At 68.1% G+C, this 54638-nt stretch carries 59 protein-coding genes and 1 tRNA gene (1 of these 60 running past the window's edge); 23 read left to right on the plus strand and 37 right to left on the minus strand.

The genetic code is table 11. From position 1 onward, the window contains the following. Positions 1-3 precede the first annotated feature (3 nt). A tRNA-Arg gene (locus E0H75_RS38530) sits at positions 4-76 on the minus strand. A 95-nt stretch (positions 77-171) separates the two neighbouring features. On the opposite strand from E0H75_RS38530, the gene E0H75_RS38535 reads away from it, so the two are divergent. Beyond that, positions 172-753, plus strand: a complete 582-nt coding sequence (locus tag E0H75_RS38535; RefSeq protein WP_131518676.1) for a hypothetical protein — start codon at positions 172-174, stop codon at positions 751-753. 141 nt (positions 754-894) lie between these two features. Beyond that, positions 895-1251, plus strand: a complete 357-nt coding sequence (locus E0H75_RS38540; protein ID WP_131518677.1) for a hypothetical protein — start codon at positions 895-897, stop codon at positions 1249-1251. Positions 1252-1267: 16 nt separating this feature from the next. Here the strand turns inward: E0H75_RS38540 and E0H75_RS38545 are convergent, their stop codons facing one another. After that, a complete protein-coding gene (locus E0H75_RS38545) occupies positions 1268-1693 on the minus strand; it encodes a YchJ family protein (RefSeq protein WP_131518678.1) in 426 nt (141 codons plus the stop codon). A gap of 128 nt (positions 1694-1821) precedes the next feature. Here E0H75_RS38545 and E0H75_RS38550 point away from each other — a divergent pair, with 128 nt between their 5' ends. Beyond that, positions 1822-2670 (plus strand): SDR family oxidoreductase, encoded by an 849-nt coding sequence (locus tag E0H75_RS38550; RefSeq protein WP_131518679.1) that lies wholly within the window; start codon positions 1822-1824, stop codon positions 2668-2670. On the opposite strand, the gene E0H75_RS38555 is transcribed toward E0H75_RS38550, so the two are convergent. Then, positions 2657-3631 carry an NAD(P)-dependent alcohol dehydrogenase gene (locus E0H75_RS38555; RefSeq protein ID WP_131518680.1) on the minus strand — a complete coding sequence of 325 codons (975 nt, stop codon included), beginning with the start codon at positions 3629-3631 and terminating at the stop codon, positions 2657-2659. The two genes, E0H75_RS38550 and E0H75_RS38555, sit on opposite strands and share 14 nt — an antisense overlap. Positions 3632-4144: 513 nt before the next feature. Here E0H75_RS38555 and E0H75_RS38560 point away from each other — a divergent pair. Further along, positions 4145-4435 (plus strand): YiaA/YiaB family inner membrane protein, encoded by a 291-nt coding sequence (locus tag E0H75_RS38560; protein WP_131518681.1) that lies wholly within the window; start codon positions 4145-4147, stop codon positions 4433-4435. Here E0H75_RS38560 and E0H75_RS38565 read toward each other — a convergent pair. The 3 genes from E0H75_RS38565 to E0H75_RS38575 all read right to left on the minus strand — a co-directional run bounded on the left by E0H75_RS38565 (position 4429) and on the right by E0H75_RS38575 (position 6381). Further along, positions 4429-4776 carry a DoxX family protein gene (locus E0H75_RS38565; RefSeq protein ID WP_131518682.1) on the minus strand — a complete coding sequence of 116 codons (348 nt, stop codon included), beginning with the start codon at positions 4774-4776 and terminating at the stop codon, positions 4429-4431. The genes E0H75_RS38560 and E0H75_RS38565 overlap by 7 nt on opposite strands. Positions 4777-4846: 70 nt before the next feature. After that, complete coding sequence (locus E0H75_RS38570) at positions 4847-5698, minus strand: RNA polymerase sigma-70 factor (protein WP_131518683.1); 852 nt, start codon at positions 5696-5698, stop codon at positions 4847-4849. Further along, positions 5695-6381 carry a TetR/AcrR family transcriptional regulator gene (locus tag E0H75_RS38575; RefSeq protein ID WP_131518684.1) on the minus strand — a complete coding sequence of 229 codons (687 nt, stop codon included), beginning with the start codon at positions 6379-6381 and terminating at the stop codon, positions 5695-5697. Before E0H75_RS38575 ends, E0H75_RS38570 begins: the two co-directional genes overlap by 4 nt. 109 nt (positions 6382-6490) lie before the next feature. Between E0H75_RS38575 and E0H75_RS38580 the strand changes: the two genes are divergently transcribed. From E0H75_RS38580 to E0H75_RS38595, 4 genes are all read left to right on the plus strand, one after another. Then, a complete protein-coding gene (locus tag E0H75_RS38580) occupies positions 6491-7450 on the plus strand; it encodes an NAD-dependent epimerase/dehydratase family protein (protein ID WP_131518685.1) in 960 nt (319 codons plus the stop codon). An 89-nt stretch (positions 7451-7539) separates the two neighbouring features. Continuing rightward, positions 7540-8265 carry an LmeA family phospholipid-binding protein gene (locus E0H75_RS38585; protein ID WP_131518686.1) on the plus strand — a complete coding sequence of 242 codons (726 nt, stop codon included), beginning with the start codon at positions 7540-7542 and terminating at the stop codon, positions 8263-8265. 92 nt (positions 8266-8357) lie between these two features. Next, a complete protein-coding gene (locus E0H75_RS38590) occupies positions 8358-9047 on the plus strand; it encodes a PadR family transcriptional regulator (RefSeq protein ID WP_131518687.1) in 690 nt (229 codons plus the stop codon). After that, positions 9044-9664, plus strand: a complete 621-nt coding sequence (locus E0H75_RS38595; RefSeq protein WP_131518688.1) for a DUF1707 SHOCT-like domain-containing protein — start codon at positions 9044-9046, stop codon at positions 9662-9664. The genes E0H75_RS38590 and E0H75_RS38595 overlap by 4 nt, the downstream gene beginning before the upstream one ends. 24 nt (positions 9665-9688) lie before the next feature. Here E0H75_RS38595 and E0H75_RS38600 read toward each other — a convergent pair whose 3' ends face one another. Further along, complete coding sequence (locus E0H75_RS38600; protein WP_131518689.1) at positions 9689-10078, minus strand: VOC family protein; 390 nt, start codon at positions 10076-10078, stop codon at positions 9689-9691. 157 nt (positions 10079-10235) lie between these two features. On the opposite strand from E0H75_RS38600, the gene E0H75_RS38605 reads away from it, so the two are divergent. The 3 genes from E0H75_RS38605 (at position 10236) to E0H75_RS38615 (ending at position 12162) form a co-directional block, all read left to right on the plus strand. Further along, positions 10236-10601, plus strand: a complete 366-nt coding sequence (locus E0H75_RS38605; protein ID WP_131518690.1) for a hypothetical protein — start codon at positions 10236-10238, stop codon at positions 10599-10601. Between the two features lie 73 nt (positions 10602-10674). Then, the gene (locus tag E0H75_RS38610) at positions 10675-11304 is read left to right on the plus strand and encodes a dihydrofolate reductase family protein (RefSeq protein WP_131518691.1); all 630 of its coding nucleotides are present in this window, start codon (positions 10675-10677) and stop codon (positions 11302-11304) included. 12 nt (positions 11305-11316) lie between these two features. After that, positions 11317-12162, plus strand: a complete 846-nt coding sequence (locus E0H75_RS38615; protein ID WP_131518692.1) for a PhzF family phenazine biosynthesis isomerase — start codon at positions 11317-11319, stop codon at positions 12160-12162. Here E0H75_RS38615 and E0H75_RS38620 read toward each other — a convergent pair. Both E0H75_RS38620 and E0H75_RS38625 read right to left on the minus strand, forming a co-directional pair. Further along, positions 12146-13195 carry a lipoate-protein ligase LplAB gene (locus E0H75_RS38620; protein ID WP_131518693.1) on the minus strand — a complete coding sequence of 350 codons (1050 nt, stop codon included), beginning with the start codon at positions 13193-13195 and terminating at the stop codon, positions 12146-12148. The genes E0H75_RS38615 and E0H75_RS38620 overlap by 17 nt on opposite strands. A gap of 23 nt (positions 13196-13218) precedes the next feature. Beyond that, entirely contained in the window at positions 13219-13500 is a 282-nt protein-coding gene (locus E0H75_RS38625; protein WP_131518694.1) for a DUF1905 domain-containing protein, read from the minus strand. Between the two features lie 45 nt (positions 13501-13545). Between E0H75_RS38625 and E0H75_RS38630 the strand changes: the two genes are divergently transcribed. After that, entirely contained in the window at positions 13546-14178 is a 633-nt protein-coding gene (locus E0H75_RS38630; RefSeq protein WP_131518695.1) for a hemerythrin domain-containing protein, read from the plus strand. 59 nt (positions 14179-14237) lie between these two features. On the opposite strand, the gene E0H75_RS38635 is transcribed toward E0H75_RS38630, so the two are convergent. From E0H75_RS38635 to E0H75_RS38645, 3 genes are all read right to left on the minus strand, one after another. Beyond that, positions 14238-14837: an adenylate kinase gene (locus E0H75_RS38635; protein WP_272948966.1), complete on the minus strand. Its 600-nt coding sequence runs from the start codon at positions 14835-14837 to the stop codon at positions 14238-14240. Between the two features lie 133 nt (positions 14838-14970). After that, on the minus strand, positions 14971-15156 hold the full coding sequence (locus E0H75_RS38640) for a VOC family protein (protein WP_131518696.1): 186 nt from the start codon (positions 15154-15156) through the stop codon (positions 14971-14973). Between the two features lie 2 nt (positions 15157-15158). Next, positions 15159-15533 carry a YciI family protein gene (locus tag E0H75_RS38645; RefSeq protein WP_131518697.1) on the minus strand — a complete coding sequence of 125 codons (375 nt, stop codon included), beginning with the start codon at positions 15531-15533 and terminating at the stop codon, positions 15159-15161. Between the two features lie 142 nt (positions 15534-15675). Here E0H75_RS38645 and E0H75_RS38650 point away from each other — a divergent pair, with 142 nt between their 5' ends. Together E0H75_RS38650 and E0H75_RS38655 are read left to right on the plus strand one after the other, a co-directional pair. Beyond that, on the plus strand, positions 15676-16596 hold the full coding sequence (locus E0H75_RS38650; RefSeq protein ID WP_131518698.1) for a phytanoyl-CoA dioxygenase family protein: 921 nt from the start codon (positions 15676-15678) through the stop codon (positions 16594-16596). Positions 16597-16666: 70 nt separating this feature from the next. After that, the gene (locus E0H75_RS38655) at positions 16667-17431 is read left to right on the plus strand and encodes an SDR family oxidoreductase (protein WP_238163529.1); all 765 of its coding nucleotides are present in this window, start codon (positions 16667-16669) and stop codon (positions 17429-17431) included. Between the two features lie 3 nt (positions 17432-17434). Here E0H75_RS38655 and E0H75_RS38660 read toward each other — a convergent pair whose 3' ends face one another. Together E0H75_RS38660 and E0H75_RS38665 are read right to left on the minus strand one after the other, a co-directional pair. Continuing rightward, entirely contained in the window at positions 17435-18331 is an 897-nt protein-coding gene (locus tag E0H75_RS38660; RefSeq protein ID WP_131518699.1) for a DUF3800 domain-containing protein, read from the minus strand. Positions 18332-18491: 160 nt separating this feature from the next. Further along, positions 18492-19319: an SAM-dependent methyltransferase gene (locus E0H75_RS38665; protein WP_131518700.1), complete on the minus strand. Its 828-nt coding sequence runs from the start codon at positions 19317-19319 to the stop codon at positions 18492-18494. Between the two features lie 229 nt (positions 19320-19548). On the opposite strand from E0H75_RS38665, the gene E0H75_RS38670 reads away from it, so the two are divergent. Both E0H75_RS38670 and E0H75_RS38675 read left to right on the plus strand, forming a co-directional pair. Continuing rightward, positions 19549-20988 carry a polysaccharide lyase 6 family protein gene (locus E0H75_RS38670; protein WP_131518701.1) on the plus strand — a complete coding sequence of 480 codons (1440 nt, stop codon included), beginning with the start codon at positions 19549-19551 and terminating at the stop codon, positions 20986-20988. 58 nt (positions 20989-21046) lie between these two features. Continuing rightward, positions 21047-21589 carry a dihydrofolate reductase family protein gene (locus E0H75_RS38675; RefSeq protein WP_131518702.1) on the plus strand — a complete coding sequence of 181 codons (543 nt, stop codon included), beginning with the start codon at positions 21047-21049 and terminating at the stop codon, positions 21587-21589. Here the strand turns inward: E0H75_RS38675 and E0H75_RS38680 are convergent. Next, a complete protein-coding gene (locus E0H75_RS38680) occupies positions 21586-21882 on the minus strand; it encodes a YciI family protein (RefSeq protein WP_131518703.1) in 297 nt (98 codons plus the stop codon). The two genes, E0H75_RS38675 and E0H75_RS38680, sit on opposite strands and share 4 nt — an antisense overlap. Before the next feature lie 60 nt (positions 21883-21942). On the opposite strand from E0H75_RS38680, the gene E0H75_RS38685 reads away from it, so the two are divergent. Then, positions 21943-22470 carry a GNAT family N-acetyltransferase gene (locus E0H75_RS38685; RefSeq protein WP_131518704.1) on the plus strand — a complete coding sequence of 176 codons (528 nt, stop codon included), beginning with the start codon at positions 21943-21945 and terminating at the stop codon, positions 22468-22470. Here E0H75_RS38685 and E0H75_RS38690 read toward each other — a convergent pair. Beyond that, the gene (locus E0H75_RS38690) at positions 22463-23230 is read right to left on the minus strand and encodes a class I SAM-dependent methyltransferase (RefSeq protein ID WP_131518705.1); all 768 of its coding nucleotides are present in this window, start codon (positions 23228-23230) and stop codon (positions 22463-22465) included. The two genes, E0H75_RS38685 and E0H75_RS38690, sit on opposite strands and share 8 nt — an antisense overlap. Continuing rightward, positions 23227-24180 carry an SDR family oxidoreductase gene (locus E0H75_RS38695; protein WP_238163530.1) on the minus strand — a complete coding sequence of 318 codons (954 nt, stop codon included), beginning with the start codon at positions 24178-24180 and terminating at the stop codon, positions 23227-23229. The genes E0H75_RS38690 and E0H75_RS38695 overlap by 4 nt, the downstream gene beginning before the upstream one ends. An 84-nt stretch (positions 24181-24264) precedes the next feature. On the opposite strand from E0H75_RS38695, the gene E0H75_RS38700 reads away from it, so the two are divergent. Further along, on the plus strand, positions 24265-24936 hold the full coding sequence (locus tag E0H75_RS38700) for a TetR/AcrR family transcriptional regulator (RefSeq protein WP_131518706.1): 672 nt from the start codon (positions 24265-24267) through the stop codon (positions 24934-24936). Positions 24937-25186: 250 nt separating this feature from the next. Beyond that, complete coding sequence (locus E0H75_RS38705) at positions 25187-25936, plus strand: serine/threonine protein kinase (protein WP_131518707.1); 750 nt, start codon at positions 25187-25189, stop codon at positions 25934-25936. A gap of 62 nt (positions 25937-25998) precedes the next feature. On the opposite strand, the gene E0H75_RS38710 is transcribed toward E0H75_RS38705, so the two are convergent. The 6 genes from E0H75_RS38710 to E0H75_RS38735 form a co-directional block, all read right to left on the minus strand. Beyond that, the gene (locus tag E0H75_RS38710) at positions 25999-26850 is read right to left on the minus strand and encodes an HAD family acid phosphatase (RefSeq protein WP_131518708.1); all 852 of its coding nucleotides are present in this window, start codon (positions 26848-26850) and stop codon (positions 25999-26001) included. Between the two features lie 100 nt (positions 26851-26950). Beyond that, complete coding sequence (locus E0H75_RS38715; protein WP_131518709.1) at positions 26951-27427, minus strand: GNAT family N-acetyltransferase; 477 nt, start codon at positions 27425-27427, stop codon at positions 26951-26953. Between the two features lie 4 nt (positions 27428-27431). Beyond that, on the minus strand, positions 27432-31034 hold the full coding sequence (gene metH / locus E0H75_RS38720) for a methionine synthase (protein ID WP_131518710.1): 3603 nt from the start codon (positions 31032-31034) through the stop codon (positions 27432-27434). A gap of 188 nt (positions 31035-31222) precedes the next feature. Further along, positions 31223-31756, minus strand: coding sequence for a TetR/AcrR family transcriptional regulator (locus E0H75_RS38725; RefSeq protein ID WP_131518711.1), 534 nt, complete (start codon positions 31754-31756; stop codon positions 31223-31225). Continuing rightward, the gene (locus tag E0H75_RS38730) at positions 31753-33195 is read right to left on the minus strand and encodes an MFS transporter (protein WP_131518712.1); all 1443 of its coding nucleotides are present in this window, start codon (positions 33193-33195) and stop codon (positions 31753-31755) included. Before E0H75_RS38730 ends, E0H75_RS38725 begins: the two co-directional genes overlap by 4 nt. A gap of 438 nt (positions 33196-33633) precedes the next feature. Then, positions 33634-35205: a S1C family serine protease gene (locus tag E0H75_RS38735; protein WP_131518713.1), complete on the minus strand. Its 1572-nt coding sequence runs from the start codon at positions 35203-35205 to the stop codon at positions 33634-33636. Between E0H75_RS38735 and E0H75_RS38740 the strand changes: the two genes are divergently transcribed. Then, on the plus strand, positions 35206-35574 hold the full coding sequence (locus E0H75_RS38740; RefSeq protein WP_131518714.1) for a hypothetical protein: 369 nt from the start codon (positions 35206-35208) through the stop codon (positions 35572-35574). A 169-nt stretch (positions 35575-35743) separates the two neighbouring features. On the opposite strand, the gene E0H75_RS38745 is transcribed toward E0H75_RS38740, so the two are convergent. Continuing rightward, positions 35744-36301, minus strand: coding sequence for a TetR/AcrR family transcriptional regulator (locus E0H75_RS38745; protein WP_131518715.1), 558 nt, complete (start codon positions 36299-36301; stop codon positions 35744-35746). A 96-nt stretch (positions 36302-36397) separates the two neighbouring features. On the opposite strand from E0H75_RS38745, the gene E0H75_RS38750 reads away from it, so the two are divergent. Next, positions 36398-37228, plus strand: a complete 831-nt coding sequence (locus tag E0H75_RS38750; protein ID WP_131518716.1) for an oxidoreductase — start codon at positions 36398-36400, stop codon at positions 37226-37228. Between the two features lie 439 nt (positions 37229-37667). On the opposite strand, the gene E0H75_RS38755 is transcribed toward E0H75_RS38750, so the two are convergent. After that, entirely contained in the window at positions 37668-38810 is a 1143-nt protein-coding gene (locus E0H75_RS38755) for an epoxide hydrolase family protein (protein WP_131518717.1), read from the minus strand. A gap of 61 nt (positions 38811-38871) precedes the next feature. Here E0H75_RS38755 and E0H75_RS38760 point away from each other — a divergent pair, with 61 nt between their 5' ends. Beyond that, positions 38872-39816, plus strand: coding sequence for a helix-turn-helix transcriptional regulator (locus tag E0H75_RS38760; protein ID WP_131518718.1), 945 nt, complete (start codon positions 38872-38874; stop codon positions 39814-39816). Positions 39817-39832: 16 nt separating this feature from the next. Continuing rightward, positions 39833-40657 carry an alpha/beta fold hydrolase gene (locus tag E0H75_RS38765; RefSeq protein WP_131518719.1) on the plus strand — a complete coding sequence of 275 codons (825 nt, stop codon included), beginning with the start codon at positions 39833-39835 and terminating at the stop codon, positions 40655-40657. Here the strand turns inward: E0H75_RS38765 and E0H75_RS38770 are convergent. The 12 genes from E0H75_RS38770 to E0H75_RS38825 all read right to left on the minus strand — a co-directional run. Beyond that, a complete protein-coding gene (locus E0H75_RS38770; protein WP_131518720.1) occupies positions 40654-42258 on the minus strand; it encodes a phospholipase C in 1605 nt (534 codons plus the stop codon). The two genes, E0H75_RS38765 and E0H75_RS38770, sit on opposite strands and share 4 nt — an antisense overlap. 19 nt (positions 42259-42277) lie before the next feature. Beyond that, a complete protein-coding gene (gene efeB / locus E0H75_RS38775; protein WP_131518721.1) occupies positions 42278-43471 on the minus strand; it encodes an iron uptake transporter deferrochelatase/peroxidase subunit in 1194 nt (397 codons plus the stop codon). Further along, the gene (locus tag E0H75_RS38780) at positions 43468-44589 is read right to left on the minus strand and encodes an EfeM/EfeO family lipoprotein (protein ID WP_202873392.1); all 1122 of its coding nucleotides are present in this window, start codon (positions 44587-44589) and stop codon (positions 43468-43470) included. Before E0H75_RS38780 ends, efeB begins: the two co-directional genes overlap by 4 nt. 119 nt (positions 44590-44708) lie before the next feature. Further along, positions 44709-45617: a ribonuclease Z gene (locus E0H75_RS38785; RefSeq protein WP_131518722.1), complete on the minus strand. Its 909-nt coding sequence runs from the start codon at positions 45615-45617 to the stop codon at positions 44709-44711. Between the two features lie 9 nt (positions 45618-45626). Next, the gene (locus E0H75_RS38790) at positions 45627-47888 is read right to left on the minus strand and encodes an aminotransferase class III-fold pyridoxal phosphate-dependent enzyme (protein WP_131518723.1); all 2262 of its coding nucleotides are present in this window, start codon (positions 47886-47888) and stop codon (positions 45627-45629) included. A gap of 14 nt (positions 47889-47902) precedes the next feature. Beyond that, positions 47903-48577 carry an MBL fold metallo-hydrolase gene (locus E0H75_RS38795; protein WP_131518724.1) on the minus strand — a complete coding sequence of 225 codons (675 nt, stop codon included), beginning with the start codon at positions 48575-48577 and terminating at the stop codon, positions 47903-47905. 70 nt (positions 48578-48647) lie between these two features. Then, entirely contained in the window at positions 48648-49976 is a 1329-nt protein-coding gene (locus tag E0H75_RS38800; protein ID WP_131518725.1) for a metallopeptidase TldD-related protein, read from the minus strand. Then, complete coding sequence (locus E0H75_RS38805; protein WP_131518726.1) at positions 49973-51424, minus strand: TldD/PmbA family protein; 1452 nt, start codon at positions 51422-51424, stop codon at positions 49973-49975. Before E0H75_RS38805 ends, E0H75_RS38800 begins: the two co-directional genes overlap by 4 nt. 210 nt (positions 51425-51634) lie before the next feature. Beyond that, positions 51635-51853 carry a hypothetical protein gene (locus E0H75_RS38810; protein WP_131518727.1) on the minus strand — a complete coding sequence of 73 codons (219 nt, stop codon included), beginning with the start codon at positions 51851-51853 and terminating at the stop codon, positions 51635-51637. Next, positions 51850-52650 carry a COG4280 domain-containing protein gene (locus E0H75_RS38815; RefSeq protein WP_131518728.1) on the minus strand — a complete coding sequence of 267 codons (801 nt, stop codon included), beginning with the start codon at positions 52648-52650 and terminating at the stop codon, positions 51850-51852. The genes E0H75_RS38810 and E0H75_RS38815 overlap by 4 nt, the downstream gene beginning before the upstream one ends. A gap of 167 nt (positions 52651-52817) precedes the next feature. After that, positions 52818-53792 carry a pyridoxal-phosphate dependent enzyme gene (locus tag E0H75_RS38820; protein ID WP_131518729.1) on the minus strand — a complete coding sequence of 325 codons (975 nt, stop codon included), beginning with the start codon at positions 53790-53792 and terminating at the stop codon, positions 52818-52820. 76 nt (positions 53793-53868) lie between these two features. Continuing rightward, positions 53869-54638 carry the 3' portion of an ABC transporter ATP-binding protein gene (locus E0H75_RS38825; RefSeq protein WP_131518730.1) on the minus strand. It continues 37 nt past the right edge of the window, so 770 of the gene's 807 nt are visible here — the last part of the coding sequence; the start codon falls outside the window, past its right edge — the gene reads right to left on this strand; it ends in the stop codon at positions 53869-53871.

The following is a 54638-nucleotide window of genomic DNA, read 5'->3' on the forward strand; positions in this document are numbered from 1 at the left end:
GGGTGCCCCCGGCAGGATTCGAACCTGCGGCACATGGTTTAGGAAACCACTGCTCTATCCCCTGAGCTACGGGGGCCGACCGCGCGGAGCCTAGCGTATCGGACGCCGTCGTCGCCCGGTCCGCGCCGTGGGAGCATTCGAGGCGACCGGAGACGCAGCTCAGGAGGCAGCATGGTCGAGCCCATCATCCAGCGCGGCATCAAGGTCGCCGGCGAGAATCCGATGATCATCCTCTACCGCCCCGGCAGCGACGACATCGTCGTACTGGTGAGCATGTGGACAGCGCGCTACTCCCCCGTCGGCTCGGGCCGCGCACTGCTGATCTGGGCCGATCCCGACGGGTCGGGACTCGGTTCCGACGCACCGATCGGGATGTACGCCGACAACCCTGAGCTGGCCGAGTACGTCTGGGAGCACTTCTACCGCGACTACGACACGATCCGCGGCCTCGGCATCGAGACCAGCCCACCGGTCCCAGCCCGCTTCGTCGAGGTCTCCGACGGCGACCGCTTCTACCGCATCACCTGCGTCACCGCCACCACCACGATCGACCTCGAATGGCGCGACGTACTCGACACCTTCCAGGTCATCACCCACCTCACCGGCTTCGAAACCTCAGCCATAGCCCGCCCCTGCGCCGCAGCCTCGGTCCGCGTCAACGGCACCCCCGCCCACGGCGAACCCCACCACCCAGAAGGCTGGTTCGGCAGCTCCGCAGCCCTAGCCTTCGCCGAAACCTGGCGCGAAACCTAAGGTTTCGGCGCCCCGGTAACGATCTGTGTTTGGGGTCAGGCGATGTCTGGACTGGGTTACTACGCTGTGTCACCATCTCGGCCAAGGGGAATGCGAGCAGGTCTGGGGAGATCTGCTCGCGCACGTTCATGAGGGGGAGTCATGACGGTTGAGATCATCAACGGATTTTCCATGTCGGATCGGCCGACGCAGGTGGCGGCGATCCGGGCAGCGATCGCAGCTCAGCCTGCGCAGGCTGCCGAGGTCGCCACGGCGGCCATCGACCAGATGACTGCGGAGCAGCGGAAGGCCTATCTGGACAGCCTGATGCCGCAGGAGTCGAAGGACCGGATGCTCGTCTATGTCGCGGGCTTCGCGGCGGTGGCGTTGGTGCTCGTGGCAACGATCATCACACTGGCATTCAAGACCACAACGCTCGGCTCGGAGATGATCCTCTTGGTCACCGCCTTCGTCAGCGGCGTCATCGGCGGCCTCTTCGGCAACATGAAAGCCGGCTGACAGGCCGGGAGGACACCTACGGGGACTCGTGGTCGGGTAGGGGTTTTACGTAGACCCATAGGCCGTTTTCGCGGGTGAAGTGGCTGGTTTCTTGTTGCGTTTCTGGGGTGCCGTTGTGGGTGAAGTGGGCTTGGAATTCTACGGTGCCCTCGGTGTGGAAGGGGGTGCCGGCGGTGGTGGTGAGGATTTCCAGGCCGGTCCATTGGACGTCGTCGGCGAAGTTGAGTGTTGGTGGTCGGGTGTCGGCTGACCAGGTTTGCAGCAGGTAGCGGGCGTCGCGTACGACGAAGGCGGTGTAGCGGGATCGCATCAGCTGCTCGGCTGTGGCTGCTGCCTTGCCTTGGTGGAGGGCACCGCAGCAGTCGCCGTACGTGGCGTCCAGACCGCAGGGGCAGGGCGACAGCGGAGTGACCGCCGGCTGACGGTCGCGACGTTTGGCCATCTCCCGATTGTCGCCTGTCGATGGACACACCCACGGCAGGGGCACATGCTGGGGCCAGCGCGGCGGGAGATGACGCATGCTGGCGGCATCGTGGACGTGCTGGGGGGCGGGTTCGCATGGCCACATCGATGGTTGGGAAGACCGTACTGATCACCGGCGCTACCGGAGGCATCGGGAAGGCGACCGCGCTCGGCCTGGCCACGATGGGTGCACACGTCGCGATCATCGGCCGGGACAGCGCGCGGACCGACGACGCAGTACGGGAGATCCGCGCGGTGGGCCAAGCGGATGGGTTCGTCGCGGACCTCTCCTCGCAAGCTGAGGTACGGCGAGCGGCCGATGAAGTACTGCGGAAGCTGCCGCGGCTCGACGTACTGGTGAACAACGTCGGCGGCTACTGGAAGACCCGTCATGTCACTGCCGACGGCCTGGAGCACACGTTCGCCCTGAACCACCTCGCGCCGTTCCTGCTCACCAACCTGCTGCTCGATCGACTGCGGCAGAGCGCCCCGGCCCGAGTCGTCACAGTGGCGTCGAACGCTCAGTCGATGGGGCGTATCGACTTCGACGATCTGCAGAACGAGCGGGACTATTCCGGGTCCCGCGCCTACAACCAGTCGAAGCTCGCGAACGTCTTGTTCAGTTACGAGTTGGCGAGGAGATTGCAGGGCACTTCCGTGACGGCCAACGCACTGCACCCCGGCTTGGTGAGCACTGGGTTCGGCGGCGAGGATCCCGGCCGAGCCCAGCGACTGCTGGTGCCACTGCTGCGGCCCTTCATGAAACGGCCGGCTCAGGGCGCCGCCACTTCGATCTACGTCGCATCCGATCCGCAACTGGAACACGTGACAGGCCGCTACTTCGCCAAGTCCGCGACCACGAAGTCCTCCGACCGCAGCTACGACGAAGCCACCGCCACCCGGCTCTGGCAGGTCAGCACCGAGCTCGTCGGCCTCCGCACACCTACGGCAGAGTGATGACGACTTTTCCGCGGGCGTGGCCGTCGAGCAGGTACTGAATGGCCTTCGGGACCTCGCTCAGCGGGAAACGCTGATCGATCGGCGGTACTACGGCGCCGGATTCGAGCAGCGGCGTGAGGTCGAGCAGGTGTTGGGCCTTCTCCGAGTTGATGAACGTCCGCAAGCGCTGACTGACGAACGGTGACAGCACCACCGCCCGCATCTGGCGATCGGTGCCGCCGAGCCACCGTCCACCGTTCTCGCCACCCATGATGACAACAGTCCCCTTCGGCGTGAGAGCGCGCCGAAGTCGTGACAGGGAAGCGTTTCCGGCGATGTCGAGGATCACGTCGTACCGCTGCGGTCCCGCCGCGAAGTCGTCGCGCCGGTAGTCGACCACGTGATCCGCGCCGAGCGACCGGACCAGATCCATCTTGCTCGCACCGGAAACTCCGGTGACCTCGGCCCCGAACGCCTTGGCCAGCTGCACTGCATAGGAACCAACGCCGCCCGACGCACCGGTGACCAGCACCTGCTGGCCCGACGCGACCTCGCCCTGATCACGCACGCCCTGCAGGGCAGTCATGCCGGAGATCGGTACGACGGCCGCCTGCTCGAAGGTCAGGTTCGCCGGCTTCGGCGCGAGCTTGCGCTCGAAGGCAGCGGTGTACTCCGCGAAGGCGCCCTTGCCGACCCCGAACACCTCGTCACCCGGCTGGAACCTGGTCACGTCGGCGCCGACCGCCTCCACGATCCCCGCTACGTCCATGCCCAGTACCTGGTTCTTCGGCGCCCGAACGCCGTACCCAGCAAGGCGAACCGGGTACGGCAGGCCGGCCATGACGTGCCACACGCCACGATCCACGCCGGCCGCGCGGACGCGGATCAATACCTCGTCAGCGGCGATGGCGGGCTTGCCGATGTCGCGCAGCTCCAGAACATCGGTCTCGCCGTACGTCGTCTGAGTGATGGCCAACATGTGTTTCCCCCTGCTGAAGACGCCGGTTCCGACCGGCTCGCCGCATACTTACGTTGTATGCTTACGTTGTAAGTTACCTCCATCAGTGCGTTTAGTCCAGAGGGGTAGGCTGGTGGGACTCCGGAACGACGGCATTCCAGGCGGCATGTCAGGAACCGGCTGGCGATAGGGCGATGCCCGATGACGACTCGATCACGACCTGTGTTCGCCGGAATCTCGCGCCGTACGGCCGAGGATCACGACCTTTCGCACCTGCTCGCCGAAGTCAGGTCCGCCCGGGCAGCCAATCGCGTGACTCGAGGAGCTCCACGCCGCGGCAGCGCGCCCAGCAGCGACGCCGACCGTCTCGCCGCCTCACTGACCGCCTACGCCAGAGCGCTGGAGTCGTACCGACTGCCCGTGCCGCCCGCCATTCGCGATGAGCTTCGCCTGCGTCGCGCTCTGCCCTGATGCCGTTGGCGGTTGAGTAGTTCAGCGCATGTGGCGGGGGTCGGATGCGCTGACGATTGCCGCATGACGAAAACAATTCAGCCTTCGCAGACTGCCGCGTTCTACGGGCAGGCACTTCTTTCGTTCGGCGCCTCACTGACGGCGATGGCGCTCGGGCTCGTCTACCTGCCCGCACCCGGGTGGATCCGGGCGTTCCTGGCGATCGGCCTGCTGTACGTCGTCACGTCGACGGTGACCTTGTGCAAGGTGGTGCGGGACCGGCACGAACTGTCCGAGGTGACCACCCGGGTCGACCAGGCGCGACTGGACAAACTGCTGGCCGAGCACGATCCCTTCAAGGTCGACGCTCAGTGATAGAGGAGGCCGGTGGCCAGAGCTGCCAGGGAGCTGAGGAAGTACAGCGACCAAGGGCCGAAGTGGCGGTCGCGGGCTCGGAGGTGGGCAGCGAAGGCGCCGACGAAGTACAGGACGAGACCCGCGGCCGCGAGGGTGCCGAGAGTCGGTACGACGAAGCCGGCCAGCAAGCCGAGGGCGCCGGCCGCGAGGAGCGTGCCGAGCGGGAGCATCCACGAATACGGGACGCCGACCACGTCGGCCTGGGACTTCGGGTAGTCGTGGCCGATGAGATTGGCAACGGCCGCGCTGCCGGTCAGGGCGGCGGCGAGAAGCGTGGCGGCGAGGTAGGCGGCGAACACGATGGCTCCGTTCCGTGGGGTGATTGGGGCGCCCCACGGACGAGACAGCGTGCCGAGACGTGACAGTGAATCAGCTCACGCCGGTCAGCTTCTCCGGGTTGCTGACGACGTGGATGGTGTCGATCGCGCCATCCACCAGGTAGAACGTCGCCGCGACGACCGCCGTACCTCCTGAGGTGATCACGAAGCCCGGTGCGCCGTTGAGCTGACGGATCTCGACCCGGGAACCGTCGGGGCGGCGCCGCGACAGCACGATGAACGCCTGCGCGACGTACGCCGGGCCGTGGATCGGCTTGCGTGGCGCACCGGTGAGTCCGCCGCCGTCGCTGATCAAGGTGACGTCTGGTGCGAGCACGTCCATCAATGCCTTCACATCACCGTCCAGGCAGGCCGCGAGGAACTTCTCCGTCACCTGCCGCTGCGTGGATTGGTCGGTGTCGTACCGGCGTCGGCGGGCCGCAACCGCCTTGCGGGCGCGGTGCGCGAGCTGCCGTATGTCGGCGTCCTGGCGACCGAGGATGCGGGCTATCTCGGTGTGGCTGTAGCCGAAGGCCTCGTTCAGAACGAAGACTGCGCGTTCGGTCGGCGACAGTGCTTCCAGAACCAGCAGCATGGCCGTCGACACCGAGTCGTTGCGTACGACGTCGTCGGCCGTGTCCGGACTGGTGAGCATCGGCTCCGGCAACCACGGTCCGACGTAGGACTCACGACGTACCGCTGCACTGCGGAGGCGGTCGATGGCGAGACGCGTCGCTACCCGGACCAGGTAGCCCTCGGCGTCGTCCACGGTGGCCGGGTCGACGCGACTCCAGCGCAGCCAGGAGTCCTGGACGACGTCCTCGGCCTCGGCGACGCTGCCGAGCACGCGATAGGCGACGGCGTACAGGAGGCCGCGGTAGTCGGCGAACGTCTCGGTGGTCACGCGGGGAGGCCGGTGAGGTCGGCCATCAGGATCATGTGGTGGTCGAAGTACTCCGCGCGAGCCTCGATCATCTCGTCGAGGCGGCCGAAGACTTCGAAGTTGAGTACGCCGTACAGATGCGTCCAGGCGACCAGGACACGGTCGAGTCGTTCCTCGAGCATGGTGCCCTGGCGTTCCCGGATCAGGCGGCGGAGGTCGGCGCGGAGCGGTGCCGTCAGCGGCGAGGCGGTCAGCGAGCGGATGCGGTCGCCGGCGTCGGTGACGATCGCGGCGAGGAGCAGGATCACTTTGGTTGCCGGCTCGACCGTGTCCTGGGGCGCGGCGTACCCGGGGACAGGGCTGCCGTAGATCAGGCCGTACTCGGCCGGGTGGGCCAGCGCCCAGGTGCGGACGCCGCGGCAGACGGCGAGCCAGCGGCCGCGGAGATCCTCCCGGGGTACGGCGGACTCGGCGGTGGTCGCGGCGGCGGCGAGGGCGTCGTACGCGTCGATGATCAGCGCGGTGAGCAGGGCGTCGCGGCTCGGGAAGTAGCGGTAGAGAGCCGACGCGACGATGTCGAGGTCCCTGGCGACGGCGCGCAGGGAGAGGTTGGCGCCGTCCGTGGCGAGGTGCCGACGGGCGACGTCCTTGATCTCCTGGCTCATCTCCGAGCGGACCCGGGCGCGCAGGGACGGTGCGGACATGGGCTCAGTCTGACACAGGATGGAGTACAGTGAACTCATTAGAGAACACTGTTCTCGCTCAAGAACATCTGTCTCACTCAAGAACATCAGTCACGAAGGGTTGTCCGCCATGTCCCTGCACGTCGTTGTCGGCGCCGGTCCGGTCGGCTCGGCCACCGCTCGGTTGCTCGCCGCCAAGGGTGAACAGGTCCGCCTCATCACCCGCCGTGGCAGCGCTCCCCAACCCAGCCCTTTTCAGGAGAACGGCGAGACGGCCCAGATCGAGCGAGTTGCAGCAGATGGGAGCGACGCCGAAGCCCTAGCGCGGCACACAGAAGGCGCAGTGGCGCTGTACTCGTGCGCAGGCCCGGCGTACCACCGATGGCCAACCGACTGGCCTCCATTGGGAGCCGCCTTGGTGCATGCGGCCGAGGTCAGCGGAGCCGTGCTGGTGACGACCGGGAACCTGTACGCCTACGGGCAGGTCGACGGACCGGTCACCGAAGACATTCCCCTGCAGCCCAACTCCGTCAAGGGACAGGTCCGGGCCAAGCTCTGGACCGACGCGTTGGCCGCGCATCAGGCGGGCCGGATCCGGACGGCCGAGGTGCGCGGTTCGGACTACCTAGGCGCCGGCGCGGCCTCGCCGTTCAGCATTCTGGTGCTGCCCAAGGTGCTGCAAGGCAAGCGCGCATCGGCGCCCGCCGACCTGGATGTGCCCCACAGCTGGACGTACGTCGGCGACGTTGCTCAGACCCTCATCGCGGCCGCAGCGGACGAGACCGCCTGGGGACGAGCGTGGCACGTGCCGACACCGGACCCGATGTCGATCCGCGCTCTCGCGACCTGCACGGCCGAGCTCGCCGGAGCACCGGCGGCCCGGATCTCAGCGATGCCCACCATCGCGCTGCGCATCGGCGGCCTGTTCAACCCGGACGCTCGCGAGATGATCGAAACGCAGTACCAGTGGCGCCGCCCGTTCGTCGTCGACTCCACCGCCGCGACTGTTGCCTTTGGCATCAAACCCACCGCGACCGACGACGCATTGCGCGAAACCATCGCCGGCTTTCGCGCGACCGACGCCAACTGAATCCGCGTCCCGAACGTCTGCCCCTAGTGCCCTGCATCGGGGAACTACGCTGTGCGGACGACGGATCCGCCGTTGTCGGAAGGGCAGGAATGAGATCCAGAGGATCGGGCCGCTGGTTGCGGCGGTTGGTGGTGACGGTGATCGTGCTGGGCGTACTGGCGGTCGCGGTCGACCGGGCCGCGGAGTGGGCGGCCGAGAACCGGCTCGCCACGATGGCCGAGAACCAGGCGGCGAAGTACGACGTGGAGGCCACCGAAACCTCCGTCGAAGTGGGCGGCTTCGGGTTCCTTCCACAGCTGGCCAAGGAGAAGTTCTCCTCGGTCACGCTGACGATGAAGCAACCGACCTTCTCGAACGACGTCGCCGCTGAGGATCTCGTGGTGGAGATGTCCGGCGTGCACGTACCGCGGGCGCTGCTCCAGCAGAAGCCCGGTACGGCGGTCACCGTCGACTCGACCGCCATGCGGGTGCACCTGTCGCCGGACGAGCTGACCAAGCTGGCCGCTAGCACCACCAGCATCAAAGCTCTGAGCTTCCGCATCGTCGACGGCAAACTGCACGCGCGGCTGACCGCCGGCGGCCTGAACGCGGAGGTGACCGTCACCCCGCAGGTTAAGGGTCGCCGGATCACGCTGGCCGTCGGCGACATGTCCGACTCCATCCCGTCGGTGGTGCGCAACGCGGTGAAATCGCAACTGGCCCGTGGATTGACTTTTCCACAGCTGCCGTTCGACGCAACCTTGAAGCAGGTGTCCGTCGAGGGTGACTCGTTGCTGCTGGTCGCCACGGTGGCGGATCTCAAGCTCACGTCCTGAGCCAAGTCCCGAGGCACAAGCCCCTTGGGTTGCGATGTGTCGCGATATATCGTCGACGTATCGCATTCTCTCCTGAGGGACGGGTGGTCGGGATGACCGGATCGACGTACGCCGCGGGCTGGCCGTGGCAGAAGCTCGCACAGCACTGCTCAGTCTTCGACGACATCAAGGACGAACTGCAGGCGGCCATGACCGGACGGCGCGGTCACCGCGGACACCACCAGCCGTTCTCCGGGCAGTGGGGGATGTTCGGCGGTGGCGGCCAGATGTTCGGCCCGCCGTGGGGTCCGCCGCCGCGCTGGCGTGGGCCGAAGGCTCGGCGTGGTGACGTGCGCGCCGCGATCCTCGCCGTACTGGCCGAGCAGCCGATGAACGGCTACCAGATCATCCAGGAGATCGCCGAGCGCAGCGGCGGGGTGTGGAAGCCCAGCCCGGGGTCGATCTACCCGACCCTGCAGCAACTCGAGGACGAGGGCCTGGTCACCGCCGACGCCGAGGTCGGCCGCCGTACCTTCACGCTGACCGACGAGGGACGCGCGTACGTCGCCGAGCACTCCGACGAGGTGTCCGCGCCGTGGGAGGCGATGAGCGCACCGAGTGACGACGACGAGAACGGGCTGAAGCCGCTGCTCGGCCAGGTGGCGACGGCGATGTGGCAGATCCTCGCGACCGGCACGCCGGAGCAGCAGGCGAAGACCAAGGACGCGCTGGCCGAACTGCGGCGGAAGCTGTACGGGATTCTCGCGGACGAGCGACCGGACGACGAGCAGGACCGGTCATGAGCTCGCCCCTGCCGGAGTGGCGCGACCCCGACTCGCGCGACACCGACCGGCGCGGCCGCAACCGTCGCCGCCACGATTGGCACAACCGTGACTGGCAGGACCGCGACTGGCACGGCCGCGACTGGCGTGGACCCGACTGGGGCGGGCCGGACTGGCGCTCGCTGGATCCCCGCGAGGACGATCGGCGCGAAGCCTCTGACCGTACGCCGGAGCGGCGCCGCGGCCCGGTCCGGATCGGTGACACCGAACGCGACCAGGCCGTGGCCGTGCTCAGCGACCACTTCGTCGCGGGCCGCCTGACGCAGACCGAGTTCGAGGAGCGCAGCGAGCAGGCGACCCGAGCGCGGTACGCCGACGACCTCGAGCCACTGTTCGACGACCTCCCGGACCCGGCCGACCTCCAGGGCGCGCAGGGACCGTGGTCGCCACGGACCGCCAAGCGGCAGCGGCGCCAAGGTCCGCCGCCGTTCGTGATGCTCGCCCCGATCCTGATGATCGCCCTGGTGATCACCGCGATCACCTTGGCCGCACCGTGGCTGTTGTGGGGCATGTTCTGGATCGTCCTGATCAGCGGCGCGCACCGCCGCCGCTGGCAGTACCAGAACCGGCACCGCTGATATAGTTGCCCCTGACAACCAATCTCACACGCGGCGGCCGCGCAGCCGCGGGATCTCCTGGGCGAACTCGACCACGAACCCGTCCGGATCCGCGACATGCGCGGTCCGGTGGCCCCACGGCCGATCGGCCGGCCCGCTGAGCACCTCGACTCCGCGGGCCGCGAGCCGATCGGCCCACGCGTCCACGTCGTCGACCATCACCACCACCTCGCCGGCCGCCCCCGGCGAGACCGTCCGCCCGGTCAACCACTCCGCGCGCCGCCGCTCGAACAACGCGAACCGCGTCCCCTCGGTGCCGAACTCCGCATACCCCGCATCGGTGAACTTGTACGGCAACCCGATCACGTCCCGGTAGAACTCCACCGACGCCCCGAGATCCTCGACGTACAAAATGACATACCCGATCCGCTCCACAACCCCACGCTAGACGCGCTCCGGGTGGTTCCGGTGGCCGGGCCGATGCTGGTGTTGCTGCTGCTCAGCTGACGGTCGTCTTCGGCCTCGGCCAGCTCTTCGCAGAACTGTCGGCGGGTGCCCCTAGCCTCCTCTGCAGAAGTCGGGAGGAGGCTGGGTGTTCGAGGGTGCGTTGATTTTGGAGAGTCTGCGCGTTGGCGTGGAGATCGCGGACGTGCCGCTGGTGGTGCGGAGGATCAGTCGGTACGCCGTGGCGAGTGCGACACCGAGTCAGGCGCCGGTGTGGTCTGTGCTGGAGTTCGGCGTCGAGGACGAGCGGGCCGAACTACTGGCGGAGACGCTAGCTGAGACGTTGGATCAGCCGGGCTGGTACGCCGACTTCCATGACGCGCGAGAGGTGTTCGTCGTGTTCCCGGGCCGAGTGTTCCGCTACGAGCGCGGTGACACGGCGGCGCGCGCCGAGGCGCAGGAGTTTGGGCGGGGCTTGGGGATTCCGGAGGGGCAGTTGGATTGGACAGACTGACCATGTCAAGGCGGTCGGGGCGGTTCCGACCTGGGGGTGCAGGCAGGACCGCACGCAGACTGAGGAGATTGTCATGGCACGGGTTCGGGTCCACAACTTCACGATCACTCTCGACGGGATCGCGGCCGGTCCGCGTCAGCGGCTGGACGCGCCGTTCGGCGACGGCATGGACAAGGTGCACGACTGGATGGAGGTCGCGCAGGCAGACCAGGCCGCCGGCAAGAGCGGGCTCGGGGCGGACCGGATCGACGGGTACGCCGAAGGTGTCGGCGCCACGATCATGGGACGCAACATGTTCAGTCCGCAGCATGGTGCGTGGGAGGACGAGTCGTGGACGGGCTGGTGGGGCGACAACCCGCCGTACCACCACGACACCTTCGTCCTCACCCACCACCTGCGGCCGTCGATCCCGATGGAGGGCGGTACGACGTTCCACTTCACCGATGAGCCGATCGAGGCCGTGCTGGAGCGCGCGCTGAAGGCCGCCGGCGGCGGGGACGTGGTCATCGCAGGTGGCGCCCACACAGTCCAGCAGTACCTGCGGGCCGGTCTGATCGACGAGCTCAACCTCGTCGTCGCGCCGATCCTGGCCGGCGCCGGCGAGCGCCTGTTCGACGGCGTGGACGACGCGCTGGGCGCGTTCCAGGTGACCGAGATGGTCAGTGACCCGAGTGCGACTTTCGTCCGGCTGGAGCGGCAGTGATTGGATGACCGGATGACAGTGCTGCGGTACACGGCGTTCACGTCCGACCCGGCCGGCGGGAACCCGGCCGGTGTGGTGCTCGACGCGAGCAGACTCACGTACGCCGAGATGCAGGCGATCGCCGCTGACGTCGGGTACTCCGAGTCCGCCTTCCTGACCAGCGGGACCGGCGGCAGTGACGGGGTGATCCCGATCCGTTACTTCTCCCCCAGGGCTGAGGTGCCGTTCTGCGGGCACGCGACAGTCGCCACCGCGGTCGCGCTGGCCGAGCGAGTCGGTCCAGGCGAGCTCGTCTTCTCGACCCAGGCCGGACTCGTGCCGGTCGTCGTCGAGGAGTCACCGGACGGGCTGCGGGCCACGCTGACCAGCGTCGAGCCGCACGTCGAGGAGATCGACGACATCAGCGACGTACTCGAGATCCTCGACTGGCATGAGGACGAGATCGATCCTGCTCTGTCGCCCGCGATCGGGTACGCCGGGGCGCGGCATCTCATCGTGAGTGCGTCGACCAGGCAACGACTTGCCGACCTGAACTACGACTTCGACCGGCTGCTCGCCTACATGCTGCAGCGGGATCTGACCACGCTGCAGTTGGTGTGGCGAGAATCCCCGACGGTGTTCCACGTACGGGATCCGTTCCCGGTCGGTGGCGTGGTCGAGGATCCGGCGACCGGGGCGGCGGCTGCGGCGTTCGGCGCCTATCTGCGCGAGCGCAGGCTGGTCGAACCGCCAGTCGTGCTGACACTGCACCAAGGTGACGATCTGGGCCGCCCGAGCCGCATCCAGGTCGAGCTGCGTGCCGACGACACCAGAGTCCGCGTGAGCGGAAGCGCCGTAGCGATTACGGGACTCGGGTGAGCCACTCCTCCGTGCCGAACTTGGTGGTGACGCGTTCTTCGGCGAGGTCCACCGTGGCCTTGTCGATGCTGCCTGGCTTGAGGCCGTAGCGGTTGCCGAAGGACGCGGCCATCCGGTCGATCACCTCCGCGCGATCGAGGCCGGTCTGGCTGCGCAGTGGATCGACCCGCTTGTTCACGCTCGTCGTTCCCTTGTCGGACAGCTTCTCGCGGCCGATCCGCAGTACCTCGAGCATCTTCCCGGCGTCCATGTCATAGGCCATCGTGACGTGGTGCAGGACGGCACCACCGGCGAACCGCTTCTGCGCGGCGCCGGCGATCTTGCCGGCCGGCGAGGTGATGTCGTTGATCGGCTGGTACGTCGCTGCGATGCCGAGATCGTTCAGCGCGCCGATCACCCAGTCGTCGAGGAACGCGTACGACTCGATGAACGACAGCCCCGAGACGAGTGACTCGGGGACGTAGAGCGAGTACGTGATCGTGTTGCCTGGTTCAACGAACATGGCTCCGCCGCCGCTGATCCGCCGTACCACTGTCACGTCGTGCTTGGCGGCGCCCTCCAGATCGACCTCGTTGCGCAGGGACTGGAAGCTGCCGATGATGACCGCGTTCGAGGCCCACTCCCAGACCCGCAACGTCGGCGGACGCTCACCTGAACCGACCTGCTCGGCCAGCACCTCGTCGAGTGCCATCTGCAGCGCGGGCTCCCGCGGTACGTCGTGCACGAACTCCCACTGGTGATCGCGCCACCCGGTCGCTCCGGTCAGCGCCCGCCGTACGGCGACGGCCACGGCCTCGGGCGAGAACCCGAGCATCTCGACCCCATCCCCCAGCACGGCACGCACGCGGGCAGCCACCTGGGCCGCGGGCGTCGCAATTGCGAGACCGGCAAGCGCACCGTTGATCCGCTCCAGCGCATCATCGGGCTCGAGGAAGAAGTCCCCACTGATCTGCGCCCGCCTGATGTGATCATCGATCACATCCAGGTCGGCAACCACCAGCTTGCCGCCCGGAACCTTGTACTCACCATGCATATCCAGCGACAACCGGCGCCGGGCTACGGTTGTTCCCGCTGCAGGACGACCTCGACGTCGTCGCCGACCCCAGCATCCGCCGCCTTCAGCGCAGCCTTGCTGACCCCGACGCAGAATCCGCCGCCGGCGACCAGCATCGTGCTGCCGGCGAACTCCGCACCGTTCAGCGTCCCGGTCACCCGTCGCTGCTTGCGGCCGCCTAGTTGCGTCACGCAATCATCTGGTACGTCGACCACGGCCAGACCACCCGGTTTGTCAGGGTTCCAGCGGCGTACGGTCCCGGAGAATTCGACCGTCGTACCCATCCGAACACCCCCACTTCAAGCGTCCTTCAGCCTACACTCCGAGCTATGGCTGAGATGAGCATGAACAAAGCGATTCACGCGGCGTTCCGCCGGGATCTGCAGCGGTTCGTCGACGCGCTGGGGGCGTTTTCCGCGGGGGATCAGGCGCGGGCCGAGCAGCTCGCGACCGCATGGGCCAACTTCGACGAGCAGTTGGTCCGGCACCACGAAGGTGAGCACGACATCGCCTGGCCGGCCTTGGAATCGGTCGGAGTGAGCCGCGACGTGCTGACCCAGATGGATGCCGAACACGACACGATGGCAACCGCGCTGGCCAAGGCCCGCGACGCGATCGCGTCCCTTCGCCGTACTGCGAGCGCCGAGGATGCGGCGACCGCACTGGCCGCGATGCAGGAGCTGCAGCGGGTCACCGTGCTGCATCTGGATCACGAGGAGACCGAGATCGAGGGGGTGTACCTGGCGAACAAGGACACCGCCGAGATGAAGGCGATGGGCCGGCAGTTCTCCAAGGTCAGCCCGGCACAGGGGGGCACGTTCTTCGCCTGGGCCCTCGACGGCGCCGATCCCGAGGCGTCCGCCGCCATCACCGGAACCGTCCCCAAGCCCGTCCTCACCATCATCAGCGGCGTCTTCGGCCGCAACTACCGCAAGTCAGTCGCCCCGGTCTGGCGCAGCTGACCTCACCACGGCAGGACAGCCGCGCGCTCGGACAGGCGCGGCTGTTCAGGCGCGGCTGGTCAGGCGCCGGGGGTGGGGCGTTCGGCCGGGGTGAGGCGGTAGGCGACCTGGAGGACTCGTTCGCGGACCTCGGCGACCTCGCCATGGCCGTCGACCTCGTGCACGAGGCCACGGTCGCCGTACAGCTCGATCAGCGGGACGGTGTGGTCGGCGTACACCTTGAGGCGGCGCCGGATCACGTCCTCGGTGTCGTCGGAGCGGTGCTCGGTCTCGGCTCGCCGGAGCAGGCGGCGGACCAGGACCTCGTGATCGACGCGCAGCACGACGACCGCGTCGAGGCGGCGTTCCTGCGCAGTGAGGAGCTCGTCGAGTACTGCGGCCTGTTCGAGGGTGCGGGGGTAGCCGTCCAGCAGGAAGCCCGATCGGGCGTCGTCCTCGGTCAGCCGCTCGCGGACCATCGCGATCGTGACGTCGTCGGGGACGTACGCCCCGGAGTCGAGGTACTGCTGGGCTCTCCGGCCGAGGTCCGTCCCGGCGGCGACCTGGGCGCGGAAGATGTCGCCGGTCGAGATGGCCGGTATGGCGGCTTGCTCGGCGAGCTTGTCGGCGTGTGTGCCCTTGCCGGCACCCGGTGGACCCATCAGGACGACAGTCGTCACAGCTCGCCCCTCCTGACTCTCGGTAAGTTCAATCAGGGTAGGCGAGCCGGACGCTTGGCGGTACGTCGTACGTCACGTCTCGCTGAGCGAGACCGCAGCGTGACCGGCGCGAGAGCTGCGGCCGTGACCGGAGTCACTGCGTGGGCGGGACATAGGCCGGATCGTTTTGGAAGTCGACCCGGCCCCCGGGCCCGTCCACGGTCGCCCAGACGTCGTCGGAGCACGCGATCCGTCCATCGGTGATCTCCGCGTAGAACGCCGCCAGTTCGAGGGCGTTCGGGCAGTTGATCGCCGGCGAGCACAGGCGAATCCCGGCCATCGTCACATCGCCGGACGCAACTCAACGGTGTCGCCGGGACCAGCGAAGCGGGATGCCAGTTCTTCGGCCCGTTCCCGGGAGGCGACGTCGAGCACGAAGAAGCCGGCGAGTTGCTCCTTGGCCTCGGCGTACGGCCCGTCCGTCGCCACCCGGCGGCCCTTGGAGCCGACGCGATAGATCGTCGACGTACTCGGAGCCGCCAGCGCCTCGGCCGTCACGAACTCCCCCGACGCCGAGATCTCCGCCAGCATGTCCTCGAACTCCTTGTGCATCGCCGCCCGCTCGTCCTCCGGAATCGCCCGCCCCACCTCGGTGAAGTCGATCGTCGGATGCCCCCACGGCTCCGGATTCGAATAGATCAAGACCAAGTACTTCATCACAACCTCCTCGCACACGACGCACCCTGCGCCGTCACCCCCAACGTCGGAACCCCAGAACAGCCCTCGACATTTGGTTGTGCATCCGAGTCTGGCCTAATCCGATTGCGCACCCGGTCAGGACACCGGCAGGGTGGCGGCCATGTGGCCCGAGAATGTGGCGGACGAATGGCGAACGCGCGGGTTTGTGATCCTGCCCGGGTTCTTGTCAGCCGAGGAACTGTCACCGGCGCTGGGCGAACTGCCGACGATGTTTCCGACCTCCGAGGGATTCCACGACGGCACTGACGCGCGGCGCGAACGGTACGTCGACGACGAGTTCGACGGAATCGACACGTTTCCGTTCGCCAGTACGGCGTTCAGCCTGCTCGCCGTCCACCCGAGGATCGTGGGACTCGCGGAGACACTGCTCGGCCAAAGAGATCTGCGGCTCTCGTCGGCCGAGGCCTGGGCGAAGTACACCGGTGCCACGTCGTACGACCAGGAACTGCATCGCGACTACCTGAACCAGACCATCCTGGTGCCGTCCACCGCGGATCGCTACCAGCATCTCGAGCTGTTCGTCTTCCTCGTCGATGTCCCGGAGGAACTCGGACCGCCGCACCTGGTGCCGTACGACCACACCGCAGACCTGCCGATGAACCCGAACTTCTACCCACGCAACGGCGGTGCCGGCGACTTCGTCTCCCCTGACGACAACACCCACTTGTACGACGCCGAGCAGTCCGGCGCCGCGCCCGCGGGGACGGTGATCGCGTTCAACACCCGTACCTTCCACCGCGGCACCGGACTGTGGAAGCATCGCGGGGCGCGGTACTCGATGCAGCTCATCTACCGGCCGGCTGAGGCCGATTGGGGCCAGCGCATGGCGTGGGCGCCTCGCAGCCACGAGCCGGCGTGGTACGAGTTCGTCCACCGGGCAACTCCTCGCCAGCTCGAGCTCTTCGGTTTCCCGGCACCCGGCCACCCGTTCTGGACCGGCGAAACCCTGAGCGGCATCGGCCGGCGCTACCCGAAGCTCGATCTCACTCCTGGCGAACCTAGCGTCCTGAGTCGGACGTAATGCGACCGCGAGGCCGTCACATCTGCCCGTCGGGCTACGTCAGAGGGGTGGGGCCCGGTGGTGGGTCGTGATGAGTGGAGGAATTGTGGGCGTGATGTTGGTGACGGGTGGGACTGGGACATTGGGGCGGCTGGTGGTGCCGTTGGTGGCGGAGGCGGGCTGGAAGGTCAGGGTGCTGAGCCGGCATCCCAAGGACGACGGGGTCGAGCATGTCGCGGCGGACCTGCTGCAGGGGGACGGGATCGATGACGCTCTGAACGGCGTGGACGTGGTGATCCATCTCGCGGGTGGGCCGAAGGGGGACGACGTCGGCACGCGGAATCTGGTGCGAGCGGCCGAGCGGGCCGGAGTGAAGCACTTGGTACACATCTCGGTGACCGCGGTGGATCAACTCCCGCTGACGTACTTCAAGTCCAAGCTCGGCGCGGAGCAGGCCGTGCGGGAGTCGTCGGTGCCGTGGACGGTACTGCGGGTCGCGCAGGTCCACGACTTCGCCTGGAACACCGCGCGCATGATGGCGAAGCTCCCGGTGCTGCCGATCCCCGGTGGCGTACGGTTCCAGCCGGTGGACGGGCGCGACGTCGCGGCGCGACTCGTCGAGCTGGCGTTGGGCGAGCCCGCCGGCCTCGTCCCGGACCTGGTCGGCCCGAAGGTCTACAGCCTTGGCGAACTCGCACGCGACTACCTGCGCACCACCGGCAAGCACCGGCTGTCGATGCCGGTTCGCGTTCCAGGCAAGGCCGGCAAGGTCTACCGGGCCGGCGGAAACCTGACCCTGACCGGCGCCACCACCGGCCACCGAACCTGGGAAGCATTCCTCGCCGAAAAGGCCTGAAGGTCAGACCGGCAGATACGGATCGAGTAGCGCGGTCAGGGCCGGGACCGGCGTCGGGTCGGTGGCGAGCCAGCGGGCGATGCCGGCCAGGAAGTCTGCCGCCTGTACTCGAGGATCGTGCCGGGAGTCGACCTGCCTCAGGCTGAGCAGTGGCGGCGGTGCGGGCGCGACGGCCTCGGCCAGGAAGGCGCCGAGCCGCGCCATCCGACCTCGTGTCAGCGCGCTCTGCTCGTCGTGCACCACCGCGACCGACCGCTGCCCGGCGCTCCAGAACAACACCGTGTCGGCCACCGCGGGCACCATCGGTTCGAGCGGAGGCGGGATCGAACGATCGTCGTCGATCAACCGCAGCAGCACCTTCTCGACCCGCGCCCGCGTCACCTCGCGGAGGACCGCCACATCAGTCGGCAGCAACGCGAAGAACCGGTCGATCGCGGCATGGTCGAGCAGCCGCAACCGCTTGGTCCGCGTCATGACGAGGAACGCGTCCAAGAAGTCGGTCCGATGCCGGAACAGCGCCACGGCCTCCCCGTGATCCCGCGCCAGCCGCGTCCCATCGCCGTACGACGGCTCGTCGACGAGCAACTCGATCACCCGGCCGGCGACGTACGACGTCTTGTCGATGACGTGGACGTGGGCGTGTCCGCGCAGCGTGGTCAGGAACCACTCGAGCGCGGGTCGCTGCTCGGGCCGAAGCAGCAGGTTGGACTTGTACTCGGTGGTCCCGCGACGCCGGAACCGGGACTGCAGGACGGCGACCAGTTCGGCGGCCTCCGGTACGTCGAGATCCACACTGGCGTGGGTGATCACGGGCGACTCGGGGTCCAGGAGATTGCTCCCGGAGAACCCCGATTCGTCACACGCGATCTCGACCGACGCCGATGATGACGTGGGGTGCATGAGAAGAGCTCCAAGGCTGGTGGACTGCACGCTGAAGGGGCCCGTCGCAGGGACGGGCGTGATCAGGCGGGGAACCGCGTGATCAGTGAGCGGCAGCAGCAGCCTGAGCAGACATGTGACCCATCATCGGTGCGACCCGGGTCGATCCACCAGTGAATTGTCAGGGTTTGCGCGCGAGAGCGACGTACAGCAGCAGGGCGGCACCGGTCGGACTGAGCGTCTGCTCGGCGGGCGGCCACCAGCCGGTCAGGTCGACCAGACCTGGCTCGATCAGCTCGAGACCGGCCACGATCTCGGCGAGTTCCACCGGAGCGCGGAAGGTGAGGTCCGGGAAGGACTCCTTCAGCTTGTCCTCGACCGCGGTCGCGAACTCGCCCAGCCGGCTGCCGTCACGGGCGTTCACCGGATGCGTGAGCGCCAGGTACGACCCGGGCGGCACCGCGGCCAGGTAGCCGGCGACCAATCGCCGGACCTGTTTGGTGTCCGGGATCCTGTGCAGCACCAGTCCGAGGATGATGCCGACCGGCCGCTCCAGGTCGAGGGCCTCGGTGACGACTGGATGCTCGAGCACGGACTCGGGGTCGGTCAGGTCGGCGTCGGCGAAGAACGTGCTGCGGTCGTCCGCGAGCAGGGCCTGACCGTGCGAGATCGCCATCAGGTCGTTGTCGACGTACACGACCTTGGCCTGCCGATCGGCCTTCAGTGCGACCTCGTGGGTGTTCGGCGGAGCCGGCAGACCGCAGCCGAGATCGAGGAACTGATGTACGTCGTCGCTGACCATCCAGCGGATCGCGTCGCCCAGCCAGCGCCGGTTCTCCCTGGCCAGGGCCGGTGCCTCGGGCGCGATCTCCAGGACTTCCTGGAACAGCCGGCGGTCCACCTCATAGCTGTTCTTGCCGCCGAGGAACAGATCGTAGAGCCGGGCTTCGGAGGGCCGGTGGAGTTCGACGTCAGGCAGCACCTGGCGCGCCTCGTTCCGCTCCGGCATCGCCCCGATCCACCTCGTTCCCGAATCCGAAAAGGTCGATTACCGGAAGGCTACCGGCGCTCCCCGAGGCGATCGCACCGGGGCTGTGTCGCGGAACCCGGCACCCATTCGTCCCACCCTGCGGGAGATCCGGAGACCACAGTTGGCAAACGCTTGCCAGCGCCAGCGATCGCCCACAGACTGGGCAGCCACATCCGGACCCCGCCCCGAGTCACCCCCGGAGGACGCCATGCATCGCCGTACCTTCCTGGCCACCGCCCTCGGCGCCGGCCTCACCGCCACCGCGCTGCCCGCGACAGCCACATCCACCGCCACCACCCAGGCCCGCGCCGTCCGGGCCCGCACGCTCGACGAACTCCGGAAGGCGATCGCGGCAGCCCACCCCGGCACCGAGATCGTCGTTGCCAACGGCACGTACGACGCTCCCGGCGACGAGACCATCGCGATCCAGGGCAAGCGCGGGACCGGCGGCGCACCGATCGTGATCCGGGCCGAGACCGTGGGCGGGGTGACGCTGACCGGGAACCGCGGGTTCGTGTTCGGCGACTCGTCGTACGTGACCGTCAACGGGTTCACGTTGAAGCAACGGACCACGTTCGAGATCCCGACCACCTGTCACCACGTGACGATCAGCCGCAACGACCTTCAGCTCGCCGACATCGAGGGGATGCACTGGCTGATGGTCCGCGGCGACTCGACCACTGTGGAGCGCAACCACTTCCACGGGAAGTCGACGCTCGGAATCTTCCTCGGCGTCGAGGGACCCGGGTCGGACGGGATGGCGCGTGGTGTGCGGATCGTCCGCAACTACTTCTCCGACCACACCTTCGCCGGCTCCAACGGCGGCGAACCGATCCGGCTCGGGCTCAGTGGGCGCTCGCTGAGTGACGCCGGCGCGCTGGTCGAGCAGAACCTGTTCGAGCGCGCCAACGGCGATCCGGAGGCGATCTCTGTCAAGTCGACCGGCAACACGATCCGGCAGAACACGATCCGCGACAGCCTCGGCGGCATCGTGCTCCGGCACGGCAACCGATCCCGGGTCGAAGGCAACTTCATCCTTGCCGGAAGCAACGGGATCCGGATCTACGGCAACGATCACCTGATCGTGAACAACTACACCGAGCAGATCGGCGGCTCCGGCATCGTGCTCGGCAGCGGCAGCGTGCGTGACCACAAGCCGGAGGACTCACCGGAGAGCCGCCAAGGCAACGACGCGCCGGACCGGGTGACGATCGCACTCAACACCGTCCTGTCCTGCGGTACGGCGATCAGCGGGGAGTCGCAGCGGACCCTGCCGCCGCTGGATTGCTCGATCACCGACAACTTGCTGATCGGTGACTCCGGCAAGCAACTGGTGTCGATGCCATACCTGGATGGCATCGCGTGGTCAGGCAACCTCTGCTGGGGCGCCGCCGCCGACGGCAACATTCCGGCCGATGGGTTCTCCCGCAAGGACCCGAAACTCGCGGCCGGGTCCGACGGCATCCGCCGCCTCACGTCCTCGAGTCCCGCGATCAACGCCGCCAGCAAGAGCTACCCGAATGTGCCGAAGGAACTCGACGGTCAGCCGCGCATCGGGAGGGCGGATGTCGGCGCCGACGAGTACAGCAAGGCCGCTCCGATCAACCGCCCGCTCACTCCGTCGGACGTCGGCCCGACGTCCCGATGAGTTTTCTCCTGCTCGCTCGTCTCAACAAGAACCAACCAACGAGCGAGCAGGAGGCCTCATGGCGAAGGTGCTGTACTCGGTGACGATGTCGGTCGACGGCTTCATCACCGGCCCGGACGGCGACATGCAGTGGATGCGCCCGTACCTCGGTCCGAACCCGGAGGTCGACGACCTGATCCCCCGGATCGGCTCGATCCTGGCCGGGCGCCGGTCGCACGACGGGGACGACCCGCACAAAGGCGAAGCCGGCGAGGGACAGGCGTTCGGCGGCGGGTGGAGCGGCCCGCTCTTCGTGCTCACGCACCGCCCGCCCAGCAGTCCCGAGCCAGGCGTCACGTACGTCGACGAGTTCGCGAAGGCGATCGCGATGGCGAAGGAGGCAGCCGGCGACAAGTACGTCAACGTGATCGGCGCGAACGTCGCCAAGCAGTGCATCGAGGCCGGCGAACTGGACGAAGTACTGCTGCTGTTCGTCCCCGTCATGCTCGGCGACGGCACACGCCTGTTCGACCAACCGGGAGGCCGGACCGTTGGCCTCGAACGGCTGAGTGCGGCCGAGAACGAGCTCGCCACCAATCTCTGGTTCAAGGTCGTGCGCTAGAAGTCCGCGGCGGTCGAGTGCATCACCGCGCGGATCTCGACGGATCGCCCCGCACTCTGGCAGTCCGGCAGCAGGCGCGCGAGCTCGACCGCCCGCTCGCGACTGTCCACGTCGATCAGGTAGTAGGCGTCGATGGCGGCCGGAGCCGCTCGATCGGGCATGTGTACGGCCAGTTGTGGGTCGGCCAGCACCTCACCGCAGACCAGTTCGCCGGCGTCGTACGCGGCCCGTTCGAACTCGTCGCGGCGCAGCGGCTGCTCGCCGTCGCCCTGCAGGATCAGTAGGAACTTCATCGGCGCACTCCTCTCACTGGTACGACGGAGCCGAGGGCGCGGTTTTGACATGATGGCCCGATGTTGGTGCGCACCGAGCGGTTGAGCCTGCGTCGCTTCAGCCCCGACGACGCGGAGGCGTTCGCGGCGTACCGGTCGGATCCGGACGTGGCGCGCTACCAGTCGTGGGACGCGCCACTCCCCTTGGCCGACGCGCTCAAGACGGTCGAGGACTTCGCGAACGGAGATCCACTGAAGCCTGGCTGGTTCCAGTACGCCGTCGACCTGGACGGCGTACTGATCGGCGACATCGGTTTCAACCTGCACGAGAACCTCAGGCAGGCCGAACTCGGCTTCACCCTCGCGCCCGAGCACCAAGGCAAGGGCTACGCGACCGAGGCGGTCCGCGGCCTCCTCGATCAGTTGTTCGTCGAGCGCAAGCTGCATCGCGTCTCGGCCGAGTGCGACGCCCGCAACAGGGCATCGGCCCGGCTGCTCGAACGCCTCGGCTTCCGGCAGGAAGGTCTGCGACTGTCGAACAGTTGGTTCAAGGGCGAGTGGACCGACGACCTCCTGTTCGGCCTGCTCCGGTCCGACTACCTCAGCTGACGGCCTGCGCGGCCCACGCCCGAGCGGTCAGCCGGATCGAGCCGTCCGCTTCGATCGGCAACCGCGCGCGCACCGCCTCCCGCAGCGTCTCCTGATCTGGCTCGGCCAGGCTGCGCAGGTACGCCGGCGCCGGACCCTGCCCACCCAGGAACGGCTTCCAGTAGTCGTCGAACGACGTGAACTCCGTCGGTACGACGATCTCCCGCGTGCTGACCGTGGTGAACCCGGCCTCGGTGAACAGTCCTTCGAGGCCCTCCGCCGTACAGAACGGAAAGCGGACCGCTTCATCGTGGTCACGATCCTGTGGACGGACTTCGATCATCGCATCGAAGAAGTTCCGCATCAGCTGCATGCCCTCGGCGTAGTCCCAGACGTACGCGCCGACGGTCGCCCCGATCTCCCGCATCCGGCGCAACGCCTCGACCCGCTCGGGGACGAAGTTGAGCACCAGTCCGGCGACCACCACGTCGTACGGGCCGTCCGGCAGTTCGGCCGCCGACCTGACCTCGAAGCTCGCTCGCTCGTCGCGGACGTGCTGCCGGACGTGTTCGATGAAGCCGGTCGACGGGTCGACTCCGAGCACCGAGGCTGGATCCGCCGTACGCAGGATCGTGCTGGTCAACGCCCCGGTGCCGCAGCCGACGTCGAGCCAGCGCAGGCCGGTGGGCTGGTCCAGCCAGCTCACGAAGTCGGTGGCGACCAGCCGGCTCCATCGGCCGACGTACGACTCGTAGATCTCACCGCTCGCCCACTGGGTCACTTGCGCAGGATAGGGCCGGACTGCGGGAGCGCAACACCTGTGAGCTGCTCGGCCACCGACCACAGTCGGGCGTTGGCCTCGACGTCGAGGGACCGCTTGGGTGCGGCGGCGAGCTTGGTCGGTCCGACCAGGCCGAAGAAGTTGGCCGGGCCGTAGTACGCGCCGGACTGGGCGTCGGGGCTGGTCGCGGCGAACAGAAGTGGCTCGGTGCCGATCTCGACGCCCTGCGACGGGAGCGGGTTGAGACGGTGTGCGATGCGGGTGGCGAGCGGAAGCTGCTCCCGTCCCAGCAGGGCACCGGCGGCCAGGAGGTTGGTGCGCGTGAAGCCGGGGTGAGCGGCCGTGCTGAGCAGGCCCCAACCGTGGTCGTCCGACAGCTCGGCCAGGTGGTTGCTCATCATCAGGTCGGCGAGCTTCGACTGCGCGTACGCCAGGTTCGAGCGGTACCGCTGTTCCCACTGCAGGTCGTCGAAGTGGATCCGGCCGTAGTTGGCCGTGCCGCTGCTCATGGTCGTGATCCGCGGCGCCGGCGCGGCCAGCACCAGCGGCAGCAGCCGCACGGTCAGCGCGAACGGGCCGAGGAAGTTGGAGCCGAACTGCAGCTCGAAACCGTCCTTGGTGACGTTGCGGGTCGGCGGGTTCATCACGCCGGCGTTGTTCACCAGCAGGTCGAGGTGCGACTCGTCCGCACTCAGTCTGTCGGCGAACTCCTGGACCGACGCCAGGTCGGCGAGGTCGATCCGCCGTACCTCGAGCTGGGCGTTCGGGTGCTCGGCCAGGATCTCGGCCCGGGCTGCCTCGCCCTTGGCGACGGTCCGGACCGCCATCACCACTCGCGCACCGGCGGCGGCGAGGCGCGTGGTGGCCTCCTTGCCGGTGCCGCTGTTGGCGCCGGTGACGACAGCGAGCTTGCCGGTCTGGTCGGGGACGACGTACATCGGTTCCTCCATAAAAGACTGCTGGTCTGTTATGGCTTCGACGTTATCAGACCGGCGGTACGATAACAACAGACCAGCGGTCTGTAGACTGTGAGCGTGACGACATTCCAGCGGGCCCGGAGTGAGGAGCAGCGAGCCGTCCGGCGGGAGGCGATCCTGGCGACCGCGGCAGCGATGCTCGCGGAGATGCCGGTCAGCGACGTCAGCCTGAACGAGCTGAGCCGTCGCGTCGGCCTGGCGAAGTCGAACGTGCTGAAGTACTTCGAGTCACGGGAGGCTGTCCTGCTCGAGCTCAACAGCTCCGAGCTCGCGGCCTGGGTGGAGGACCTCGCGACCGCGCTCGCCGCCGTACCGCCGGACGCGTCCGCCGATCAACGGGCGGAGGTGTTGGTGGATGCCATCGTGAGCACGCTGGCCGGGCGTCCGGTGTTCTGCGATCTGATCAGCACGCAGGCGTCAGTGCTGGAGCGCAACATCTCGACCGAGACCGCCATCGCGTTCAAACGCGCGGCGGCGGTCGGCTACGAACGGATGGTCGAGCTGACCGTCGGCGTGCTACCGGAGATCGGCGAAGAGGGCGCGCGGCGCTTCATCCCGCCGGCAAGCATGCTGGCCGGGGCGGTCTGGACGCACGCCCATCCCACCCCGGCCCTGCTCGCCGCCTTCGAGACGGATCCGTCGATCTCGGCGCTGCGGATGGAGTTCGAACCCACCCTGCGCCAGCACGTCACGACTCTGCTGCAGGGAGTGCTCCCCCGCTCCGCCTAAGCCCGCGAATACCCCGGAAGGGTCCGAGAAGCCGGCGCGCTGGCGGGTTATCTGCTCGCTGCCCGGCTATCAACACGCAACCGGTGACATAACCCGCCACCGAACTGCGCCGATCAGACGGCGGGGCGGATCAGCAGGTGGTCGCCTCCGCCGAATTACACGGGGCCTGTGATCTGGTCAACGCATATCACTGAGCGTTACCTTGTTGCGGGAATCCCGAGGGGGCTCGGGGATGGGGGAGGAATTCAGCATGTCTCAGCATTATTCACGCGGCCAAAACCAGCCGCAGCAGCCGTACTATCCACAGCAGAACCATCAGCCGCCGCAGCATCCGCCGGTGGCGCCGCAGAAGAAGCCGATGACCCGCAGCGCGAAGATCGGCTGGGGTGCCCTGGCCGGCTCGGTCGTCTTCGCGCTGGGCGCTGCAGCCGGGAACGCCGGAGCCAACGGCATGCCGACAACGTCTGTCGCCGCCGGCGCGTCGACGCCGACCGTGACCGTCACCCAGCCGGGAGACACCGTCACCGTGACGGCACCACCAGCGCAGCCGACGACCGCCCCGAGTTCAGCCGCGAAGCCTGCGACCAAACCAAAGGCGACAGTGGCACCCAGGACGACCGCGAAGCCCAAGCCGGTTGTCTACAAGAAGCTGACGGCGCGACAGTGGGCGAAGATCGCGAAGAGCCCGGACGACCACCTTGGTGAGGCCTACGTCGTGTACGGCGTAGTCACCCAGTTCGATGCTGCCACGGGCGAGGACACGTTCCGGGCCGACGTCGACGGCGTACGGCACAGGGTGGAGTACGGGTACGTCGACTACCCGACCAACACCTTGCTGACCAACGTTTCCGGGGACGTGTCCGACCTCGTACAAGACGACCTGTTCCAGGCGAACGTGCTGGTGCTCGGGTCGTTCTCCTACGACACCCAGATCGGTGGCGAGACCACTGTGCCGAACCTGTCGGTCATCTCGATCAAGGTCACCGGCAGCACCAAGTGAACCAGGGCTTGGTCACAGCTGGTCGGCCGGATCAGTGAAGCTGATCCGGCCGAAGCTGCGAGTCACGGCAGGTAGTAGTTCGGGTTCGGCAGCTTGAAGGTGCGGTCGGCGAAGCCACCCTTCAGGTCGGAGAACTGGTCGCCGAAGTTCGCGACGATGTCGTAGCCGAGCGACTCGATGTGGGCCCGGGTCGCGGACTTGTAGTGGATCGTCGTACAGGATCCGTTCGGGTCGTTCGCGCACGCCTTCTGCAGGTAGTCCGGGTAGTCGGCCACGGCGGGCTTGGTGAACAGGCCGTCCTCACCGTCGCGCAGCGCCGTCGGCTTCGGGAAACCGGCGTCGACGCCGATCCCGTCCTCGGTCAGGTTGCCCAGCGTCGCCTGCTCCTGCGCGGCACCGCGACCGGTCAGGAAGAAGATCGCGTAGCCCTCCCGCTCCGCGGTCTTCACCAGGTCGACCATCCCCGGTACGGCGGGGAAGCGCTGGTTCAGCACGTAGTCCGCGTTGGTGGCGGGGTTGAACGCCCAGTTGCTGAAGATCTCGTAGTTCCAGGTCGCCAGCGAGGTGTCGTCGACGTCCAGCAGGATCGCCTTGGTCTTCTTGGTGTGGTGCGGCGCGGAGATCCAGCGCTTGCCGGACGCGGCCGCCGACCTGGCCTCCTTGGCGTAGTTGCTGTCCGCCGCGAACGTACCGGTGCCGAGCGGATCGCCGTAGTAGTTGCGCAACTGCTGCCGCAGTACGTCGATGTTGGTGACCTGCCGCTCGGTGCGCGGCGTCGACGTCTGAATGGCCGGCTGCTGTGAGGCGGCCCCGGCCGAGTACGCGACCCCGCCGGCGACCGACGCGAGCGCGACGGCGGCGACGCCGGTGAGAACCAGCCGGCGCGACGGCCGGCGCCAGGAACGGATTGCCATGGTGACCTCTCCAGGAACGGGAACGCTTGCCAAGGCAAAGTAACTCCATTCGGAGCCGATACACCCGCCGTACACCCCAAGTGCAGGGGAATCCTCCGCGTCAGACCTGCTTGACGTACCGATGACACGGCACCGGAATCGCGCGGTCTCCCACAGTGGCGGGGTAGTCGAACGCTCCCCCGTCGCTCCAGCCGCTGCGCTCGTAGAAGCGTCGCGCCCGAGCGTTGCCCGTGGCCACGGCAAGCCACGCTTCGCTGTGCCCGTTGGCTTTCACCTGCCGCTCGGCTTCACTGAGTAGTGTCCCGGCTACGCCCGATCCACGGTGGTCGCGCGAGACGTACACCTGCTCGACCTCGTCGTTCGCCACCATCACGAACCCCGCGACGTCGTCCCCCACCACCGCGACCGTCGTGTCGGCGACCTGTTCGGCCGCGCGGCTCCAGAACGTCTCCTTGGTCCGCACCGCAACCAGTTCGTCCGGGACATGTCCCAGATGCCCGTCGCCCCACCCGGCGTACCAGACCGTGGCAACGGCCTCGACGTCGGCGGCGGTGGCGGGGCGCAGGGTGACCGTCATCGCGTCAGGCCGGTTCGTACGCCAGGTTCGGTCGGAGCCAGCGTTCGACTTCCTCGACCGACAACCCGCGGCGTACGGCGTAGTCCTCGATCTGATCGCGGCCGAGGCGTCCGACGCTGAAGTAGCGCGACGCCGGGCTGGCGAAGATCAGGCCGCTGACTGCAGCCGCCGGGGTCATCGCGAACGACTCGGTCAACCCAAGGCCGAGCTTGTCCGCCTCGAGCAGGCGGAACAACTCCTGCTTCTCGCTGTGATCAGGGCTCGCCGGGTAGCCCAGCGCCGGCCGGATACCGCGGAACCGCTCGGCGTGCAGGTCCTCCAGCACCGGCTCGGCGTCCGGCTCGAACCACGCCCGCCGCGCCTCCAAGTGGATCCACTCCGCGAACGCCTCGGCCAGCCGGTCGGCCAGCGCCTTCACCATGATCGCCCGGTAGTCGTCGTTCTTCGCCTCGTACGACGCAGCGAGCGCCTCGGCACCGTGGATCGCGACCCCGAACCCACCGAGGTGGTCACCGGACGGCGCGACGTAGTCGGCCAGGCAACGGTTGTGCCGCCCGGCCGGCTTCTCGGTCTGCTGACGCAACATCGGGAACGACACGTCCAGTCCGTCGAGGATGATGTCGTCGCCCTCGCTGTGCGCCGGCCAGAACCCGTACACGCCCTCGGCGGTGAAGGAGCCGTTGGCAACGATCTCGTCCAGCAACGTGTTCGCGTCGTCGAACAGTTCGCGCGCCACCGGCTGGTCCAGGATCGCGGGGTACTTGCCCTTCAACTCCCAGGCCAGGAACAGGAACTGCCAGTCGATCATCGCGCGCAGCGTCTCCAGGTCCGGCGACACCCGGCGCAGGCCGGTGAACGCAGGCACCGGGAGTTCGCCGTACTCGACCGGTTCGGCGTTGGCGCGCGCTTGGGCGAGCGTGAGCAGCGGACTGCGCTGCTTGTTCGCGTGCTGCTCGCGCAGCCGGTCCTGCTCAATACTGTTGCTACGGGCAAGCTCTTGCGAACGCTCGTCGTCGAGCAGGTCCGAGACCACACCGACCACTCGCGACGCGTCCAGCACGTGCACGGTGGTCTGCTCGTACGCCGGGGCGATCCGGACCGCGGTGTGCTGCTTGGACGTGGTCGCTCCACCGATCAGCAACGGGAGCTTCAGTCCGCGTCGCTCCATCTCGGCGGCGACGGCAACCATCTCGTCCAGCGACGGTGTGATCAGTCCGGACAGACCGACCGCATCGGCGCCCTCGGCAACGGCCGTGTCGAGGATCCTTGCCGCCGGCACCATCACGCCGAGGTCGATCACCTCGTAGTTGTTGCAGCCGAGTACGACGCCGACGATGTTCTTGCCGATGTCGTGCACGTCGCCCTTGACCGTGGCCAGCACGACCTTGCCCTGGCCGCGCACCATCTCGGCGCGGCCCTCGCGCCGGGCCTGCTCCTTCTCCGCCTCCATGAACGGCTCCAGGTAGGCGACCGAGCGCTTCATCACCCGGGCGCTCTTCACCACCTGCGGCAGAAACATCTTGCCGGCGCCGAACAGGTCGCCGACGATCTTCATGCCGGCCATCAGCGGACCCTCGATCACCTCGAGCGGACGCGGCAGCTGCTTGCGCGCCTCCTCGGTGTCCTCCTCGATGAAGTCGACGATGCCGTGCACCAGCGCGTGCGACAGCCGCTCCTCCACGGTGCCCTCGCGCCAGGTCAGGTCGACCTCGCGCTGGGTGCCCTTGCCCTTCACGTTCTCCGCGAAGCTGACGAGTCGGTCGGTGGCGTCGTCGCGCCGGTTGAAGATGACGTCCTCGACCAGCTCGAGCAGGTCCTTCGGGATGTCCTCGTACACGGCCAGCTGACCGGCGTTCACGATTCCCATGTCCAGGCCGACCTTGCCGGCGTGGTACAGGAACGCCGAGTGCATCGCCTCGCGGACGATGTCGTTGCCACGGAACGAGAACGACAGGTTCGAGATCCCGCCACTGATGTGCACGCCCGGGCAGCGTTCCTTGATCAGCGGCAGAGCGTCGATGAAGTTCTTCGCGTAGCCGTTGTGCTCGGACATGCCGGTCGCGACGGCGAGCACGTTCGGGTCGAAGATGATGTCCTCGGCCGGGAAGCCGATCCCGGTCAGCAGGTCGTACGCGCGGCCGCAGATCGCGACCTTGCGCTCGACGGTGTCGGCCTGGCCCTGCTCGTCGAAGGCCATCACCACCGCGCCGGCGCCGTAGTCGCGGATCCGCCGGGCCCGGTCCAGGAACTCCTCCTCGCCCTCCTTCAGGCTGATCGAGTTGACCACGCCCTTGCCCTGCACGCACTTCAGCCCGGTCTCCAGCACCGACCACTTCGAGCTGTCGATCATGATCGGGATCCGGGCCACCTCGGGCTCGGTCGCGATCAGGTTCAGGAATGTGGTCATCGCCTGCTCGCTGTCGAGCAGGTCGGCGTCCATGTTCACGTCCAGCAGGTTCGCGCCGCCGCGCACCTGCTCCAGCGCCACGTCGACCGCGGCCTGGTGGTTGTCGCCCTCGATCAGCCGGCGGAACTTCGCCGAGCCGGTCACGTTGGTCCGCTCACCGATCATCACGAAACCGGTGTCCGCACCGATCTTGAACGGTTCCAGCCCGGAGAACCGCGTCGTGTGATCGGCCGGTGCCACGGTCCGCGGCGGGAGATCGCGCACGGCCTCGGCGATCTTCGCGATGTGGGCGGGCGTCGTACCGCAGCAGCCACCGACGATGTTCACCAGCCCGGCCTGCGTGAACTCCTCCAGCATCCCGGCAGTTTCTTCGGGCGTCTCGTCGTACCCACCGAACGCGTTCGGCAGGCCGGCGTTCGGGTGCGAGGCGACGTACGTGTCGGCGAACCGCGCCAGGTCCACCACGTGCGGGCGCATCTCGGCGGCGCCCAGCGAGCAGTTGACGCCGACGACCAGGGGCTTGGCGTGCTCGACCGAACTCCAGAACGCCTCGACCGTCTGGCCCGACAAGGTCCGGCCGCTCAGGTCGACGATCGTCACCGAGATCCACAGCGGCAGGTCGGGAGCGACCTCGCGGGCCGCGGTCACGGCGGCCTTCGCGTTCAGGGTGTCGAAGATGGTCTCGATCAGTAACAGGTCCACGCCGCCCTCGGCCAGCGCCGCGATCTGCTCGGCGTACGCGGCCTTCACCTGCTCGAACGTCACCGCCCGGTACGACGGGTCCTCGACGCGCGGCGACAGCGACAAGGTGACGTTCAGCGGGCCGATCGAGCCGGCCACGAACCGGCCACCAGCCTCGTCCGCGGCCTGGCGGGCGATGCGCGCGGCGGCGATGTTCATCTCGCGCACGTATCCCTGCAGGCCGTAGTCGGCCTGGCCGATGCTCGTCGCGGTGAACGTGTTGGTCGTGGTGATGTCGGCGCCGGCCGCGAGGTACTGCCGGTGGACGTCGAGGATGACGTCGGGCCGGGTCAGATTGAGCAGATCGGGATCACCGGTGACGTCGTGCGTGTGGTCGCCGAACCGGTCGCCCTGATAGTCCTCGGGCTTCAGCTTCGCGCCCTGCAGCATCGTGCCCCAGGCGCCGTCGAGCACTGCGATCCGCTGATCCAGCAGTTCCCGTAGCGCAGTTTCCGTCATCTGCCGTCCCCTCCAGAGTGACTCCGGAGGCGCCCTTGCAGTCGAAGCCACCAGTCGAGCGTGGCGGACCCCGCGGTCCGTTGCAGCGCCTCTCGGACTGGCCGAACCATGCTAGCGGCGTCGTTCGCAGAAATCAGGACCATTGCCCACATAGCGAGATGTCTGTCCGGGAAATGACTTCGTGACGCTCAGTGGATCAGGGCCTGGATGCCGGGAGCGAAGAGGTCGGCGATCGTGTCCGGGTCGGCGGTGGCGACCGGGCCGGTCTTGTCGATCGACATAGCGGCACCAAGGCCGAGGAGCTGGCCGGTGATCAGGCCGGCGCGGATGTCGATGTCGTCGCCCGTGAGCCGGGCCGCGAAGCCGCGGGTGACCTGATCGCGGAAGTGCTCGCGGATCAGGGCTCGCTCGTTGCCGCTGCCGGCCGCGAACACGACTCGGACCAGCAGGTCGAGGCCGTTCGTCCGGCGGTAGTTCACCAGGGTCAGCACGGCATGCCGGCCGAGTTCCTCGTCGGGTGCGCCGAGCAGCAGCTCGGCGGCCTCGCTGAAGTCGGCCACCCGGTCGAACAGTGCTTCCTTGCTGCCGAAGTGTTTGACGATCAGCGCGGCGCTCACGTTCGCGTCGGCGGCGATCCCGCGGAGCGTGACCGCGTTGTAGTCCTGCAGCGCGAACGCCCGGCGCGCTGCCCGCAGGATCGCGATCCGCCCCGGATCGGTCACGTCGTACTGGCCGTCGTACTGGCGGTGGGGCTCGCTGTTGACTCGAGGTGGACCGGTGTCTGGCGACGGGCCGGGATGAGCGTCACGAGACCGGCCGCGACCACCGCGGCCACCCCGGCGATGACGAACACGATCAGGTACGCCGACAGCGCGGGCGCGATCTGGCCGTCCTTGGCGATCGTCACGCTCGCCAGCACGGTCGCCACGATCGTGCTGCAGATCGCGGAGCCGATCGTGCGCATCAGAGTGTTGAGGCCGTTCGCCGCGGCCGTTTCGGTCACCGGCACAGCATGCATGATGAGGGCCGGGAGTGCCGAGTACGCGACCGCTGTCCCGGCCGAGACGACGGTCGCACCGATGACGATTCCCGGGATGTTGCTGCTGGTGAAGAACCGAACGACGTACCCGGCCGCCATCAGGATCGACGCGACGATCAGGGTGAACCGCGGTCCGCGAGCGGACGAGATGCGGGCCGAGACCGGCGAGAGCAGCACCATCGCGACACCACCCGGCAGGAGGCAGAGGCCGCTGACCACGATCGATGCTCCTAGTCCGTACCCGGTCCATCTCGGCTCCTGCACCAGCTGCGCGGTCGACAGCGAGTTGGCGTAGAACGAGAAACCGATCAGCAGGGCGCCGAGGTTGGTGAACAGTACGGCGGGGCGCGCGGACACTCGGAGGTCGACCAGCGGGCTGCGGGTCCGAAGCTCGAACGTTCCCCACAACGGGACGAGCAGTACGGCGACGGCGTACAGGGCGACGATGGTCGTCGTACTCCAGGTGCTGCTCTTCGACACGGCGAGCAGGAGGCAGACGAGGAACGCGCTGAGCCCGAGGGCGCCGGGTACGTCGAAGCGTCCGCTGGTCCGGACAGCGGACTCGGGGACGATCAGCAGCACCAGGAGGACGTCGAACAGGCCGATGCCGACGCAGATCCAGAACATGGTGTGCCAGTTCGAGTACTGCACGACCAGGGTCGCGGCCGGGATGCCGAAGGCCGCGCCGACGCCGAGGGTCGAGCTCATCAGCGCGATGGACGGGATCACGCGGCTTGGTGGCAGCTCGTCGCGCAGGATGCTGATGCCGAGCGGTACGACGGCGACGGCGGCACCCTGGAACGCGCGGCCGACGATCAGCACCGTCAGGTCCGAACTGCTTGCACAGAGCAACGAACCGATCACCATGGAGCCCAGTGCGATCAGCAGCACTCGGCGCTTGCCGTACATGTCGCCGGCCCGGCCGAGCAGCGGGGTGAACACCGCGCCGGTGAGCAGAGTCACGGTGATCAGCCAACTCACGTCCGACACCGGACTGTGGGTGATGCCGGGGAGCACAGGCAGCAGCGGTACGACGATGGTCTGGCTGACGGAAACGAGAACGCCACACGATGCGAGCGCGGCAAGAATCAGCCGCGGACGGGCGGCAGGACGAACGCTCAAAACACATCCTCACAGCAGTGAACGCATGTTTACTTAGCAAGACTAACGAAGTTCCGTCGCCACCGAAAGTTGTTTTCCCCAAACACCCATCTCCCACGGCCGCCCTATGAGCTCGCTCACAGCAAGGCACCCGGCGCCGTGTGCCCGGGGTGGGTGGGTTTGGGACATGCCGCTCGCCCCGGTCCCTTTCGGGAACCGGGGCGCGGGAAGGAGGATCGGACCCGGTCCTCTTGAGGGGAGAGGGAGGTGCCCGGGCCCGATCGGGGTGGTCCGCCCGGCAGCTAGGGGTGCACCGCGGGCGGACCGGCTTGAGGGTTGGTCAGCAGACTGGACCGATCGAGCCCGGGTCCTCTGGAGGGAGACGGACATGCCGGGCCCGATCGGGGTGGTCCGCCCGGCAGCTAGGGGTGCACCGCGGGCGGACCGGATTGGGGTTGGTCAGCGGACCGGGCCGGTGATCAGTTCGATCGTGGCCTTGTGCTGCTGACCGGACTGGTCGGTCCAGCCGACCTCGACCTTGTCGCCGGGGTGCTGCTTGTTCAGCAGGCTCGACAGGGCGTCGGCCGAGTCGACCGCGTGGCCGGCGAAGGAGGTGATGACGTCGCCGGCGGTGATGCCGGCCTCGTCGGCCTTGCCGTCCGCGATCACATCGCCGACTGCCGCGCCGGTGACGTCGGCGTTCGGGACCACCGAGATGCCCAGCATCGGCGAGTCACCGATGTGTACGGCGTCCGAAGCCTTGCCGTCCTCGATCTGGTCCGCGATGTCCATCGCCTGGTTGATCGGGACCGCGAAGCCTTCAGTCGTGCTCTGGCCCTGCCCGTTCCCGCTACCACCGTTGCCATTGCCATTGCCGTTGCCGTTGCCCGAACCGTCACCGAAGCCGTTGCCGTTGCCCGAGCCATCGCCGAAGCCATTGCCGCCCTGGCCGTCACCGAATCCGTTGCCGCCGGACCCGTCGCCGAAGCCGTTGTCCCCGCCGTTCCCGGTGCCGAACGGGTCCTGGGAGCCGTCGCCGAACGGGTTGTCGTTGCCGTTTCCGGTCCCGTTGCCGTCCGCCACCTGAGTCGCGGTCGCCGGGGTTCCGTTGGTCGCCGCGGCCTGGATCGCGCTCGTGGAGCCGCCGGTGATTGCCGCCGCCTGGCCAGGTCGGCCCTGCCCGCCGTTGTTGCCGCCGGACCCAGCAGTGTCGACGCCGATGACCTCGCCGGACGCGTTCGCCAGCGGTCCGCCGGAGTCGCCGGCCTGGATGTTCGCGTCGGTCTGGATCAGCCCGGTGAGGTTCTCCGGGTCCTGCCCGTTCTCGTCGGTCGCGGTGATCGCCTGGTTCAGCCCGGTCACCTTGCCGGCCGCGTAGCTCGGCGTACCGCCGGTGCCACCCGCGTTGCCGATCCCGACAACCTGGTCGCCGAGCGCCACCTTGTCCGAGTTGCCGATCTTCGCGGTCTCGAGTCCGGACGCGTCCTTCAGCTTGAGTACAGCGATGTCGTGCTGATCGTCGTACCCGACGACACCCGCCTGGTACGTCTTGCCGTTCCCGATGTCGGTCACGGTGATGGACGTCGCGCCCTCGATCACGTGGTGGTTGGTCAGCACCTCACCGTCGGAGCTCAGCACGATCCCGGTCCCCGCGGCGCGAGCACCTTCGAATCCGAGCACCGTGTTCACATCCACCAGCCCGGGCGAGACCTTCGCCGCGACCGCCGACGCATCGAACTGCTGCTGCGAAAGCTGCGACCCGTTCCCGCCGGCCTGCCGACCGATGCCCCAGGCAACAGATCCGGCCACCAGTACGGCGGCCAGTCCGAGTGCGCCCGCACCCAGCAACCGACGCCCCCGCCGTCCCGGCCGCGGTGCCTGCGCCCCAAACGGGTAGTACGGCCCCTGCCCATACGGCGGCTGCCCCGCGTAGCGCGGCCCCGGGTACTGCTGCCCATACGGCGTCTGCCCCGCAAACTGTCCCGCCGGCTGCTGCCCGTACGGCGCCTGCCCCGGAAACTGCTGTCCCACGTGCTGCTGCCCAAACGGCGTCTGCCCCGCAGACTGTCCCGCCTGCCGTGGCGCGTTCTGCTGCCCCGCAAACTGCTGTCCCGCCGGCTGCCGCGGTCCGTCGTTGTACTGCTGCCCCGGCTGCTGCTGTCCGGCCTGCTGCTGCGGTCCGTCGTTGTACTGCTGCCCCGGCTGCTGCTGTCCGGCCTGCTGCTGCGGCGCAGTCTGACCCGCGTACTGCTGTCCGGCCTGCTGCGGCCCGGCGTACTGCTGCTGCCCCGGCTGGTGCGTCTGCGCCGGCTGCGGCATTTGCTGCTGCGCGCCCTGCTGTCCCGAGCCTTGCGGCTGCGCTGCTGCCTGCTGTGGTTCCGGCTGGTGCGGGGCCTGTGATGCCGCTTCGTGCGGACCGGCCTGCCAGCTGTCCGGTTGCTGCGTAGGCTCTTGTCCAGCTTGCTGCCGTTCCGCGCCCTCGTTCATTCCCGTTGCCCTCCTCAGCCAGTTCTCTCTGCAATCGAGTAGAGCGCGCCAGACTGAGAAGACCATCGGGCCAGCCAATGAATCAGCTAAGAATCTTTTCCACGGCCTCCACCACCGCCCGGCGCCGCAACGCCCGGCTCGGTACGCCGGTGCCGTACTCCGGATTCATCGACGACCAACTCGTCGCGATCGCCTGGATCAGCGACAGCAGACTGACCGCAGCGAACTTCCCCGGTACGGCCCGTCGCCGCTGAGCCCGCACGAGATCGTCCAGCCGGCTTCGGTTGACCGCGAGAATGGCGTCCAACGGCTGCCCTTCCGGCCGCTCCAGCCGGTACCAGACCGACAACCGCAGGTGCTCGGGATGCTCCTCGAAGTAGTCGAACACCCGCCCTGCGTACGCCGGCAAGTCCATCGCGTCGAACCCCACCTCCTCGAGGTAGGTGTCCACAAACGCAGTGAACACCGCGTCGAACAGCCCGTCCTTGTTCCCGAAGTACGCATAAAGCATCGCCTTGTTGCACTCGGCGACCTCGGCGATCCGCTGGACGCGCGCCCCGGCGATCCCGCGCGCCGCGAACTCCTCGGTGGCGGCCGCCAGGATCCGCATCCTGGTCCGATCGGCGTTCCGTTGTTGCATGCCTCCAGCGTACCAACCAACCGGTTGGTTGATTTCTCGTGGATCGCGAGGTTAGCTTGGTGAAGTATCCAACCGTTTGGTTAGTTAGGAATGAGCATGAGCAAGATTTGGCTGATCACCGGCAGTTCCCGCGGGCTCGGCCGCGCCCTCACCGAGGCAGTCCTGGCCGCCGGCGATCGAGTCGTCGCCACCGCCCGCAAGCCCGAACAGCTCGACGATCTGGTTGCGAAGTACGGCGATCAGGTGCGGGCGGTTGCCCTGGATGTGACGGACGCGGCTGCGGCGCGGGACGCCGTACGGACCGCGCTGGACGAGTTCGGCGGCCTCGATGTGGTGGCGAACAACGCCGGCTATGCGAACAGCGCCGCGATCGAGGAGACGCCTGACGAGGACTTCCGGGCGCAGATCGAGACGAATCTCTTCGGGGTCGTGAACGTGACCAAGGCCGCGCTGCCGGTGTTCCGTGAGCAGCGGAGTGGGCACTTCCTGCAGTTCTCGTCGATCGGTGGACGGGTCGGTGGTACGCCGGGGATGGGTGCGTACCAGACCGCGAAGTTCGCGGTCGAAGGGTTCTCGGAGGTGCTGAACAACGAGATGAAGCCGTTCGGGGTGAAGGTGACGATCATCGAGCCGGGCGCGTTCCGGACCGACTGGGGTGGTTCGTCGATGGCGATCGCATCCGTCGGAGCGGACTACGACGCCACGGTCGGCGAGCTGAACCGCTTCCGGCTGGAGACCGACGGCAAACAAGCCGGCGACCCGGTCAAGGCTGCCCACGCGATCCTCGACATCGTCGCGCTCGACAGTCCGCCCCTTCGTCTCCTCCTCGGCAAGGACGCTCTCACCCACGCAGACCGCGCCTCCCGCTCCCGAGCCGAAGAAGCCGCGACCTGGGCCCACCTCACCACCTCAACCGACTTCGACTAACCACCGCCCACCCCGACCGAGCCATCAGAACGCCGGGACGCCGGAGCCGGATCCCCACGGGCCTAGCTGCTGGGCCCGATGGCTGGGGTGGCAGCTGGGGGTGACGGCTGAGGCTGGCGCTGGCGGCTGAGGCTGGGGGTGGCAGCCAGGCTCGGCAGCTGGGGGTGACGGCTGAGGCTGGCGCTGGCGGCTGAGGCTGGGGTTGGCAGCCAGGCTCGGCGGCTGGGGTTGGCGGCCGGAGTTAACTGCTGGGGTTGGTGGCCGGAGTTAGCGGCTGGGGTTGCTGGCCGGAGTTAGCGGCTGGGGTTGCTGGCCGGAGTTGGTGGCTGGGGCGCCCTACCGACTCCACTTACAACCTGCTGGCCGTGGTGGCCGGCGCCGTCTAGGGCGACGGCGCCGGCGGGTGTTCGGTCTCGGAGTGCGGGTGGTGGTCGATGGGTTAGCGCAGGTTGCGGAAGAAGTCGCGGACGTCGGTGAGGAGTACGTCGGGGATTTCCAGGGCGGCGAAGTGGCCGCCGTGGTCCAGGTCGGTCCAGCGGGTGATGGTGTTGTCGCGCTCGGCGTAGCGGCGGATCGCGACGTCGTGTGCGGTGGCCAGCACTGCGGTCGGGACGCCGGAGTTCTCCTTGTGCGCTCCCCACGGCTCCTGCTCGGCGTACCCGACCAGCGCTGCCGACCCCGCCGTCCCGTTGAGCCAGTAGAACATCACGTTGGTGAGCAGCCGATCCCTGCTGATGATTGCATCAGGCAACGTTTCCATCGGGTGGGTCCAGGCGCGGAACTTGTCCATGATCCAGGCGAGCTGCCCGACCGGCGAGTCCACCAGCCCGTAGGCCAGCGTCTGCGGCCTGGTCGACTGGATCGCGATGTAGCCGAACTCCTCCTGCATGAACTCGCCGATCCGCGCGATCCGGTCCTGCTCCAGCGGCGTCAGCGTCTTCAGTTCGTCGTCGCTCAGCGGGAACGGCGGCAACGAGGGCCCACCGTTGGTGTGTACGCCGACGACGTGGTCGCTGGCCGCCCGCGCCACCTCGGGTGATACCGCACCACCGATGTCACCGCCCTGTACGCCGTACCGTTCGTAGCCGAGGCGATCCATCAACCTGGCCCAGGTGCGGCCGATCTGCTCGCGCGTCCAGCCGCGCTTCGACACCGGTCCGGAGAATCCGAAGCCCGGCAGCGACGGGATCACCAGATGGAACGCGTCCGAAGCCACCCCACCAAACGACGCCGGGTCGGTGAGCGGCCCGATCAGGTCCAGGAACTCGACGACCGATCCGGGCCAGCCGTGCGTCAGGATCAGCGGAAGGGCGTCCGGCTCCGGCGACCTCACGTGCAGGAAGTGGATCTGCTGATCGTCGATCACGGTCGTGAACTGCGGATACGCGTTGAGCTCCGCCTCCGCCGCGCGCCAGTCGTAGCCGGTTCGCCAGTAGTCGACCAGTTCGGCCAGCCAGGAGACCGGTACGCCGGTGTCCCAGTCGTCACCCGGGAGCGCGGCCGGCAGCCGGGTGTTCTCGAGGCGAGCAGTCAGGTCGTCGAGGGTGCTCTGCGGGATGTCGATGCTGAATGGCTTGATCATGCTTCGACTCTCTCACCTAGTTAGGACAGCTTCAGTCCTAGCTGGATGGCAGAATCTGAGCATGCTGGAAACCTCCGCTCGACTGCTCAAGCTGCTGTCGCTGCTGCAGTCCCCACGGGACTGGAGTGGAGCCGACCTGGCCACCGAGCTCGGCGTCGGCGTCCGGACCGTCCGCCGGGACGTGGACAAGTTGCGCAACCTCGGATACCCGGTCGACGCCGTACCGGGAGTGGCCGGCTACCGGCTCGGGGCCGGCGCCGCGCTACCGCCGTTGCTGCTCGACGACGACGAGGCGGTGGCGGTCGCGATCGGACTCAGAGCGGCCGCAACCGGCAGCGTTGCCGGCATCGAGGAGTCGTCGGTCCGGGCGTTGACCAAGCTCGAACAAGTGCTGCCATCGCGGTTGCGGCATCGGGTCAAGTTGCTGCAGGCAATCGCCGTCATGCCGTCGGGCGGAGCGACTGTGCGGCCGGAGGTCTTGCTCGCGGTGGCGGAGGCCTGTCGCGATCGACAGCGGCTGCGGTTCGACTATCGCAGTCATGACGGTACGGCGGGACGTCGTACGACGGAGCCGCATCGGATGGTGCACACCGGGCGGCGGTGGTACCTGGTGGCGTGGGACCTTGACCGCGACGACTGGCGTACGTTCCGGCTCGACCGGCTGGAGCCGCGGATCCCGACCGGGCCGCGGTTCACGGCTCGCGAGGTCCCCGATCTGGACGCGACCGCGCGTGGGGTGGCGTCGGGTGGTTATCGCTACCAGGCGCGCTTCGTCATCGAGGCGCCCGTGGAGGTGATCGCGGATCGGCTGGCGCCGAGCGTCGCGACGGTGACGCCGATCAACGCGAGTACCACGCAGGTCGACACCGGCGCCAACGCGCTGGACGAACTAGTGCTGCACATCGGCCTGCTCGGCTATCCGTTCCAGGTCCAGTCGCCGCCGGAACTCATTGCCCACGTCAAAGAGTTGACGACTCGCCTGACTGCCGCGGTGCCGCCGAGCTGAGCGGTAGCGTTCAGTCATGCTGCTCGCGGGGGTGGAGGATCGGTACGTCGAGACCGTGCTGGGGCGGATCCGGTTGCGGGTCGGCGGCGAAGGGCCGGCGATGCTGTTCTGGCCGAGCCTGCTGATGGACGGCACACTGTGGTCGGCCCAGGCAGCACACTTCATCGACCGGTTTCAGGTCGTGCTCGTCGATCCACCGGGACATGGCGGGAGCTCGGCACTGACCGGACCGTTCAGCTTCGAGCAGTGCGCTGACGTGATCCGCGCGATCATCGACGAGCTCGGCGTCGGCCGAGTACATGTCATCGGCAACAGTTGGGGCGGGATGATCGGTGGCACGTTCGCCGCACTCCACCCGGACCGGACCGGCATCGCCGTACTCATGAACGCGACCGCCTCACCGGCCGGCCTCAGGCAGAAGTTCGAGTACGGCGTACTGACTCGGTCGGCTCAGCTGCTCGGCGGGATCCGCGAACCGCTGAAGAACCCGGTCCGCGACGCTTTTCTCGGCCCGACGGCCAAACGAGACATGCCCGAAGTCGTTGCCGCGGTCAATGAGCTTGCCAGTCGGGTGAACATCGACTCCGGCAGGCATGCGGTGACCAGCGTCGTTCCGCGCCGGCCCGACCAACGCGACCTGTTCGGTCGCATTCGCACTCCTGTGTTGGTCGTTGCCGGCGCGGAAGACGCGACGTTCCCGGTGTCAGAGACCGAGGAGATGGCGGACTCGATTCCCGGTGCGCGTTTCGTCGTACTCGAACAGTCGGCACACCTGGCTGCCCTCGAATCTCCCACCGAGGTCAATGCACTGATCGACGACTTCGTCGCCGATCACCTTTAGTGGTTGCTGACGACGGCCCCGGTCGTCGCGTTCAGGATCAGCTTCTGCTTGCTCGGGTGCCGGAAGTCGAACATGCCGCTCAGGCTGCCGGCGCGCTGGTCGAACGAGTGGTCGCCGATCCGGCCGGTCTGCCAGTTGTCCTCGATGAACTTCAGGATCGAGGTCTGGTCGGTCACCGAGTGGTCGACGTGGTTCGTCTTCGCGTACGGCGAGATCACCAGCAGCGGCAGGCGCGGGCCGTAGCCACAGCGGTCGGCGTACCCGCCGGACACCGGAGCCTTGCCGCACAGCGCCGACTGGTCGAGCGCTGCGTCCTTGGAGCCGTTGATTGTCGGCGACTTCACGTGGTCGTACCAGCCGTCGGAGTCGTCGTAGGCCACGACGACCGCGGTCGACGACCATTCCTTGGACTTCTGCAACTGGTTGATCTCCTTGACCACGAACGCCTGCTCGTCCAGCGGGTCGGAGTATCCGGCGTGACCGTCCTGGTACTCGCCGGCCTTCAGGAAACTGACCGCCGGCAGGTTGTTGGCTGCCACGGCCGCGTCGAAGTCCGACGTGTCGTACTGGTGGTTGGCCTGGTCGGTGCGACCGATGGCCTGCACCGAGCTCGGCGGCAGGTGCTTCGGGTTCGCCGTCGACTTGTAGTACTCGAACGGGTTGTGGTGCGGGCTGTAGTCCAGCGCCGCGATGCCGCCGACGTTGGGGTGCTGCGCGCCGCAGACGGCCTTGCCGTTGGCGGTGCTGGTCGGCTTGAAGCCGCCCTGGAACCAGCCCCAGGTGACGTGCTTCTGGTTGAGCAGGTCGCCGATGTTCTGCCCGTGCATCGCGGCCAGGTTGTTCGTCGACTTGCCGTTGCTGTTGGAGCAGTCGTCGTAGAACGGGTCGGGGTCGTTGGTGACGGTCCCGATGCCGTTCTTGTCGGGCGACTGTACGGCGTACGCGTCCGTGGTGGGCTTGCCCGTCTTCGGGTCCATCGCCTGCACGCCGTGGGTCTGGCCGGAGATCAGGTTCAGCGCACCCGGCGTGGACGGTCCGTACACCGTGTCGAAGGAGTTGTCGCTCAGCGCATAGTGCTGGGCGTAGTTCCACATCGCGGTGACGGTGTTGCCGTCGTAGTAGTCCATCACCAGGCCCGGCTCGCCGAACAGCACCGGCTGGCCGGTGCACTTGTCCGTCTCGGTGTTCTCGACGAACTTGTCCATCTTGCGGCCGTCGACGGCCTTCTGCTCCGGACCGTAGCCGTGGTTCTGGTCGCAGGTCAGCGCCTGCGACCACCCCAGCCGCTTCGGGTCGTACGCGTTCGGGTTGTGGGTCAGCAACTGCTTGGACAGACCGTTCACCTTGGGCGTGTGCCGGTCCGCCTTGAACGGCGTACCGTCGGTGTTCGTGGCGTTCGGGTAGGTGCCGAAGTAGTGGTCGAACGAGATGTTCTCGCCGAAGATCACCACCACGTGCTGGATCGGAGTGGCCGGGTGGGCCGGCTTGTACGAATAGGCGGCGTTGGCCACCTGGTTGGTGTCGCCGCCGCTGCAGCCGGCCAGCAACACGCTGGCCGCGGCCACTGTGGCCGTGGCTGCGACACGAAGTCTTGCACGCATGCCTTCTCCTCTGAGTAACTCATGCGAGCAACGACCGCCCGAAGTGGTCGTTGCTGTCCCGTACACCGGGAAGTGCGAAGAAGTACCCGCCGCCGACCGGCCGGATGTAGTCGACGAGGGGTTCGTCGATCAGCCGGGTCTGCACGGCCTCGAACTGCCGGGCGATGTCCTGCTGGTACGCGCAGAACAGCAGTCCCATGTCCAGGTCCCCGACCGAGTCGGTGCCCTTGTCGTAGTTGTAGCCGCGGCGCAGGAACTGGCTGGCCGCGGTGTCCGGGGTGCGGGGGTCGGCCATCCGGATGTGGCTGGTCAACGGGATCGCGCCGCCGGTCGGGTCGGCCGAGTAGTTGGGGATGTCGCTCTCGCTGTTGCCGTCGAGCGGAGCGCCGGAGTCCCGCCGCCGGCCGAACATGTTCTCCTGCTCGCCGACCGACACCCGGTCCCAGAACTCGACCAGCATCCGGATCTGGCGCAGTACCTGGTAGCTGCCGCCGTCGGTCCAAGCCGGCTCGCCGTTCCCCTGGCCCACCCACACGAGCTTGTCGTGGTCGGCCGGCTCCGGCTTCACGATGCCGTCCTTGAAGCCCATCAGGTTGCGCTGTGTGCCCGACGGCCGCGGCGGGCTCTGGAAGCCGTCGACGCGCCAGCGCAGTTGCATCGCGCCGCGGGTGTGCCGAGCGATGTCCCGTAGCGCGTGCAGCACGGTGTCGGTCTCCGACGCGCACAGCTGCAAGCTCAGATCCCCGTGGCACAGGCTGTCGTCCAGGCTGTCGTTGGGGAACTCCTTCATCGCCGTCAGCTTCGCAGGCTTCCGGCCTTTGAGGCCGTACCGGTCGTCGAACAGCGACGCCCCGACTCCGACGGTGATCGTCAGGTCGTCGCCGGGCATGTCCGGGCCGAGTACGCCGGAGTCGGCCGGCGGGGCGGTGATACCCAGCGGCGGCAGCGCGCCGCCCGCGGTGAGCAGCCGCGCCCGGTCGGTCAGCGTCGTGAACAGCTCGGCGAGCTCACCCTTGCTGGCGGCGATCACGTCGAACGACGCGAAGATCGCCTGCTTCTGTGGGTCAGTGGTGATACCGGCCTGGTGTACGCCGTGGAACGCCACGGCCGTCGATGTCGCCGCGTCGGCGGACACGGTCAACCCGGTTACTGCAGCCGCGCCGGCCCCGGCCAGCGCGCCGCGCAGGAAGGATCGACGCCCGACGCCGGTCATGAACTCCTCCGTACTTCGCAAATGGCCGCGACGGGGGCGAGCAGCTCCAACAGTTCGCCGACCGCGCCGTTGAGCTGTTCCCGGGAGGTCTGGTCCAACCGGGCGACCGGGGTACTCCGGTGCGCGGTCAGCAGCGCGCGCACCCGGCTCTCCCACTTCTGCACCTGGGCCAGGTCCGGGTCACGGGGCTTGAGCACCGGGTCGAGGATGGCGAGCACCTTCGCCGTACCGTCCAGGTTGGCCAGCGCGGTGTTCAGCGACGTACCGCTGCCCTGGTCGTTCTCGCCGGTCAGCTCGAACTGGAGGGCGTTCTCCATGACCTCGTGGGCGCGCAGCCCGAGATCGTTCGGATCGACCTGTTCGTTGGGCAGGTCATGCTGCAAGCCCTGGACGTCGGCGGCCAACTGATCTGCGATCGGCTTCAGGGCGGCGACGGAAGCGTTGTGCCACAGGCCCTTCTCCAACGGGTGGAAGCCGGCGGATCCGTCGATCTTGTCGGCGAAGTCGCCGAACGCGTCGTAGGCCGCGCCGAGCGAGTTGTACGCCAGGTGCGCAGGCAGCCAGTCGGTCCGTGCGGCGGCCAGGTTGCCCGCGTCCACGTCGGCGCGCAGCTTGTCCGTCTTGACTGCCAGATCGGCGACGCCGCCCGCGACCGCGGCCTCGTACTGCTTCACCAGCGGCAACATGTCGTTCTTGGTGACGGCGACCGCGGCCGGACCGCCCTCCCCATCGCCCGCAACAGTCACCGTCGGTGCGGTGATCGCGTCGGTGTCCTCGATCAGGCAGCGGATCGCGTACCGCCCGGCGCCGAGCTGCACGTCCATCGGCGCGCTCGTGTTCGGGCCCAAGCCCTCCACCTCGCCGTACACCTTGTTGCTGCTCATCTCGACGAGGTCGACCTCGGCCGCCGCGTCGCCGGTGTTGTGGACGACGATCGTCTGCCGACCGGTCTTCGCGCCGGTCCAGCCCTGGCCGCACTGGCTGCGGGACACGGTGATCTGGGCCGGGCCACCGACCGCGTCGGCGGAGCCTGACCAGGGCCGCCACACCGCCACCGCCACCACCGCACCCAGTGCCACCAGTGCGATCGCCGCCGGCAGTGGACGGGGAGTGCGCACGAGAGATCGCTCCTGGGTGATCGGCAATTTCCATTGGCGGGTAATGCTTCGCGGGCAATGCTAGGGCGGGGGTTGCCGAACCCGAGCTGTGTTTGCCAGCTCGTCATGCACTGTTCGCCCTAGCGGCGGGACGGGACCACGGTCCGGCTGAGGTCGGAGGCGACCACGATCTCGCCGGAGAACTCGGCGGCCGCTTCCTCGTGGAAGCGTTCGGGTTCCAGGTAGCGCTGCGAGAAGTGGGTGAGGACCAGCTTCCGCACACCACATTCGGCCGCGACCCGGGCGGCTTGGCGGGCGGTGAGGTGGCCGAAGCGGCGGGCCAGCTCCACCTCCGACGACAGGTACGTCGACTCGATCACCAGGAGGTCCGCACCCTCCGCCAGGCGGAGGACGTTGTCGCAGAGCCGGGTGTCCATGACGAACGCGAAGCGCTGGCCCGCGCGCGGTTCGCTGACGTCCTCGATCCGGACCACCCGTCCGTCGACCTCCAGCGAACCGGCCTGTTGCAACCGGCCGATGGCGGGGCCGGCAATGCCGGCGGCAGCGAGCTTGTCGGGAAGCATCCGGCGCCCATCGGGCTCGATCAGCTGGTAGCCGAAGGACTCGATCGGGTGTTCCAGCCGCCGCGCCCAGAGCTGACCGAACGACCCGACCGACAGCAGTCCGTCGTCTTCGACCGGCTCCTCGAGCAACTCGGCTCGCTCGAAGAACGAAGCGGCGTACCGGAGTCGGGTGAAATACGTCTGCCCGGACGCCGGGTAGTGCGCGTGCACGGGATGCTGTACGCCGTCCAGTGACAGCCGCTGCACGATCCCCGGTACGCCGAGGCAGTGGTCGCCGTGGAAGTGCGTGACGCACAGTCGTGTGATCGCACCGGCCGAGACCCCGGCGTACAGCATCTGTCGCTGGGTCCCCTCGCCCGGGTCGAAGAGGAATCCCTGGTCGTCCCAGCGCAGGAAGTATCCGTTCTGCGTGCGTTCGCGAGACGGCACCTGGCTTCCGGTGCCCAGCACAACGAGTTCACGCACGCGCCCAAGCTAACGCAGCGCCGCCTCGAATGCCGACAGGAATACCTCCACGTGCGACGACTCCCAGATCAGCGGCGGCCGGATCTTCAGCACTCCCCCACCAGGCCCCGTGGTCCCGACGAGTACGCCGTTGTCCCGCAAGCGCTCGGCGAACTCAGGGGCACCCGGGATCTCCACTCCGACCATCAGCCCCTGCCCACGCACCCGCAGATCCGGCACCAGCGACTCCAGCCCGGCCCGCAACTGCGCACCGACTTCTCCGGAGCGAGCGACCAGACCGGTCTGCTCGATCACGTCCAGCACGGTCAGCGCAGCGACGCACGAGACCGGGTTCCCGCCGAAGGTGCTGAAGTACTCGTCGACCTCGACGAACGCCTCCGCGATCTCCCGCCGGGTGATCAGCGCCGCGACCGGATGCCCGTTACCCATCGGCTTGCCGAGCGTGACGAAGTCCGGCGTCAGCCCGAAGTCCTGGAACCGCCACAGGTTCTGCCCGCCACGACCGAACCCGGCCTGCACCTCATCGGCGAGGAACAACCCGCCGGACGCCCGCGCCTCGTCCTGCAACCCACGCATGAACGACGACCCCGGCGTCAGGATCCCCGCACTGCTGAACACACTGTCCACCGCAAGCAGCGCCAGGTCGTGGCCCGCCCGCCCCAGGTCACCACGCGCGCTCCGGACTCGCTGTGCAGCTGCCATCCCGTCATCCGACGGGTCTCGAGGCGCCTCGAACACAGCCACATGGGCCGGCCGCGCGGACGCCGGGTACGTGTTCGTCGAGAACGCCGCCGTCGCCTCGCTGACCCCGTGATACGAGAGATCCGCGACGACCGCGCCATCACGACCGGTCACCACCCGCGCCATCCGCCAGGCCAGGTCGTTCGCCTCGCTCCCCGAGTTCGCGAACACACACGTGTCCAACCCAGCCGGCATCGATGCGACCAACCGCTCCGCCAACTCGACCACGTTCGGATGCAGATACCGCGAGTTCAGATTCAGTACGGCGGCCTGCCGCGAAAGCGCCTGTACGACGGCCGGATGTGCGTGCCCGACGACGGGAACGTTGTTGTAGGCATCGAGATAACGCCGGCCGTCGGCCGTGTGGATCCACGCGCCCTCACCGCGCACGACCTGCAACGGCTGCCGGTAGAACAGCGGCGACAGCTCACCGCCGAGCGCGGCCTCACGTCGTACCTGCAGGGTCGGATCGGCGGCCTGGGCGGACGCGACCCGCGAGGTGCCGCACAGGCGATGGAAGCGCCGCGCGAGGTCGGCTGGCTCCACAGCGCTCAACAGGTCGAGGATCCGCCAGCTCCCTGCTACCAAGCTGGTCAGGTACTCCTCGTTGTCCGGATAGAGCGGTGCACGCCAAGCCGAGATGAGCACACTGGCCGCGGACCGAGCGAGCACCAGCTCGCCGATCAGCTCCACCTCCGCCGGCTCGAGCGGAAGCACTCGCTGATACCCGTCGAGGAAGCGGCCGGCGTCCGCCCACAGGTCGTCGGACTCCCGCAGCAACGAGGTCAGACTGATCGCCAACTCGGCGACACGGGCGGTGTGGTGCATGTCGCCGAAGTCGATCACGCCCGTGATGCCGCCGTCCTGCATCAGCACATTGCTCAACGTCACGTCGCCGTGCAGCACGGATCCGGGCAGTGCCCGGGTTGCCGCATCGAGTCCTTCGAAGCGATCGAGCAGTCTCCGCATCGGTTCCCGGCGATACTCTTCCGGCAGCCGATCGGCGTACGCGCGAAGGCTTGTGACGATGCGCGGATCCCAGTCCAGCCGCCGGTACGCCGCTGGATGGCCGAAGCCCTGCAATGCGCGGGTCAGCTGAGCAGCGACCGCACCGAAGTCGGCCGCGAACCACTCGGGCAGCGCGGCGAGATCGGCGACCTGGCCAGGCATCACCGTCATCACCCGGACCTGGTGCTTGCGGCCGTCCGCGGCGTCGACCATCACCACCGGGCGACCGTCGATGCTGGTCACCACACGCGGGATCGGCAGGCCGGGATCGACCACCGCGACGTGGTCCATCGCGGCGCACTCCATCGCGATCTGCTCCGGATCGTCGCCGGAGTTCGACACCTTGACCACGAGCCGCTGCCCGCCGGCCTCGGCGAGGAAGTTCCGGTCCCGCTCACTGCGCAGCTCGGTCACCTCGGCGTCGAGGCCGTACTCGGACCGCAGCAGTCGCGCCGCCGTACCGAGGTCGACCTCAGGCGGATCCTCGAGCATGCTCGGCGTCCGCTCGGGGATGGTGTCCACGGCAACTCCTCTGCTCACGGGACCCTGAATTCCAACGGCTTCGGCTCCTCCGCGTAGGAGAACTCGCCGTTCTCGTCGACGCGGATCGCCTGGTCATGACCCGGGAACACGACGTCGGCCAGCGCCGCGACGCGTTCGACGGAGGCATCCGCGCGCTCTTGATCGTACGGCCGGCCGGACGCCCGGCAGGCTCGAAGGACGGCCAGGGTCGGAACCGCATCGGCCGCGAGTACGGCGGTTCCCTCAGCGATGACGACCGACAGGCCGATCGAGCCCGGAGTGTGCCCCGGCAGCTCCACGATCTCGACGCCCGGCATCAACTGATGCCCCTCGACCGCCTCGCGGAGATCCAGGCCGTCGAACATCGCCTTCGTCCAGCGCGGAACGATCGGAGTGTCGGGCAACTGTTGCAGCTCAGCAGGATGGATGAAGACCTGCGCACCGGTGAAGAGGTCAACGTTCTGCGCGTGGTCCCAGTGCGCGTGGGACAGCACCACCTGGTCGAGGTCGCCTGGCGCCAGGCCCCGGTCCGCCAGCGCCTCGAGCAGGTGCCGGCGACGGCCGACGTGCCCGAAGTCGAACAGGATGCACTGGTTTCCGTCCTCGACCAGGAGCACCGAGCAGAATGCCGGATTGCCTTGGTTCGAGGTCAGCAAGTGACCGGTCAGCAGCGTGGTCACCGTCGGCATGAAGCCTCCAGGAGGTGGAGCAGCAGCGCCCCGCGGCTTGAGCACGTACGCACAACGGGGCGCTGCTGGATCAGGTGAGGACGAGCGGTCCGGCCTCGATCAGCAGGGACGGGGCGACCACGCTGTCCATGAAGGTCTGGTCACCGATCTCCCGGACTGCGCCGACCGCCCGTACGGCGTTCAGCACCTCGTCCATGCGGAAGGTGAACCGCAACTGCGGATGCCATGCAACCACCTTGCCGTCCTCGGCCCAGTAGGTGGCGTCTCGGGTGGTGCCGGTGACGAGAGTCTGCTTCGGATGCAGCACCCGCAGGTAGTCGAGCCGGTTCACCACCAGGCCGCTACCGCACTCGGCGAGCAACTCGTCCTCGGTCGCGTCACCCGCGTCAAGCAGCAGGTGCGACGGAACCGGGTCGCCGCCGAACCGCCAGCCATCCGGTACGGCGTGACCAGTCGGGATTCCACCGGTCAGGCCGGCCCGGCGCCGGTCGGACACCAGTCCGGTCAGCACCCCGCGCTCGATCAACGGCGTCCGGCGCCGAACGTTGCCTTCAGCATCGAACCCGCTGAGCAGCCCAGCCGCATCGGTGGCGTCGTCGACCAACGTGAGGTTCTCGCTCACCACCTGCTCGCCCAGCCGACCGGTCAGCACCGACCGCCCGCTCGCGTAGTGCTGCGCACCGAGAGCCCAGAGGCCGAAGGTCGCGATCAGCGTGTTCACCGCGGACGGCTTGAGCAGCACCCGGCAGCTGCCGTGGAACTTCTCGCGCACCGGCAACGGACGCAACGCTTCACGCAGCCGGCCGGGGATGTCGCCGACCGGGATGAGGTCGGCGTCGCGGTGCACCAGCTTGACGCTCGCGGACTGCCCATCCTGCTTGGCGATCGCCTGGATCGATGCCTTGGTCAACGTCTCGGACCGGAACAGTCCGGTCGAGTCGGCAACGACACGGTCCAGTACGTCGTACCGGATCGCACCGCCGAGGCGCGCGGCCGGATCGAGACCGTCGCGGACGGTGCTGAACCACTCGTGCCGTACGGCGGGGTCGCAGTCGACGATGGACTTCGCCGGCTCGACCGGCACCTGCTCACCATCTCCCACTGGCTGATCGGACGCGCCGTGCGTCGAGTCCGAAGTGGGGAGCTCCGCGAGGGCGGCGTTGAGCCGATCGGCGAGGATACGCACGGCTTCGGGGTCGAGGGTCTCCAGGGTGCCACCGGCGATCCGGCCGTCCCGGTTCACCTTGACCCGGACGCGCAGCCTGCGCTCGCTGTGCTGTGCGGTGATCTCGGACTCGGCGTACCGGAGCAGGTCGGCGTTCTCGCCGAGCACGTCCAGCCGGCTGCCCGGCCCGAGGATCTCCAGCGCCTGCTCGATGTCTGTCCGCTCGATGCTCATCGTCCCACCTGCACGTTCTGGAAACGTCCCGGCACGGTGCCGTGACCGACATGAGCCACCTGCAGCGGCTCGCCCTTGTTGCACGACGGAACGCCGTGCAGCTTCCACTCGTCCGGTCCGCCGAGTGCGTCCAGTCCGGCCCAGAACTCCGGGGTCACGCTCTGGTAGCTGCAGTTCTTCAGCAGCCGGCCGAGCTTGCCGTCGCGGATCTCCCAGCCGAGCTCGGTGGTGAAGCGGAACGACATCCGCTGGTCGTCGATCGAGAAGCCGCGGTTGGTGTCGACCAGGATGCCGCGCTTGGTGCCGGCGATCATCTCCTCGAGCGACGACTCCCCCGGCTCCAGGCAGATGTTCGTCATCCGCACCAGCGGCAGCCGCTGCCAGCCGTCGGCCCGGGACGCGCCGGTCGGCTGATCGCCGAGCGCCGCCGACGACTCCCGGCCGGACATGTAGCCGAGGAAGATCCCGTCCTTGACCAACTGGGTGCGCTGGGCCGGCACGCCCTCGTCGTCGTATCCGAAGGAGCCGAGTCCACCGGGGATGGTCGCGTCCGCGTACGCCGAGACGATCGGCGAACCCCAGCGGAAGTTGCCCCGGCGCTCGGGCGTCGCGTACGTACCGCCGGCCAAGCTGGCCTCGGTGCCGAGTGCGCGGTCGGCCTCCATCGGGTGGCCGGCGCACTCGTGCAGCACCATGGCCAGCTGGTTGCCTCCGGCAATGAGTGTGGTGATCTCGTCCGGGCACTGCGGCGCGGTCAGCAGCGCGACCGCCTCGGACGCGACCCGGGCCGCGTTCTCCACCAGGCCGAGCGACTCGACGTGCTCCCAGCCGGCGGTGGCGAAGTCGCCACGCTGGCCGCGGATCTGCCGCGGGACGCCCTGCGGGAAGGACCGGCGCTGCAGGTCGTCGCCGTTGCCGGCGTTCACCATCAGGCCGCCGCCGCTCTCGGTCAGGGTCTGTTCGATCAGCGCGCCCTCGGTGTTCGCGAACACCTTCTCGTCGCGGTACAAGTCGATCGAGGCCTCGATCTGCTGGACCAGCGGACCCGCGGTCGACGCCTCCTTCACGGTGGCGGACAGCAGGTCGAGCTTGGTGCTCAGCGGGACCTCGAAGGGGTCGATCCGCATCGGCGACGACCAGGTGGCCCGGGTCGTCACCGGCTCGCCGAGGTTCACGTGGCCGCCTCCGCCGGTCGCCCGCGCCTGGCCGACCGCCTGCGCGATCACGGCGTCGAGGCCGCGGGGGTCCAGCCGGTGGGTGGCGGCGAAGCCCCACTGGCCGCCGATCAGCACCCGGAGCCCGAGGCCGAGCGAGTCGTCGTACCCGACCTCGCCCGGACCGTCCAGCTCGACGAGGACCTGTTCGTGGGTGCGCCGGACCACCCGGATGTCGCCGTACTGCACGTCCGTGGGCAGCAGGGCCAGCACGGTCTCGGCGGTGTCGCGCATCACGGCACGCTCACCTGCTCAGGTTGGGAAGGAGTCACGGTCGGACCTCCGGTTCGGGGACGGATGGATCGGCGCCTCGCCTCACCGTAGCAGATACTACGAGATTTTGAATAGATGTTGTGATTGCTACAGAGCATCGTTTCCGGACGTACGACGGCCCCGGTCGCGCACAGGCGCGGCCGGGGCCGATCGTCAACAGGGCTTGGGTTTTCAGCGCTTCTTCGGTCGTACGTCGATGGCCAGGCTGATGCTGAACGCGACGACGATCAGTGCGCCGCCGAGCAGGGTGAGTCCGGTGTCACCGAACACTCCGGCCGTCATCGCGGCGAACAGGACGACGAGCGACAGCACCACGGCCACCGCGATCTTCCAGTCGTCACCGATGATGAAGTCGTACCAGAACTGGCCGAATGCCTTGAGGAACCTCATTTCTTCACCTCCACAGGGATGTCGCCGGCCAGGACAGGCGCCGGTACGGCGGGCTTGCGCAGCACGGCCACGAAGATCCGGCTGAGCAGCAGCCAGGCCGCGATCAGGACCAGGATCATCAGGTCGTGGCCCGGCCAGTCGAGGCTCTCGCGGCCGTCGCGGAAGATCCCGATGCCCTCGACGGCCCAGTAGGTCCCGAACGACGCGAGCAGCAGGCCGACGCCGTACTTGAGCAGGTTCTCGTTGATCATCGACAGCGGCCGGCGCAGCGCGATCGCGATGCCGAGCACGATCACCACGGCCGCGGCCGCACCCAGGCTGGCGCCCGGGATGTTGTCCGCGTTCAGGCCGAAGGTGAGCACGATGAACACGACCTCCATGCCCTCCAGGAAGACGCCCTTGAACGAGACCATGAAGGCGAACAGGTCCAGGCCGCCCTTGCTCTCACCGGCCGCCTTCGCCGCCTCGACCTCTTCGCGGTAGATCGCGTCCTCGTCGTGGACGGCCTTGCGTCCGGACGATCTGAGGATCGCCTTGCGCAGCCATTGCAGCCCGAAGATCAGCAGCAGGCCACCGATCGCCAACTGTAGCGCCGACTCCGGCAGCCAGTTAGCCAGCGCGTAGCCGGCCGCCAGGGTGACCACTGCGAGCGCACCGAGCGCCGCGAACGTCCCGACCAGCGCCGACTTCCAGCTCCGCGTGTAGCCCATCGCCATGACGATCGTGGTGGCTTCCACCATCTCCACGAAACACGCGACGAACGTTGCGACGATCAACCCCCACGTTGCCGCGTCCATCTCTCACCATCCCTCTGTCAGTTGCAACATCTGTTGCACGCAACGATAGTTACACAGATCCGGAGGTGTCAACGGAACGTCTCGTACACCGGCCCGCACCCGGCCGCGGCCATGCCGAAGCACCCGAGGTGATCAGGGAGTCACCTCGGGTGCATCGGCAGGGAGGGTCAGGCCAGCGCGGCCACCAGCGTGGACGGGGAGATGTTGCCGCCGCAGGACACCACGGCGACGCGCTTGCCCTCGAGTTCGGTACGCCGGGCCCGGGTGGCGGCGAAGGCCATCGCGGCGGACCCTTCGATCAACTGGTGCTCGGTGTCGATCACCATCCGCAGCGCGGCACTGATCGCGTCCTCACTGACCAGCACCCAGTCGTCGACCAGTTCGCGGCACAGCTCGAACGTGATGCTGCCCGGTTCGACGCTGCCCGCCGTACCGTCGGACAGGGTCGCCTGGGCGTCGACCTGGACGATCTCGCCGGCTCGGACCGACGCCGCCATCGCGTCGTCGCGGACCGGCGAGGCGCCGTACACGCGGATACCGGGCAGGTTCTTCTTGAGCACCGACGCGACGCCGCTGATCAGTCCGCCGCCACCGACCGCGACCACCACCGCGTCGAGCGGCTCACCACCGAGTTGCTCGAGGATCTCCACCGCGACCGTACCCTGCCCGGCGATGATGTCCGGGTCGTTGTACGGCGGCACGTAGGTCAGCCCGTGCTCGTCCGCGTAGGCCCGGGCCTTCGGTTCGAGCACGCCCGAATCGTTGCCCTCGGCCCGTAGTTCCAGGCCGAGCCGGCGCAGCGCGGCGACCTTGCTCGGCGACGCGTTCTCCGGCAGGTAGACGATGCCGTGCCCGCCGAGGGTCGCGAGTGCGTTGCCGACACCGAGTCCGTGGTTCCCGGTCGAGGCGGTCACCACACCGGCCTGGCGCTGCTCGTCGGTGAGCGTCAGGATCTTCGCCATCGAACCGCGTGCCTTGAACGAGCCGGTGCGCTGCAGGTGCTCGGACTTCACCAGCACCTCGGCGCCGAGCTCGTCACTGAACGCGCCGTAGCGGACGAACGGCGTGAGCGGCAGGTGTTCACGCAGCTTCGGTGCGACCCGTTCCGACCGCTCGGCCGCTTCCGCGGGGCTCAACGTCATGCAGTACTCCTTATCCGGTTGCGACTGGGCTGCGGCCAGGTGCCGTGCCGAGTGCCGCGCAGTAGGCGGGAGACCATCAGGCACAGCCCAAGAGCTGGGCCCGGAGGCCGGCTCGCAGCGGGATACACATCGGCTTGCCACTGACCGGGTGCGGGACCACCTTCGACTCCACCCCGAACACGTCCCGGATGGTGTCGCAGGTGAACACGTCCTCCGGCGTGCCCTGGGTGACGAGGCTGCCGGACTTCATCACGAACACGTGGTCGGCGTACTCCGCCGCCATGTTGAAGTCGTGCAGCACCATCGCCACCGTCTTACCCTGCTCCTGATTGAGCTGGTGCAACAGGTCCAGCACCTCGAGTTGGTAGGCGACATCCAGGTACGTGGTGGGCTCGTCGAGCAGGATCAGGTCCGTACCCTGCGCGAGGCAGAGCGCGATCCAGACGCGCTGGCGCTGACCACCGGACAACTGGTCCACGTGCTGATGCCGCAGTTCCGCCGTACTGGTCACCTCCATCGCCCACTCGACGGTCTCCTTGTCGGCCTGACTGGGCACCTTGAGTGACGTGCGGTGCGGGTGGCGGCCGAACCAGACCAGGTCCTCGACCGAGATCGACTCGGGCGTGACCAAGACCTGCGGCAGGATCGCGAGCAGCCGGGCCACCTCCTTCGTCGGGGTGTCCTGGATCGACTTCCCGTCCAGGATCACACTCCCCTTGGCCGGCGGCAGCAACCGGGCCAGGGCTCGCAGCGCGGTGCTCTTGCCGGAGCCGTTGGGACCGATCAGCACGCTGACCTTCCCGTCCGGGATGGTCAGGGTCAGGTCCTGGGCGATGACCTTCTGGT

The organism is Kribbella capetownensis, assembly GCF_004331485.1.
GTDB classification, from domain to species: Bacteria; Actinomycetota; Actinomycetes; order Propionibacteriales; family Kribbellaceae; genus Kribbella; species Kribbella capetownensis.

Coding starts and splice junctions, on each gene's coding strand:
- E0H75_RS38770 (WP_131518720.1), bottom strand. CDS start 42,258: ATGCGTGCAAGACTTCGTGTCGCAGCCACGGCCACAGTGGCCGCGGCC.
- E0H75_RS38535 (WP_131518676.1), top strand. CDS start 172: ATGGTCGAGCCCATCATCCAGCGCGGCATCAAGGTCGCCGGCGAGAAT.
- E0H75_RS38585 (WP_131518686.1), top strand. CDS start 7,540: ATGAGATCCAGAGGATCGGGCCGCTGGTTGCGGCGGTTGGTGGTGACG.
- E0H75_RS38580 (WP_131518685.1), top strand. CDS start 6,491: ATGTCCCTGCACGTCGTTGTCGGCGCCGGTCCGGTCGGCTCGGCCACC.
- E0H75_RS38595 (WP_131518688.1), top strand. CDS start 9,044: ATGAGCTCGCCCCTGCCGGAGTGGCGCGACCCCGACTCGCGCGACACC.
- metH (WP_131518710.1), bottom strand. CDS start 31,034: ATGACGGAAACTGCGCTACGGGAACTGCTGGATCAGCGGATCGCAGTG.
- E0H75_RS38685 (WP_131518704.1), top strand. CDS start 21,943: ATGTTGGTGCGCACCGAGCGGTTGAGCCTGCGTCGCTTCAGCCCCGAC.
- E0H75_RS38610 (WP_131518691.1), top strand. CDS start 10,675: ATGGCACGGGTTCGGGTCCACAACTTCACGATCACTCTCGACGGGATC.
- E0H75_RS38675 (WP_131518702.1), top strand. CDS start 21,047: ATGGCGAAGGTGCTGTACTCGGTGACGATGTCGGTCGACGGCTTCATC.
- E0H75_RS38680 (WP_131518703.1), bottom strand. CDS start 21,882: ATGAAGTTCCTACTGATCCTGCAGGGCGACGGCGAGCAGCCGCTGCGC.
- E0H75_RS38800 (WP_131518725.1), bottom strand. CDS start 49,976: ATGAGCATCGAGCGGACAGACATCGAGCAGGCGCTGGAGATCCTCGGG.
- E0H75_RS38645 (WP_131518697.1), bottom strand. CDS start 15,533: ATGAAGTACTTGGTCTTGATCTATTCGAATCCGGAGCCGTGGGGGCAT.
- E0H75_RS38615 (WP_131518692.1), top strand. CDS start 11,317: ATGACAGTGCTGCGGTACACGGCGTTCACGTCCGACCCGGCCGGCGGG.
- E0H75_RS38715 (WP_131518709.1), bottom strand. CDS start 27,427: ATGACGGTCACCCTGCGCCCCGCCACCGCCGCCGACGTCGAGGCCGTT.
- E0H75_RS38745 (WP_131518715.1), bottom strand. CDS start 36,301: ATGCAACAACGGAACGCCGATCGGACCAGGATGCGGATCCTGGCGGCC.
- E0H75_RS38540 (WP_131518677.1), top strand. CDS start 895: ATGACGGTTGAGATCATCAACGGATTTTCCATGTCGGATCGGCCGACG.
- E0H75_RS38620 (WP_131518693.1), bottom strand. CDS start 13,195: ATGCATGGTGAGTACAAGGTTCCGGGCGGCAAGCTGGTGGTTGCCGAC.
- E0H75_RS38550 (WP_131518679.1), top strand. CDS start 1,822: ATGGTTGGGAAGACCGTACTGATCACCGGCGCTACCGGAGGCATCGGG.
- E0H75_RS38590 (WP_131518687.1), top strand. CDS start 8,358: ATGACCGGATCGACGTACGCCGCGGGCTGGCCGTGGCAGAAGCTCGCA.
- E0H75_RS38765 (WP_131518719.1), top strand. CDS start 39,833: ATGCTGCTCGCGGGGGTGGAGGATCGGTACGTCGAGACCGTGCTGGGG.
- E0H75_RS38755 (WP_131518717.1), bottom strand. CDS start 38,810: ATGATCAAGCCATTCAGCATCGACATCCCGCAGAGCACCCTCGACGAC.
- E0H75_RS38575 (WP_131518684.1), bottom strand. CDS start 6,381: ATGTCCGCACCGTCCCTGCGCGCCCGGGTCCGCTCGGAGATGAGCCAG.
- efeB (WP_131518721.1), bottom strand. CDS start 43,471: ATGACCGGCGTCGGGCGTCGATCCTTCCTGCGCGGCGCGCTGGCCGGG.
- E0H75_RS38640 (WP_131518696.1), bottom strand. CDS start 15,156: ATGGCCGGGATTCGCCTGTGCTCGCCGGCGATCAACTGCCCGAACGCC.
- E0H75_RS38810 (WP_131518727.1), bottom strand. CDS start 51,853: ATGAGGTTCCTCAAGGCATTCGGCCAGTTCTGGTACGACTTCATCATC.
- E0H75_RS38805 (WP_131518726.1), bottom strand. CDS start 51,424: ATGCGCGACACCGCCGAGACCGTGCTGGCCCTGCTGCCCACGGACGTG.
- E0H75_RS38655 (WP_238163529.1), top strand. CDS start 16,667: ATGAGTGGAGGAATTGTGGGCGTGATGTTGGTGACGGGTGGGACTGGG.
- E0H75_RS38555 (WP_131518680.1), bottom strand. CDS start 3,631: ATGTTGGCCATCACTCAGACGACGTACGGCGAGACCGATGTTCTGGAG.
- E0H75_RS38750 (WP_131518716.1), top strand. CDS start 36,398: ATGAGCAAGATTTGGCTGATCACCGGCAGTTCCCGCGGGCTCGGCCGC.
- E0H75_RS38705 (WP_131518707.1), top strand. CDS start 25,187: ATGTCTCAGCATTATTCACGCGGCCAAAACCAGCCGCAGCAGCCGTAC.
- E0H75_RS38760 (WP_131518718.1), top strand. CDS start 38,872: ATGCTGGAAACCTCCGCTCGACTGCTCAAGCTGCTGTCGCTGCTGCAG.
- E0H75_RS38795 (WP_131518724.1), bottom strand. CDS start 48,577: ATGCCGACGGTGACCACGCTGCTGACCGGTCACTTGCTGACCTCGAAC.
- E0H75_RS38710 (WP_131518708.1), bottom strand. CDS start 26,850: ATGGCAATCCGTTCCTGGCGCCGGCCGTCGCGCCGGCTGGTTCTCACC.
- E0H75_RS38695 (WP_238163530.1), bottom strand. CDS start 24,180: ATGGAGGAACCGATGTACGTCGTCCCCGACCAGACCGGCAAGCTCGCT.
- E0H75_RS38815 (WP_131518728.1), bottom strand. CDS start 52,650: ATGGACGCGGCAACGTGGGGGTTGATCGTCGCAACGTTCGTCGCGTGT.
- E0H75_RS38820 (WP_131518729.1), bottom strand. CDS start 53,792: ATGACGTTGAGCCCCGCGGAAGCGGCCGAGCGGTCGGAACGGGTCGCA.
- E0H75_RS38545 (WP_131518678.1), bottom strand. CDS start 1,693: ATGGCCAAACGTCGCGACCGTCAGCCGGCGGTCACTCCGCTGTCGCCC.
- E0H75_RS38665 (WP_131518700.1), bottom strand. CDS start 19,319: ATGCCGGAGCGGAACGAGGCGCGCCAGGTGCTGCCTGACGTCGAACTC.
- E0H75_RS38650 (WP_131518698.1), top strand. CDS start 15,676: ATGTGGCCCGAGAATGTGGCGGACGAATGGCGAACGCGCGGGTTTGTG.
- E0H75_RS38670 (WP_131518701.1), top strand. CDS start 19,549: ATGCATCGCCGTACCTTCCTGGCCACCGCCCTCGGCGCCGGCCTCACC.
- E0H75_RS38660 (WP_131518699.1), bottom strand. CDS start 18,331: ATGCACCCCACGTCATCATCGGCGTCGGTCGAGATCGCGTGTGACGAA.
- E0H75_RS38630 (WP_131518695.1), top strand. CDS start 13,546: ATGGCTGAGATGAGCATGAACAAAGCGATTCACGCGGCGTTCCGCCGG.
- E0H75_RS38625 (WP_131518694.1), bottom strand. CDS start 13,500: ATGGGTACGACGGTCGAATTCTCCGGGACCGTACGCCGCTGGAACCCT.
- E0H75_RS38560 (WP_131518681.1), top strand. CDS start 4,145: ATGACGAAAACAATTCAGCCTTCGCAGACTGCCGCGTTCTACGGGCAG.